This is a genomic window from Paenibacillus sp. cl123, from assembly GCF_900101595.1.
Lineage (GTDB): Bacteria > Bacillota > Bacilli > Paenibacillales > NBRC-103111 > Paenibacillus_G.
Genome location: NZ_FMYY01000008.1, coordinates 1 through 57671 on the forward strand (window position 1 = coordinate 1; position 57671 = coordinate 57671).

Annotated in this window: 49 protein-coding genes and 1 riboswitch (1 of these 50 running past the window's edge); of the genes, 33 read left to right on the top strand and 16 right to left on the bottom strand. The window is 53.4% G+C overall.

The window, feature by feature from the left end:
- Positions 1-487 precede the first annotated feature (487 nt).
- The 10 genes from BLR08_RS14995 to BLR08_RS15035 all read left to right on the top strand — a co-directional run bounded on the left by BLR08_RS14995 (position 488) and on the right by BLR08_RS15035 (position 13361).
- Complete coding sequence (locus BLR08_RS14995; protein WP_072332460.1) at positions 488-2251, top strand: sensor histidine kinase; 1764 nt, start codon at positions 488-490, stop codon at positions 2249-2251.
- A complete protein-coding gene (locus BLR08_RS15000) occupies positions 2244-3791 on the top strand; it encodes a response regulator (protein ID WP_072332457.1) in 1548 nt (515 codons plus the stop codon). Before BLR08_RS14995 ends, BLR08_RS15000 begins: the two co-directional genes overlap by 8 nt.
- Positions 3792-4055: 264 nt before the next feature.
- On the top strand, positions 4056-5390 hold the full coding sequence (locus BLR08_RS15005) for an ABC transporter substrate-binding protein (protein WP_072332454.1): 1335 nt from the start codon (positions 4056-4058) through the stop codon (positions 5388-5390).
- Positions 5391-5603: 213 nt separating this feature from the next.
- Complete coding sequence (locus tag BLR08_RS15010) at positions 5604-6509, top strand: carbohydrate ABC transporter permease (RefSeq protein ID WP_072332451.1); 906 nt, start codon at positions 5604-5606, stop codon at positions 6507-6509.
- A 115-nt stretch (positions 6510-6624) separates the two neighbouring features.
- A complete protein-coding gene (locus BLR08_RS15015; RefSeq protein WP_256257685.1) occupies positions 6625-7401 on the top strand; it encodes a carbohydrate ABC transporter permease in 777 nt (258 codons plus the stop codon).
- Between the two features lie 32 nt (positions 7402-7433).
- Complete coding sequence (locus BLR08_RS15020) at positions 7434-8459, top strand: glycoside hydrolase family 88/105 protein (RefSeq protein WP_072332445.1); 1026 nt, start codon at positions 7434-7436, stop codon at positions 8457-8459.
- A gap of 124 nt (positions 8460-8583) precedes the next feature.
- Positions 8584-9696, top strand: a complete 1113-nt coding sequence (locus tag BLR08_RS15025) for a rhamnogalacturonan acetylesterase (RefSeq protein WP_072332442.1) — start codon at positions 8584-8586, stop codon at positions 9694-9696.
- Between the two features lie 150 nt (positions 9697-9846).
- Complete coding sequence (locus BLR08_RS15030; protein ID WP_072332439.1) at positions 9847-11910, top strand: beta-galactosidase; 2064 nt, start codon at positions 9847-9849, stop codon at positions 11908-11910.
- A 161-nt stretch (positions 11911-12071) separates the two neighbouring features.
- The gene (locus tag BLR08_RS30675) at positions 12072-12419 is read left to right on the top strand and encodes a hypothetical protein (protein WP_143014387.1); all 348 of its coding nucleotides are present in this window, start codon (positions 12072-12074) and stop codon (positions 12417-12419) included.
- 201 nt (positions 12420-12620) lie between these two features.
- Positions 12621-13361: a MerR family transcriptional regulator gene (locus BLR08_RS15035; RefSeq protein ID WP_072332436.1), complete on the top strand. Its 741-nt coding sequence runs from the start codon at positions 12621-12623 to the stop codon at positions 13359-13361.
- Positions 13362-13593: 232 nt separating this feature from the next.
- On the opposite strand, the gene BLR08_RS15040 is transcribed toward BLR08_RS15035, so the two are convergent.
- The 4 genes from BLR08_RS15040 to BLR08_RS15055 form a co-directional block, all read right to left on the bottom strand.
- Positions 13594-13917 carry a hypothetical protein gene (locus BLR08_RS15040; protein ID WP_072332433.1) on the bottom strand — a complete coding sequence of 108 codons (324 nt, stop codon included), beginning with the start codon at positions 13915-13917 and terminating at the stop codon, positions 13594-13596.
- 102 nt (positions 13918-14019) lie between these two features.
- Positions 14020-16038, bottom strand: a complete 2019-nt coding sequence (locus tag BLR08_RS15045) for a P-loop NTPase fold protein (RefSeq protein WP_072332430.1) — start codon at positions 16036-16038, stop codon at positions 14020-14022.
- Complete coding sequence (locus tag BLR08_RS15050; RefSeq protein WP_218131573.1) at positions 16035-16292, bottom strand: zinc ribbon domain-containing protein; 258 nt, start codon at positions 16290-16292, stop codon at positions 16035-16037. The genes BLR08_RS15045 and BLR08_RS15050 overlap by 4 nt, the downstream gene beginning before the upstream one ends.
- 133 nt (positions 16293-16425) lie before the next feature.
- Complete coding sequence (locus tag BLR08_RS15055; RefSeq protein ID WP_218131574.1) at positions 16426-16830, bottom strand: hypothetical protein; 405 nt, start codon at positions 16828-16830, stop codon at positions 16426-16428.
- Between the two features lie 197 nt (positions 16831-17027).
- Here BLR08_RS15055 and BLR08_RS15060 point away from each other — a divergent pair, with 197 nt between their 5' ends.
- From BLR08_RS15060 to BLR08_RS15070, 3 genes are all read left to right on the top strand, one after another.
- Positions 17028-17480, top strand: a complete 453-nt coding sequence (locus BLR08_RS15060) for a hypothetical protein (RefSeq protein ID WP_072332427.1) — start codon at positions 17028-17030, stop codon at positions 17478-17480.
- Positions 17481-17859: 379 nt separating this feature from the next.
- Positions 17860-18933 (top strand): methyltransferase, encoded by a 1074-nt coding sequence (locus BLR08_RS15065; RefSeq protein WP_072332424.1) that lies wholly within the window; start codon positions 17860-17862, stop codon positions 18931-18933.
- A gap of 112 nt (positions 18934-19045) precedes the next feature.
- Complete coding sequence (locus BLR08_RS15070; protein ID WP_072332421.1) at positions 19046-19972, top strand: phosphotransferase family protein; 927 nt, start codon at positions 19046-19048, stop codon at positions 19970-19972.
- Positions 19973-20204: 232 nt separating this feature from the next.
- Here the strand turns inward: BLR08_RS15070 and BLR08_RS15075 are convergent, their stop codons facing one another.
- Positions 20205-21725, bottom strand: coding sequence for an arabinosylfuranosidase ArfA (locus BLR08_RS15075; RefSeq protein WP_072332418.1), 1521 nt, complete (start codon positions 21723-21725; stop codon positions 20205-20207).
- Between the two features lie 96 nt (positions 21726-21821).
- Complete coding sequence (locus BLR08_RS15080) at positions 21822-22625, bottom strand: helix-turn-helix domain-containing protein (protein ID WP_072332415.1); 804 nt, start codon at positions 22623-22625, stop codon at positions 21822-21824.
- 231 nt (positions 22626-22856) lie between these two features.
- Here BLR08_RS15080 and BLR08_RS15085 point away from each other — a divergent pair, with 231 nt between their 5' ends.
- Positions 22857-23666, top strand: a complete 810-nt coding sequence (locus BLR08_RS15085) for a phytanoyl-CoA dioxygenase family protein (protein ID WP_072332412.1) — start codon at positions 22857-22859, stop codon at positions 23664-23666.
- A 53-nt stretch (positions 23667-23719) separates the two neighbouring features.
- Here BLR08_RS15085 and BLR08_RS15090 read toward each other — a convergent pair whose 3' ends face one another.
- Positions 23720-24712, bottom strand: a complete 993-nt coding sequence (locus BLR08_RS15090; protein WP_072332409.1) for an arsenic resistance protein — start codon at positions 24710-24712, stop codon at positions 23720-23722.
- A 226-nt stretch (positions 24713-24938) separates the two neighbouring features.
- On the opposite strand from BLR08_RS15090, the gene BLR08_RS15095 reads away from it, so the two are divergent.
- Complete coding sequence (locus BLR08_RS15095; protein ID WP_256257681.1) at positions 24939-26042, top strand: DUF1835 domain-containing protein; 1104 nt, start codon at positions 24939-24941, stop codon at positions 26040-26042.
- A gap of 108 nt (positions 26043-26150) precedes the next feature.
- Positions 26151-27284 carry a GntR family transcriptional regulator gene (locus BLR08_RS15100; RefSeq protein ID WP_072332406.1) on the top strand — a complete coding sequence of 378 codons (1134 nt, stop codon included), beginning with the start codon at positions 26151-26153 and terminating at the stop codon, positions 27282-27284.
- On the opposite strand, the gene BLR08_RS15105 is transcribed toward BLR08_RS15100, so the two are convergent.
- Positions 27262-27996, bottom strand: coding sequence for a G1 family glutamic endopeptidase (locus BLR08_RS15105; protein ID WP_083537276.1), 735 nt, complete (start codon positions 27994-27996; stop codon positions 27262-27264). The genes BLR08_RS15100 and BLR08_RS15105 overlap by 23 nt on opposite strands.
- A gap of 221 nt (positions 27997-28217) precedes the next feature.
- Between BLR08_RS15105 and araD the strand changes: the two genes are divergently transcribed.
- The 7 genes from araD to BLR08_RS15140 all read left to right on the top strand — a co-directional run bounded on the left by araD (position 28218) and on the right by BLR08_RS15140 (position 38164).
- Complete coding sequence (gene araD / locus BLR08_RS15110) at positions 28218-28907, top strand: L-ribulose-5-phosphate 4-epimerase (protein WP_072332403.1); 690 nt, start codon at positions 28218-28220, stop codon at positions 28905-28907.
- A gap of 108 nt (positions 28908-29015) precedes the next feature.
- Positions 29016-30698, top strand: coding sequence for a ribulokinase (locus tag BLR08_RS15115; protein ID WP_072332400.1), 1683 nt, complete (start codon positions 29016-29018; stop codon positions 30696-30698).
- A gap of 78 nt (positions 30699-30776) precedes the next feature.
- The gene (gene araA / locus BLR08_RS15120; protein WP_072332397.1) at positions 30777-32273 is read left to right on the top strand and encodes an L-arabinose isomerase; all 1497 of its coding nucleotides are present in this window, start codon (positions 30777-30779) and stop codon (positions 32271-32273) included.
- Between the two features lie 100 nt (positions 32274-32373).
- On the top strand, positions 32374-33531 hold the full coding sequence (locus BLR08_RS15125; RefSeq protein WP_072332394.1) for a sn-glycerol-1-phosphate dehydrogenase: 1158 nt from the start codon (positions 32374-32376) through the stop codon (positions 33529-33531).
- A 171-nt stretch (positions 33532-33702) separates the two neighbouring features.
- The gene (locus BLR08_RS15130) at positions 33703-35175 is read left to right on the top strand and encodes an extracellular solute-binding protein (protein WP_072332392.1); all 1473 of its coding nucleotides are present in this window, start codon (positions 33703-33705) and stop codon (positions 35173-35175) included.
- Between the two features lie 347 nt (positions 35176-35522).
- Positions 35523-36611, top strand: a complete 1089-nt coding sequence (locus BLR08_RS15135; protein ID WP_256257680.1) for an SGNH/GDSL hydrolase family protein — start codon at positions 35523-35525, stop codon at positions 36609-36611.
- A complete protein-coding gene (locus BLR08_RS15140) occupies positions 36608-38164 on the top strand; it encodes an extracellular solute-binding protein (protein WP_176835525.1) in 1557 nt (518 codons plus the stop codon). Before BLR08_RS15135 ends, BLR08_RS15140 begins: the two co-directional genes overlap by 4 nt.
- 155 nt (positions 38165-38319) lie before the next feature.
- On the opposite strand, the gene BLR08_RS31150 is transcribed toward BLR08_RS15140, so the two are convergent.
- Together BLR08_RS31150 and BLR08_RS15145 are read right to left on the bottom strand one after the other, a co-directional pair.
- Positions 38320-38496: a hypothetical protein gene (locus tag BLR08_RS31150; RefSeq protein WP_176835526.1), complete on the bottom strand. Its 177-nt coding sequence runs from the start codon at positions 38494-38496 to the stop codon at positions 38320-38322.
- A 111-nt stretch (positions 38497-38607) separates the two neighbouring features.
- Positions 38608-40929 carry a helix-turn-helix domain-containing protein gene (locus BLR08_RS15145; protein WP_072332386.1) on the bottom strand — a complete coding sequence of 774 codons (2322 nt, stop codon included), beginning with the start codon at positions 40927-40929 and terminating at the stop codon, positions 38608-38610.
- A 168-nt stretch (positions 40930-41097) separates the two neighbouring features.
- On the opposite strand from BLR08_RS15145, the gene BLR08_RS15150 reads away from it, so the two are divergent.
- The 9 genes from BLR08_RS15150 (at position 41098) to BLR08_RS15185 (ending at position 52214) form a co-directional block, all read left to right on the top strand.
- Positions 41098-42621 (top strand): extracellular solute-binding protein, encoded by a 1524-nt coding sequence (locus tag BLR08_RS15150; RefSeq protein ID WP_083537272.1) that lies wholly within the window; start codon positions 41098-41100, stop codon positions 42619-42621.
- A gap of 192 nt (positions 42622-42813) precedes the next feature.
- Positions 42814-42981: a hypothetical protein gene (locus BLR08_RS31155; protein ID WP_176835527.1), complete on the top strand. Its 168-nt coding sequence runs from the start codon at positions 42814-42816 to the stop codon at positions 42979-42981.
- Positions 42978-44498: an extracellular solute-binding protein gene (locus BLR08_RS15155; protein WP_072332380.1), complete on the top strand. Its 1521-nt coding sequence runs from the start codon at positions 42978-42980 to the stop codon at positions 44496-44498. Before BLR08_RS31155 ends, BLR08_RS15155 begins: the two co-directional genes overlap by 4 nt.
- Before the next feature lie 89 nt (positions 44499-44587).
- Positions 44588-45538: an ABC transporter permease gene (locus BLR08_RS15160; protein WP_072332377.1), complete on the top strand. Its 951-nt coding sequence runs from the start codon at positions 44588-44590 to the stop codon at positions 45536-45538.
- 126 nt (positions 45539-45664) lie between these two features.
- Positions 45665-46540, top strand: coding sequence for a carbohydrate ABC transporter permease (locus BLR08_RS15165; RefSeq protein WP_072332374.1), 876 nt, complete (start codon positions 45665-45667; stop codon positions 46538-46540).
- Positions 46541-46591: 51 nt separating this feature from the next.
- Complete coding sequence (locus tag BLR08_RS15170; protein WP_072332371.1) at positions 46592-47368, top strand: hypothetical protein; 777 nt, start codon at positions 46592-46594, stop codon at positions 47366-47368.
- Between the two features lie 61 nt (positions 47369-47429).
- Entirely contained in the window at positions 47430-48842 is a 1413-nt protein-coding gene (gene uxaC, locus BLR08_RS15175) for a glucuronate isomerase (RefSeq protein ID WP_072332368.1), read from the top strand.
- Positions 48843-48874: 32 nt separating this feature from the next.
- On the top strand, positions 48875-50368 hold the full coding sequence (locus BLR08_RS15180; protein ID WP_072332364.1) for a tagaturonate epimerase family protein: 1494 nt from the start codon (positions 48875-48877) through the stop codon (positions 50366-50368).
- A 385-nt stretch (positions 50369-50753) separates the two neighbouring features.
- Complete coding sequence (locus BLR08_RS15185; protein ID WP_083537269.1) at positions 50754-52214, top strand: DEAD/DEAH box helicase; 1461 nt, start codon at positions 50754-50756, stop codon at positions 52212-52214.
- A gap of 208 nt (positions 52215-52422) precedes the next feature.
- On the opposite strand, the gene queF is transcribed toward BLR08_RS15185, so the two are convergent.
- The 5 genes from queF to BLR08_RS15210 form a co-directional block, all read right to left on the bottom strand.
- The gene (gene queF / locus BLR08_RS15190) at positions 52423-52920 is read right to left on the bottom strand and encodes a preQ(1) synthase (protein WP_072332361.1); all 498 of its coding nucleotides are present in this window, start codon (positions 52918-52920) and stop codon (positions 52423-52425) included.
- 33 nt (positions 52921-52953) lie between these two features.
- Positions 52954-53709 (bottom strand): 7-carboxy-7-deazaguanine synthase QueE, encoded by a 756-nt coding sequence (gene queE, locus BLR08_RS15195; RefSeq protein ID WP_072332357.1) that lies wholly within the window; start codon positions 53707-53709, stop codon positions 52954-52956.
- Positions 53702-54145, bottom strand: a complete 444-nt coding sequence (gene queD / locus BLR08_RS15200; protein WP_072332353.1) for a 6-carboxytetrahydropterin synthase QueD — start codon at positions 54143-54145, stop codon at positions 53702-53704. The genes queE and queD overlap by 8 nt, the downstream gene beginning before the upstream one ends.
- A complete protein-coding gene (gene queC / locus BLR08_RS15205) occupies positions 54142-54807 on the bottom strand; it encodes a 7-cyano-7-deazaguanine synthase QueC (RefSeq protein WP_072332350.1) in 666 nt (221 codons plus the stop codon). The genes queD and queC overlap by 4 nt, the downstream gene beginning before the upstream one ends.
- Positions 54808-54946: 139 nt before the next feature.
- Positions 54947-54990: riboswitch (PreQ1 riboswitch) on the bottom strand.
- A gap of 141 nt (positions 54991-55131) precedes the next feature.
- Positions 55132-55992 carry an AraC family transcriptional regulator gene (locus BLR08_RS15210; protein ID WP_072332347.1) on the bottom strand — a complete coding sequence of 287 codons (861 nt, stop codon included), beginning with the start codon at positions 55990-55992 and terminating at the stop codon, positions 55132-55134.
- 146 nt (positions 55993-56138) lie between these two features.
- Between BLR08_RS15210 and BLR08_RS15215 the strand changes: the two genes are divergently transcribed.
- Positions 56139-57437 carry a Gfo/Idh/MocA family protein gene (locus tag BLR08_RS15215; protein WP_072332344.1) on the top strand — a complete coding sequence of 433 codons (1299 nt, stop codon included), beginning with the start codon at positions 56139-56141 and terminating at the stop codon, positions 57435-57437.
- 132 nt (positions 57438-57569) lie between these two features.
- Here the strand turns inward: BLR08_RS15215 and BLR08_RS15220 are convergent, their stop codons facing one another.
- A protein-coding gene (locus BLR08_RS15220; RefSeq protein ID WP_072332511.1) for a DUF2536 family protein crosses the window boundary here: on the bottom strand, positions 57570-57671 show its 3' portion. The gene runs 114 nt beyond the window's last position; only the last 102 of its 216 coding nucleotides appear in the window; its start codon lies off the right edge, out of view — the gene reads right to left on this strand; the stop codon is at positions 57570-57572.

The window sequence follows — 57671 nt, forward strand, 5'->3', positions numbered from 1 at the left end:
GAGATTTTGACATGATGGACGATGGAGAACCAGAAGTGCCGCCGCAGTTTTCATGCGAAGCATGTGAGGGGGAAATGTACCCGGAATATTACAAGGGAGTTCATGGATACGAGTACCGGATTGAAGAGAGGATCGGCTCTAGAGAAGTAGAAGAAAGCACAAAGTAGAAGAAAGCACAAAGTAGAAGAAAGGGAATGGATATGGGGTGGAAAAGCGATAGCGGCCGCCTTTAAAGTCGTGTTCATACCACTTCATACATTCAAAGAACACGACTTTAACAGCGGTTGGAAGCCCATATCCAATTCCCTCCCCATGCTCGAAAGTATGGGTTCAGACAAGGACCTAGCCGCAGGCTAGGTTTTTCTTATTTACAGAAATTTGGCAGGAGCGACGACCGGTAGAAATGGGTACGTACAAGCTGGTAAGATGGTCATAAGATGTAGTAACATGAACCCAGGTGCAGCAATTGGAAAAGGTGGCGGATCGGATGCGATTTTTCTTATCGCTTAGGCAGGCATTCGGAAATCTCAGAATCAAGCATAAGATGTTTGCGCTCATTTCGCTGATCATGACGTTTTGTTTCCTGATCACTTATTTTGCCTTGCAGTATGTGTATTCGATCTATGACGAGCAGCTGTACGCCAAATCCTCCCAAGTGCTGAATCTGTCTTCCAACGGGGTGGAGGAAGAGCTCCGGCGGATCGAGCGACTGTCGTTCAATGTGGCGACGGATGCGGAGATTCAGAGCTTCCTCCAGGCCATGAAGCCCGACACGCCCAGCTATGAGCTGCTGCGGCTCCGCTCGGATCTCAATGATCGTCTCGTTCAATATGCCGGCTATGAGAAGAACATTTATTCGGTGGAGGTTATTGATTTCTCCGGACATGTGACGCGCGCGGGACTGAACCGTCCGACTGCCGAAGGATCTGGGGCAGACGTTATCCGTTCAGCCGACAATGCGTCAGGAGATAATGTGTGGAGCTATCCGAAGAATACGGAGGAAACGCTGATCGCCGCGAGGCAAATTCGGTCTTATCGCAATTTGGAGCTGAGCAAGCTGGGGACACTGCTGATCCGCGTCCGTCTGGACCGGATCGTCAACGATGTGCTTACCGGAACGGAGCTCAAAAACGGAGAACTCGTCATCACGGCGGGAGAGACGATCGTGTACCCGCTGGACCGGGTGCCTCTGACAACTGCCGTCCGGCAGTCGGGTTCGGATCACTATCTGGTCCAGGAAATGAACGGACGGCAATATTTTAATACACGCGTGCAATCCTCGTATACGAATTGGACTTACACGAGCCTGATTCCTTTCGAGAGCATATTCAGGCAAATTATTTGGATGAAAAACATTTTGCTGTTCGTCTTCATCGGCAGTTTGCTCGCCGTGCTGGCGCTGGCGATCAGCTTTGCCCGGAGCATCACGAAGCCCATGGAATCTCTGATCGGACGAATGAAGCAGGTGCAGATGGGGAACTTCAGTCAGATCGAATGGGATACGGGAGAGGCCGGCACGTTGCAGTCCATGGATGAGGTCGGACATCTGAACCGTTCATTCCGCATTATGGTGCAGCAGATTAATGAACTGATTACGGAAAATTACGCCAAGCAGCTGACGATCAAGGAAACGCAGTTCAAGGCGCTGCAGGCGCAGATCAATCCGCACTTTATGTACAATACACTGGAATCGATCAATTGGCTGGCCAAGGTCAATCATCAGCCGGTCATCTCGAAGATGGTGGAATCGCTCGGATTTTTGCTGCGAAGCTCCATCAGCATGAAGGCCTCGCTTATCCCGCTGCGCGAGGAGCTGGAGATCGTAGGCCACTATGTGACGATTCAGAAATTTCGTTTCGAGGAACGGCTGGACTTTCATATGGAGGTGCCGGAGGAGCTGAAGGGCTGCTGTATCCCGAAGCTTTCGCTGCAGCCGCTCATTGAGAATGCCATCAATTATGCGCTGGAGCCCAAAATCGAGCCGTGCCGTATCCGGCTTGCTGCTGTCCGGGAGCAGGAGTCATTGATCGTGACAATCGAGGATGACGGGCCGGGCATGGACGCCGAGCTGCTCGAGAAGGTGCGCCGAGGGGAAATGCGTCGCGGCAGCGGGATAGGCCTGCGCAATATCGAAGAGAGAATCGTCATTTCATTTGGCGAGGCATATGGCTTAACCTTGGACAGCGAGCCGCACAAGGGAACCAGAGTGACGGTCAGACTACCATACGAGAGAGGGTGTTCCCATGCATAAGGTGCTGCTGGTGGACGATGAACGAATTATTTTGGAGGGGATATCGGCGGTTGTAGAATGGAAGGCTGCGGGCACGGAGCTGGTCGGCACGGCGCGCAACGGATTGGAAGCGCTTGATGCGATCGAGGAGCACAAGCCGGATATTATTATCAGCGATATTCGCATGCCGGCCATGGACGGACTGCAGCTGGCAGCCAAGGTTCATGAGCTGCATCCCCATATCAAGCTGATTATGCTGTCGGGCTTCAACGAGTTTGAGTATGCCCGGACGGCGATGCAGTATGGCGTGAAGCACTATCTGCTGAAGCCGTGCAATGAAAGCAAAATTGTCGAGGCGCTGAAGGATGTGGCGGAAGAGCTGCGCCAGTCGGTGGAGCGTGAGGAGTTCGTCAGTCAAATGAGGGAAGGGCTCGCCAAGGTGCTTCCCCATGTGAAGGAACAATTCCTCAAGGAATTTGTGACGAATAAAACGTACGGCGCGCATGATTGGGCTTATTATCGCAAGCTGTTCGATCTGGATCTGGCGACGAGCCGCGTCAGGCTCATTTTGTTCCAGTTGGAGGGCAGCTTCGAATTCGAGCATTTGTTCGCAGTCAAAAATATAGCGGGCGATATTCTTCCCAAAACGCTGCTCAGCTCAACGATCGGCGATCATGTCATTATTGCCGTGGAGGATGATGCGCCGCTTCAGGAGCTTCATGAGATGATGCACCGCATCCGGGAAACTTTCCGTGGCTACTACAAAATCGATCTGACGATCGCGCTGAGCGAAGCCGGGGACATCACGACCGCCCGCGCGTTGTACAAAGAAACGCTGGAATGCTTGCAGCACCGCTTCTATCTCGGGGAAGGCAGCCTGATTACGAAGCGGGATTTGACCGGTCCCGACCATAAACCGGCCGAGGAGTTTATATTTGACGAGGAGCAGCTGCTGCTGATGGTGAAGGCAGGGCGATGGGATGATGCGAGCGGCCAGATCGATGACTTCTTCGCCAAGGCCGTTGAGCAGCGCGCCGGCGTCTACACGGTGAAGTCTTACGTGATTCAGCTGTTCATGGCCATTATCCGCCTGGCGGACGCAGAGAGGATCAACGCTTACATGGGGAAGCTTGTCCAGCTGGCCGAGATCGACACTCTGCTTACGATGCAGTCGTTCCTGAAGGAGGCAGCTCATGAGATTACGATGCGTCAATATGAGCAGAACAAAAGCAAGCATTCGGCGATCGTGCAGAAGGTAATTGGCATCATCGAGGAGCAGTTGGGCAATCCGGAGCTGTCGCTGAATTGGGTAGCTCATCAATTGCTTTATATGAATGCCGATTATTTGGGCAAGCTGTTCAAAAAGGAGACGGATGAGAAGTTCTCGAATTTTGTCATGAAAGCCCGGATCAAAAAAGCGACCGAGCTGCTGGATCAGCGCAGCGATATGAAAATATTCGAGCTTGCGGAGCAGCTGGGCTTTGGCGATAATCCGCAATATTTCAGTCAGGTGTTCAAGAAAATCGTCGGCTGCACGCCTTCGGAATATACCAAAGCCTGACGAATGCTTGCGGAATGGCTGTGGCATTTGAACAACCGGGAGAAGTAGAGAGCTAACGTAAAAGGTAAGGAACGAGGGGCCGCTGCAGGCCCCTTCCCTCGTCTGCGCCGATGAGACGGAATTCCGGGACCGCATACCCGGCAGATAGCACTGAAAATTGAACAAACAGACCGGATAATTGAATTAAAAAAGAGATGCGAATCGGGCATAATAAGCTTGTAAGCGCTAACGACAAAGATGGTTGATATAAGGGGAGGAACTACGATGAAGAAAGCGTTATCTGCAGTATTGTCCCTTTCGGTTCTGTTCACGGCGGCGGCATGCGGCGGCGGAACGAAAACGGACACCACCACCCCCGCAGCAGGCACCGATGCCAAGACGCCTGCGCCGGCGGCTTCCAAACCGGCCGATCCGGTTAAGCTCCGCATCGCCTGGTGGGGCGGTCAAGCAAGACATGACTACACGCTCAAGGTCATCGAGATGTATGAGAAGGCGAATCCGAATGTCGATATCGAAGCGGAATACGCGACCTTCGACGATTACTGGAAAAAGCTAGCCCCGCAAGCGGCGGCAAACCAGCTGCCGGATATCATCCAGATGGATATCTCCTACTTGACCCAATACGGCGGCCGCAACCAGCTGGTCGATCTGACGCCGTTCACCAAAAATGGCTTGCTGAACGTAGCGGACGTCAGCGCTTCGGCGCTGTCCGGCGGCAAAGTCGGCGATAAGCTCGTCGCAATGAACCTGGGCGTCAATGCGCTCCAATCAACGATGGACTTCGAGATGCTGAAGAAAGCGGGCATCGCGCTTCCGTCGAAAAACTGGACGTGGGACGATATGGAGAAGATGGCTGCCCAAGCTAAAGCGGCGGGCAAAATCATGGGCGGTTACCGTCATGACGTATTCTTCCCGTATTTCCTGCGGACGCAGGGCCAAAAAATGTACAGCGCTGACGGCGCTTCGCTGGCTTATCCGGACGACAAGCCGTTCATTGAATACTTCAAGCGCTACCAAAAATGGTATGACGCCGGTTACCTGCTGAGCCTGGATAAAGAAGCGCAAAAGAAAGGCACGCCGGAAGACGATGAAATGGTTATGGGCAACTCCATCTCCACGAACGGCTGGTCTAACCAGTTCCTGGGTCTGGCAAACTTGGCGAAACGCGATCTGGAGCTGCAGCCGCTCCCGGGTCCGAATCAAAAAGCAGGCCTGTTCCTGAAGCCAAGCATGTACTGGTCGATTACGAGCGGCTCCAAGCAGCAGGAAGAAGCGGCGAAGTTCATTAACTTCTGGATCAATGACATCGAAGCGAACAAAGTCATCAAAGGCGAGCGGGGCGTACCTGTATCCTCCAAGGTGAAGGAAGCGCTGAAGCCAATGTTGTCTGCGAATGAAGCGAAGGTGTTCGACTATGTTACCTGGGCCGAGCAGAACAGCAGCGATATGGATCCTCCTAACCCGATCGGCTCGATCGAGGTTGAGAAGCTGCTGAAGGATACGAGCGAGCAAATTCTGTACAAGAAAATTACCGTCGAGGACGCAGCCGCGAAATTCCGCAAGGAAGCGAATGCGATCCTGGCTAAAAACAAGAAGTAATCCCTTCGTCGGCACAAGCCAGGGCCGGGGCCGCAGAGCGGTTCCGGCCCTTGGCGCGTCCGGACGGACGGTCGGTTCGGGCAGCGCCGGATGGGTTGGAAATGTGCCAGCATTGTCTGCTTTTTGAACAAAATGAACGGTTTTTTGCCTTCTGCGGGCGACCGCTATCCTGCATAATGAAGCTATACCATTAAGGCATAGGGGTTGAACAAGATGAAGCTAAGATTGAGGGACAACGACCACCTGACCGGATACGTGTTCGCCGCACCGTTCATCATCGGATTTTTAATTTTTACGCTATACCCGATGATCACTTCCCTTTATTATTCGTTCACGGATTATAACATGATGGAAACGCCCCGTTGGATCGGGCTGGACAATTATCACAAGATGTTCTTCGAAGACGACAAGATTATGAAGTCGTTTCAAGTCACCTTTACTTACGTGTTTGGCAGTGTGCCGCTGCGTCTGGCGTTTGCGCTGATCGTCGCGATGCTGCTCAACAAGGCGATCCGGGGCATCGGGGCATACCGCTCCGCCTATTACTTGCCTTCTTTGATTGGCGGCAGCGTGGCTGTCTCGATCATGTGGCAGCAAATTTTCGGGGACAAAGGTTTGCTGAACTCGTTTCTCGGCACCATGGGCATCGAAGTGACCAAGTCCTGGATCGGCAGCCCGGATACGGCACTGTGGACTTTGATCGCACTGTCCGTCTGGCAGTTCGGATCGTCGATGCTTATCTTCCTTGCGGGTCTGAAAAACATCCCGGCCTCCTACTATGAGGCGGCGAGTGTAGACGGGGCGAACGGCTTCCGGCAATTTTTCAAAATTACGCTTCCGCTGCTCAGCCCGATTATTTTCTTCAACCTGATTATGCAGCTGATCTCGGCCTTCATGACATTCACGCCGGCGTACATCATCTCGCGCGGCGAAGGCGGACCGCTTGACAATACTTTGCTGTATTCCTTGTATCTGTACCGCCAGGCGTTTTCGTTCTTCGATATGGGCTACGCATCGGCCATGGCTTGGACGATGCTGATCATTATCGGAATCGTCACGCTCGTGATCTTCAAAACCTCAACGCTCTGGGTCCACTACGAGTCGAAAGGAGATAACTAATATGGCCATGCAGCAGGCAGCTAATCAAACGGCAGGCGTACGCACATCGGCTTTACCGAAGCGGGCCATCAAGAGAGTCGGCTATCATGTCTTTGTAGGCGGACTCGCTCTCCTGATGCTGTATCCGATTTTGTGGCTTGTCGCAAGCTCGCTTAAGCCCAACGATGAGATTTTCTCCACGGCTTACAGCCTGATTCCGAGCAAGCTGGAATTGGGTAACTACGTGACGGGCTGGAAAGGCTTCGCCGGCACCACCTTCGCCACGTTCCTGAAAAATTCGCTGATCATCTCGATCGTTTCGACGATCGGAGCGGTGATCTCCTCTGCGCTGGTCGGCTACAGCTTCGCCCGGATCTCGTTCTGGGGCAGAGGCTTCTGGTTCGGCTGCATGATGGTGACGATGATGCTGCCACATGATGTCACGATGATCTCGCAATACGTAATGTTCGCCAAGCTGGGCTGGCTCGGCTCGTTCAAGCCGATTCTCGTTCCGCAGTTTTTCGCAACGCCGTTCTTCGTGTTCCTGATCGTGCAGTTTATCCGCACGATCCCCAAGGAGATGGACGAGGCTGCCAAGATGGACGGCTGCAGCCGCTACGGCATATTTTTCCGGATCATCCTGCCGATGATCGTGCCTGCGCTGATTACGTCGACGATTTTCTCGTTTTACTGGCGCTGGGACGACTTCATCAACCCGCTGCTGTATCTGAACCGTCCGGAGCTGTATCCGATGTCGCTTGCGCTCAAGCTGTTCCTGGACGCCGAATCCATCAATAACTGGGGCGGGATGTTCGCCATGTCGACGGTATCGCTGCTCCCGATTGTCATCGTATTTTTTATCTTCCAAAAATATATCGTTGAGGGCATCAGCACCAGCGGACTTAAAGGCTAAGACTGATCATGATGGAGAGGGGATTTATAGCTATGCCGGCATTAGTATTTGACCCGAATGAAATTCACGAAACGATCGACCGTGTGGTCCGCCGCACGTTCAATATGGATTACAGCTGGGATTGGCCCGGCGGCGTAGCGTTCTACGGCGTTACGGAAGCCTATGAAGCTACAGGTAACGAAGCATATATCGAGCTGTTGAAGGCTTGGATCGACGAGCAGCTGGAAGACGGTCTGCCGAAACTATCCGTGAATGCGGTGTCGATCGGCCATTCGCTGCTGACGTTGTACAAGGTAACCGGTGACGAGAAATATATCGATATCGCCATTCAGATGGCGGATTTTTTGAAAAATGACGCCGAGCGGTTCGCGGATGGCATCTTCCAGCACACAGTCAATTCCGAGACCTATAATTTTCCGGAACAAGCTTGGGTGGACACGATGTTCATGGCCGGATACTTCCTGGTTCGGATCGGATCGCTGCTGAACCGCGAAGATTATTTCGAGGACGGCATCAAGCAGTATCACGGACATGAACATTTCTTGCAGGATTCCGTAACAAACTTGTATTATCATGGTTGGGACAACATCGCACAAAATCATATGTCCGGCATTTACTGGGCGCGGGGCAATTCATGGGCGGCGATTACGATGGCGCGCGCGCTTCAACTGGTCCATGTGACGCATCCGTCCTTCATGATCATCGAAGGTTCGCTGCGCGATCAATTGGCCGCTCTCGTTCGCTTGCAAGGAGAAGACGGCTTGTGGCATACGGTGCTGACCGACCCGACCTCTTATACCGAGACATCCGGATCGGCCGGCATCGCCGCCGCGCTGCTCAGCACAGGCGGACTGTACAACAAATATGTGAACCGCGCCATCCCAGCTTTGCTCGCCCGGATCACGGCGGACGGCACTTTCACAGGCGTATCCGCCGGAACGGCTGTCATGCGCGACGCGGCCGGTTATAAAGGCGTGCCGGTGAAACGTATTCAGGGCTGGGGCCAAGGGCTCGGATTGACGTTCCTGTCGTCGCTGCTGAAGAAACGGGACTGGTAAGAGGCGGAACGAGACGGAGTGGCGATTGGCGGCTGGAAGAAGACCTGGATTAGAGAAGACCAGGATTAGAGAAGACCAGGATTAGAGAAGACCAGGATTAGAGAAGACAAGGGGATGCTTCCTGATGATCAATCAGCTGAAGTTCGACTTTGGAACCGGAGAGTCCGGAGAAGGTTATAGCAAGTTAAGAGCCGACGCGTGGTATGATGCCGCGCTCGGCTACGGCTTTGTCCGGCAGGAGCATTCGCGGATCGCAGCAAAGGACCGGGGGGAGCCGGAGGCGCTTCGCCGCGACTTCTGCATTCCGCTCGATGCCGTGTTCCGGGTGGACGTGCCGGACGGTGTGTACACGGTGCATGCGCTGATCGGCGACGCTATTGTGCCAACCGAGACGACGATCAAGGCGGGCTGCGGCCGGCTGATGGTCCGCAGACTGCGTACGTCGGCCGGACAGTTTATCCGTTACAGCTTCTCGGTATGGGTAACCGGCGGCCGGCTGGAGCTGGCATTCTCGGGTCTCGCGCCGCGCATCAATGCGCTGGAGATTGTGGCCGCCCCGCAGGTGCGCACCCTATTTCTGGCAGGCGATTCTACGGTGACGGACCAGCCGGCTGACGGCTATCCTTATGCGGGCTGGGGGCAGATGCTGCCCTATTTATTCAAGCATGACGCGGCAATTGCGAACTTTGCGTTGTCGGGGAGAAGCTCCAAAAGCTTTATTCAAGAAGGGCATTTGGATAAAATCTGGGCCGCAATCAAGCCTCATGACATCCTGATGATCCAATTCGGCCATAATGATCAGAAGCCGGACGAGGAGCGGCATACCGACCCGTTTACAACCTACAAGGAGCATCTGTTGCGGTACATAGAGGGAGCGCGGGAACGCGAAGCTTATCCGATCCTGATCACGTCCGTCCAGCGCCGATATTTTGAGCCGGACGGCACGTTGACCGATACGCATGGAGACTACTTGACGGCGGTGCGGGAACTCGCCGCTGAGGAAAATGTGCCGCTCGTCGATCTCGCGGCAAGCAGCAAGCGGTTATTCGAAGAGCTGGGGCCGGAAGGCACCAAGTCGATTCTGATGTGGGGCGCTCCGGGCGAATTTATGAATTTCCCTGGCGGTGTCGAGGACAATACCCACTTCCAGGAACGCGGAGCGGTGCGTATCGCCGAGCTTGTGGTCGAAGGTCTGAGGGAACAGCAGTTGAAGGAGATGCTCTTGCTGCTGCGTTAGACGCCGTTTACGGGAGGATACAAGTCCCAAGGTAAAGGGAAGGTAAAAGTAAAGGTCGCTTCGGGCGGGGAAACCAGTCCGTCCAGCGGCCTGATTCTTTAGGTATGCGATGTATACGGGAAGCCAGGAGAAAGAGAGGATACGATAAATATGACCAAGGTGACTGAAACGGAAAGAAAGCTTCCCGCCAAGCTGCTCCACGGAGGAGACTACAACCCTGACCAGTGGCTGGCTTATCCCGATGTCCTGGAGGAAGATATTCGCTTAATGAAGCTGGCGGCATGCAATGTGATGTCGGTAGGCATTTTTTCCTGGGTGTCGCTGGAGCCTGAAGAAGGCGTGTTTGCTTTCGAATGGCTGGATCAGGTGCTGGACCGGTTCGCAGATAATGGCATCCATGCGTTTCTGGCAACGCCAAGCGGGGCCAGACCGGCCTGGATGTCGGCGAAATACCCGGAGGTGCTGCGTGTCGGAGCGAACCGCGTACGCAATCTGCACGGCTTCCGCCACAATCACTGCTATACCTCTCCGGTTTACCGGAAGAAGGTGTCGATCATGAACCGTAAGCTGGCTGAACGCTACGCGGACCATCCAGCCGTCATCGGCTGGCATATTTCCAACGAATACAACGGAGAATGCCACTGCGATTTGTGTCAGGACGCCTTCCGCGAATGGCTGAAGGCCAAATACGGCACGCTGGAGACACTGAATCATGCGTGGTGGACGAGGTTTTGGAGTCATACGTATACGGATTGGTCCCAGATCGAATCCCCGGCGCCGCACGGAGAAACATTTGTTCATGGCTGCAATCTGGACTGGAAGCGTTTTGTGACGGATCGTACGGTTGACTTCTGCCGTCATGAAATTTCGGCGCTCCGGGCTGTATCCGACAGACTGCCGGTGACGACGAATTTGATGGATCTGCCGTACGCGGACTTGAACTATTGGAAGTTCGCCGATGTGCTGGACATCGTCTCCTGGGACAGCTACCCGACCTGGCATGATGCGGAGGACAATAGCTTGCAAGCGGCCCGAATCGCGATGGTTCACGATATTATGCGCTCGATCAAGGGCAAACCGTTCCTGCTGATGGAAAGCACGCCGAGCTTGACCAACTGGCAGCCGGTCAGCAAAAGCAAACGTCCGGGCATGCATCTGCTTGCATCGCTGCAGGCGGTCGCGCATGGCTCGGACTCGGTGCAATATTTCCAATGGCGCAAGAGCCGCGGCTCCAGCGAGAAGTTCCATGGAGCAGTGGTCGATCATGCCGGTCATGAGCATACGCGGGTATTCCGCGAGGTGACGGAGGTGGGCGAGGCGCTGGCAGGGCTGGAAGCGGTCGCCGGAACTCGGGTGTCCGCGGATGTGGCGGTCATTTTCGATTGGGAGAACCGCTGGGCGATCCAGGATGCTCAAGGTCCCCGCAACATCGGCATCAAATATGAAGAGACGGTGCTGTCGTATTACCGCCCCTTCTGGGAGCGGGGCATACCGGTCGATGTGATCGACATGGAGCAGGACTTTACCCGCTACAAGCTGCTCGTGGCGCCGATGCTGTATATGGTTCGTCCCGGCGTGGCCGAACGGATCGAGGCATTTGTGCGGGCAGGCGGTACGTTTGTGGCTACGTACTGGTCGGGCATCGTCGATGAGAACGACTTATGCTTCCTCGGCGGTTTCCCGGGTCCGCTTCGGCAGACGCTTGGCATCTGGGCCGAGGAAATTGAGGGACTTCATGACCGCGATGCCAACGGCATTCGAATGTCGGATGGTAATGAGCTCGGTTTGAACGGGGTGTTTGACGCTATCGAGCTGTGCGAGACGATTCATCTGGAGGGAGCGACAGCGCTCGCCGTGTACGAGCAGGATTATTATGCGGGCCGTCCGGCGCTGACGGTCAACCGCCTCGAAGCCGGGAAAGCTTATTACGTCGCTTGCCGTACGAAGCAGCCGTTCCAGGATGCACTGCTGGGCGCGCTGGCTACTGAAGCGGGCGTCCGCCGCGCGCTGGCGGCGGAGCTGCCGCAAGGGGTGACGGCGCAGGTCCGATCGGATGGGACAAGCGACTATGTATTCGTGCTGAACTTCGCGGGAGCGGAGCGCGTTGTGAAGCTGGACGGCCGCGACTATGCGGATGTGCTTAGCGGGGAGACAGCCGAAGCGGAGCTGCGGCTTGAGCCTTACGGACTGCGCGTGCTGCGCCGCGAGGTGTGAGGGCGCGCAGCATACAACTTCTGCGGAGGGTAAGCGATCGCCCTAAGGGAAAGTCGAGCCGTTCAAGCAGAATGGCGTTCTTCGGACGCATAGTCGGATTGTTCCCCGCAAGCAAAGGCGGTATACTAAAGCTATCAGGAAACAAGACCGGAGGCGAGTGAATGGACGAAAGCGAGCCGCTTCCGGAAGACCGGGAGCATATCCATCACCCGCATGATACATCGTACCGGTTCTTGCTCTCCAGCGTTTGTGGAGCTGTGGGGATGCCGGAGGAGAACCAACAGAAATTTTTTGCCTGGATCGCCCAGGTATTGAGCGGGAGGCTGCCCGAGGAGCGTGGAGATCGGAAAAGAAGCCGTGGCCAGACAAATGATCGCGGAAGGACTGGATGCGGCGTTGATAGCCAACGTGACCGGCTTTCCGTTGAAGAAGATAGCTCGATTGAAAAAGCGAAGCCATTAATGTGTGAAGCATACCGCTCCCTATGGGGCGGTTTTTTGCCATTATAAAAGGTAACAGTTGTGGGTTTGCAAAACATCTGAATCGGCGTAATGAAACCATTTCAGGGACCTGGCGGATGGACAGCTTTTACTCGCCATGTTGAAGCTGGGATGACCGACGGCATGCCTAGCAAATAAATCAAAAAAGGTATTGACTCTCACGTTGCGTGAGACCGTAAAGTAAGTATCGAAAGGAGGTCAGCCGATCTGATGAAGGTAAGAGAGGTTGCAGATCTAACGGGCATCAGCGTTCGAACGCTGCATCATTATGACGAAATAGGGCTGCTCGTCCCCGATGGGACGACAGAGGCCGGTTATCGGCTGTATTCGGACGACAACTTGGCGATGCTGCAGCAAATCCTATTTTATCGTGAGCTCGGATTCTCTCTGAAAGCGATCAAGGATATTGTCAGCGATCCATCCTTCAATCGGCGGGAAGCGCTCGAGCTGCACCGCAGCCTGCTGATCGAAAAGAGGCGTCGACTGGACGACATGATCGCAACGGTGGAAAAAACAATTCAGCATCATAAAGGAGAAATTACAATGACCAACGAAGAAAAGTTCAAAGGCTTCGACTTCAGCCGTAATCCATACGAAGAAGAAGCACGCAGACGGTGGGGAAATGAAGCTGTAGACAAATCCAATGCAAAGGTCGCCGGAATGTCCAAGGACGAGCAGACAGCCCTGGGGGAGGCTGTGAATGAGATTTACCGGAAGCTGGCCGGGCTGCGCACTGCTTCGCCAGATTCAGAGCAGGCACAGGAGGCAATCGGAGAGTGGTATGCGATGCTGAACAGGATGGGCAGCTACCCGCCGCAAGCCTTCAAAGGACTCGGGCAAATGTATGTCGATGACGAGCGGTTCACGGCAAGCATTGACCAATTTGGCGAAGGACTGGCGGTATTTATGCGGGATGCGATGGCTGTATTTGCAGACCGTCACGGCCAGTAGGCTGCACCGTCATTAATGGGTCATCGCTTGCGGCGGAGAAAAAGGCTTACTGTATACTTTCTGTTCGGCAAGAAGAGACTGGGATATTAAAAGCGTGAAGGGGCTGCAGACTTTTGCAGCCCCCTTTGTGCGGAGCGTGAGTACATACTCCGCATGTGAGGAGTAGACAGTGTAAACAAACCAGTGGAGTAGGTAATATTCGCTTAATTCATTCCCTCGCAAGAGGGATTTTTTATTTTGGTTTTAAACCTGAATAGAGTACTTCAAAATACTGATCAAACATCTCATCAAAGTTCTGGTTCGCACTCACGTATTCGAAGTATTTCCAAAGAATTATGTCTCCTGAAAGAATACTGACTATCTCATATTCTATTTTTCCTGATTCATAAACTACTAACTGACCCAAGCAGTTTTCAGATTCATGAAGAACTTTGGTAAAGGGCAAGGCTATTAATCTTTCATCAACGGCAGGTTTAATGAACTCTGTAGATACAAAATTCTCAGTCAACGCAGGGATTTTGCTTTCCATCCAATCCTTAAATTTTAATCTGAGCATAAAGCAGCCTCATTTCTAACCTCAGGGCTAGTAGTTATCCCTTACTTATTTCCCTCACTCCACAAGGTGGGCATTCGCTTAATAATGCTCCTAATTGTTTTATTATGGGGCTTTATCTTTATTCATATGCTTTTCAAACCTGCTGAGAATATCGCCCAGAGTATTATGTAAGTCTTCAAGAAGCACTATGCCTAGATTTCTATCACGAGCATTAATATGTTCTCCCAATAGTTGATTCAGTTGATCTAGGTTGTAAACTTCTGGAACAAACTCATCTCTTATATAATTATATCTTCTATTGAAAATTTTTCTAATGAATACTACTTGCTCATTCGACATTTGAAGTAGTAATCTAAATAGTTCATCAACATTAAAATAAGTAAAAATTGGCGAAGCATAGTATTCATTATCAAGTTTCTCATAAAACTCGCTTAGTTTAAATTCTGAAAGTAATCTCAATAAGTCGTCAGATTCAATTTGATACTTTTTCGATTGCAATCTTGAGTTAATTTCATAAATCTTTGATTTGAACTCATTAATGTCTTGATCGTTTACGTTTTCGCTACCATGAAATATATAGTCAATGTCATCATTGTATTGTGAGTGCTCAACTGAATTTTCAAGACCACACATAAATTCTTGCTTCAAAACATCAACATCTAATTTTAATAATCCTCTTTTGATGAAAAATTTGAATAAGGTATATCCTTCAAAATACAAAGAAAAATGATACATGCCATGTTTATAATTTTCATACGATTCATTAATTGCTTCGTCAAACTCTTGATTTGATAAAGTCCAATATCTTCTTAATTTATGGTGACTAGGAACCTGCTCTTCTTGACTATATTTGATTATTTCTTCATTCATTTCTGTAACAAACAAATTAACTTCAAACAATCCTGTCCTAATAAAAACCTCAATAAATTTAAAGAATTTAAAATCATAATCATGTTGGGAGAAATACTTGTTGTTGAATTTAGTAATGAAAGTAGGTGCTCTATCCTCAAACATGCCTGCCATTATTAATGAAGATTGAAAATCTGTATTCGATTTTGCTTTAATAAATTCATCAGTGTTTATCTTGCCAGCTTTCAACTCAAACGAATATGCTAATGTGAAAATTAACATTGCTTCAAGTAGCTGTACCTTAATTTTTTCACAAAAACTAATCGAATTTGTATATATTTTTTCATAATCATCAAGTGCATGCTTTAAAATCCTTAAATTTGAAGATGAACTGGAGTTAAACGTTTCCCTAATCAGATTTTCATTGCTACATAAAAAAATACCAAAATCAGATGAATAACGCTCAAGAATGCCCTTTATTATCTCTTCAGTATCTGTTTTAAAATTGTACGTTTTTCTAATCAACTTTTCTTTCATTCTTTTGTAATCATTCGATAAGCTAAACAAATCATTGACCTTATTTCTGACAACATCTTCCTTAGTAATATCAGACATTGTCCCATCTTTAAACAATTTATCGCTTTCATTCTGGTTCTTATTAGTTAAGGTTCCTTCATGAGCTAAAATGTATGAGGACACCATATACTTAAGTTCAATATTTGACATAACTTCCCTGTCTAGAATCTCTTGTTCGTTAGATAAAATAATGCATTTTACCTTATCATGTTCAACAAAATTATTTATGTATCCAAGGACCTCAGATATTGGAATTTGGGATCTTTCTAAGTCATCAAAACAAAGCACAGTATTTTCTAAAGAGTAAAGTGAATCATAGTCTAATGCTATTTCTCCATCTAATGGATTGTACCCGAGTGCTTTACCAACATTAAGCAACATTTTTCCAAGCTCAGGTACTGCCTTCCCATACTTATTATCGAAAAGTCCCCTTAACTTGCTGCTCTTAATCATTGAGGAGTAATATTCCATGCAAATCTTCTTGCTGATTTCATCAGTTGATTTCAGTCCGTAAAGCGAAATGTAAATCACTTTATATGGCTTACCATTATCAATATTGATTGATTCAATTGCAGGTGAAGCAGCTTTACTCCAGAAATAAGTTTTTCCACTACCCCAATCCCCTGTTATCATAATTGCGTAATCAGTGTTTTCTTTATTTATGTAATCAATAATTCCATCCAAAATAATTTTCATAGCACACCTTCTTCTTTAACCTTATTTCCACACTCAGCACAGAACTTTGCATTAGGTGTCCTAAATGGTTTCCCACAATTACTACAAGGCACACCAAAATCAGATATTCTATGATGAATAATTGCATTATGGTGAAGATCAGGCATACCAGTGATCTTCTCGTATTCCATTCTTAATGGATGAAACCTTTCATGCATTGTGGCATTATCCAAGGGGATTCCGTATTTCAGTCTAAAATCCTTCGTGGCTTTCATACACTCCCCAAATAGGCTGTAAATTCTTCTATACTATTCTTCATCAAGCATGGGCATGTCACTCTGGCAACGCCAACACCACATTATTTTCATTGTATTTTAAACTCCATTAGATAAAATTGGACTTTTAATCTTACTCAACTAACTTGAAGATTGATGAAAATTCTCCATTGATCAATAGATGGTTAACTAACTCCTCAATTCTTGGGCGACTAATTTCAGCAACCAAAATCATATTGCTGGACCAAAAGTAATCACCCTTTAAGCACTCTCCAGATATTCTGTTTTTGCAAATTAAGGTTTCAATGTTTCTATAAGTAAAAAGTGAAGCAATCCATTCAGTACCATCGTCAAATGACACCAGAACATCAGAAATAGCATCTGATTCATTCCAGCCTTCAGCCCATTGCTCTGCTTCTATCCAGATGGAGTATTTCGTTCTGCTCTTTACATGTTGAACTCCTCTCCATGTTATATCACCTATATTATTCCAATCAATTGATTGTGTAAATTTTGGAAGACATTTATTCCAAAACAATTGTATACATAAGCATTATATATCATTTGCTTTTTATACATGGGAAATTTTTCTCAAAGGATATTGACAGTAGTGTTCTCACTTTGGGTATTCTAATCAGTTGAATTTTTTATTACACCCCTCCCAATAATACTGCCATCAGGGAGTTCCTATAACATATGGAACAAGTCCTGAAATCCTAGGTATGGGGTGTTTGAATGTTTGATACAGTTGTGTTAGCAGCCGAAAGTATCTTTATTAATCCTGAGATTATTAAACATGTTGGTAAATCTGAATCAAGTACCTATTTGGATAAATCAACAGGAGAATTAAAAGAAGTGGTTAAATTGACGGACAACAGAATACCCTTCATCAAATACAATGTAGGATATCACTATCTTAGGTTGCAGCTTTCAATCCCCAAATTCTTATTTGGCAACAACATTACATTAATTAAAGCTACGGATATAGATGCATTTTTCACTGAACTACAGCAAGAAATTAGTCATTTATTAGGGATTAAAATTGAAGATAGTCAATGGAAAGTGCAGCGATTGGATTTATCGTGGAATTTTAATGTAGGAAACAAGGTACAGGATTATATTAAACAAATTTCCAATCAAAGAGCTTCAAGAATGAATACTATTACTTTGTTTGACAATGCTGATTGAAATAAAACTTTAGCGAATTTTACGACCGTACTCCGAGGCAGTAAACGCGGCAATTGAGCCATAATGATGGCGCGTTCCTTAAGGGTTAGGGCACGAAATGCTCAATATATGGTTTGAGTTTCCAATTTTTTAGCGGAATAGTTTAATCATTTTTGAGGTTCTCTTCCATGTAGGTTAAAGCATCGTTCATATGCTTCAGTAAATTCATGTCCATACACATCCTTTTATCCAAAGATATGCTCGCAACAATTCGTTTTATTATATCGGATCTTTATTTTAACTAAGTTTAATCCTGTTGATCCGACAAAAGTAATATCGGAATTGTCGGGAACGAAGTTGGCGAAGTTGCTAATGTTTATTTAAGAGAGGGGCTTCTTAAATGAACTATTTTGCCACGGTGTTGCCTGGTCTAGAGGATCTTTTGATTGAGGAGATTAAATACAGATGCTTTGAAATAGTGGTGACAAAAACAAATCGGGGAAAAGTATTCTTTACAACCACGCTAGATATTGAACATCTAAAAAGTTTAAGACTAGCAAACAATTTATATTTGGTTATTTCTGAATTGGAAATTGGATTGCATCGGATACATCTTCATCAATTGCGCGATCAAGTTTCTCGTATCAATCTAAAGCCATTCCTAAAAAAAGCGACATCCTATTATGTGAATGCCAGCCGTAAAGGATCACATACTTATAGCCGATTTGAAGCAGCTAATGCAGCAATGGAAGGAATAAAAAAACGCTACCCTTCCAAAAGATTTAGTAGGAGTCGACTTGCTGATGCAGAATTTCGATTAGATATTGAAGATCACTACGGACTTTTTTCACTTAAGTTAACTCATGCATCTTATCGCTTTAGACAAATTGATAGAGGTTTCTCAGCAGGGTCACTATTACCCACTGTTGCTCATGCAATGGTTTGGCTTTCTGCTCCTGTAGAAGAGGATATTTTTATTGACCCTTGTTGTGGATCGGGCACAATCTTATGGGAACGATTATCCTATCCATTTACCTATATTGGAGGGGGGGATATCAATCATCAGGCATTCAAAGCAGCAAAAGAGAATCTCATGGATACTTTTGCAGAGGTCACCCATTGGGATGCTCGTCAATTAGCTATTGCCGATGCTTCTATTGATAAAGTCGTGACAAACTTGCCATTTGGAAGGCAAATTTCATTTGGAAGAGAAACAAATGAAATCAATCGAGCAATATTAACCGAAATTACTCGCGTGATGAAAACCCAAGGGAAAGCTGTCATTCTAACGGAAAATTGGGATGAAATTTTACAAGTTGCAGCGTCATTGCATTTGCGATTACTAAAATCATTTCCGTTAAGTCTCAAGGGATTACATCCTACAATATATGTTTTCGAGAAAGTTAAACACAAAAGTGGTTTCTTACAAATGGATACGAGCTTGCAGCAAATGCCCAATTTTTCAAAGTACTAAAAATGGATGCATCATATGAGCTCTGGCTTCCAGTCGCAAGAAGTAAGTAGTAACTGAGAATTTATGAAGATGAGAAGCAACATATATTGTAAATAGGAAAGGACGAAAAAAAATGACTGCATACGAAAAACCAACGTTGGAAACTCCAGAAGTGGAAGTTGTGTTGGCTGAGTATTTTGGTTCGAATGTGATTGGGGTAACGCCATTAGAAGGGGGTAATTTAAGCGCTGTATTTTCCTTCTCGGTTTTTGATAAGGAGTACGTTATTAAATTTAATGAGTTAGAAGGGAGTTTTGAAACGGAAAGATTTATTTCAGACCTCTTAACAACACAGGGAATCCCTTTTCCATCTTGTTTGGGGCTAGGTAAATATAAATCATTTAACTATCTCATTTCAGAAAAGATCAGTGGACTCCCTCTGGCAAGCTGCTCTCCTGAGCAACTACGTCAATTGATTCCCGAGGTCATTCAACTTCTAACTCGAATGAACCACGTTGATTTAGGTCGTACACACGGCTATGGATTCATAAATTCGAGCGGGAATGGTACTTATAACTCTTGGAGGGAACATGTACTTGCCGTTAATGCAGAGGATCAGGCGGGTACTTTCTGGGAGGGGTGGTACAGCTTATTCAAAACTTCTTGTTTGGAGAAGGATGTGTTTGATGAATGTTATAACCGTTTATTAGCCTCTACTACCTATAATGAACCTCATCGGTATTTTATTCATGGTGATTTCCAGCAGTTTAATATGCTATCCGATGGTCAGCGCATAACGGGTATTATCGATACTAATAGTAAATATGGTGATTTTCTTGTCGACCTTGCAACATTAGACTGGCACTTGAAGAAACTTGATGTGATCAAGGAATACCAAAATTATCAGCAGCAAGTTGGGATATCCATTCCTTATTTTAAGGAAAGAATAATTGGGGCAAAATATTACAATGGATTGATCGGATTACGTTTTTACGCGAAAATGGGATGGAATGATGCTTATTTCGGACTTCGCGAAGAGCTTTTAAGATTGGCCAATTAACGCGATAGTTAAAACTGCCATTAGGAGGGCCCTCATAGTCTGAGGGCTCTCCTTATTACTTGATGGCTTTATTTCGTTTTCAAAACCCCTTCATATGCTATACCCTATAGAGCTCCGCACAGCACTCCACATGTGCGAAGCATGAGTACACAGCCTTTTATGCGAAGCGTGTACAGCCCGCCGCCTCTATGCTTCGCTCCACATCTTAAGCCGGCAGCAATCCAAGCCCCGCTCAGATAGCTTTTGCCGTCTTCAGCCGAATGACATTCCAGGAGGCCGGAGACAGCTTAGCCGTTACCTTCGTCCCGTCCTCCACGACGGCTCCGCCGCTTGCATGCGGCTGTACGTTATACGGATTTTCCCGCGTATTGACGGCTTTCAGGTCGTCATGCTCCAGCACGAGATGCTCGATCAAAGAAAGCGCGCCGAAGCTGCGCAGATCGACCTGCAAGTGCAGAGGCAGGTCCAAATGACGATTGACCGCAAATACGGTGATCTCGCCCTGCTCCTCCCGGTAAACCGCGACCGATTCCAGGTAAGGGACATCGGTAATTTCCTTCGTATCGTATTTATCCGACTGGATCAGCGGGACCAGGGATTGGCCGCGTCCGAACAAAGAGGCGTGCAGATAAGGGTAGAAGATCGTTTGCTTCCAGGAAGCTCCGCCGGTCTCCGTCATGATCGGCGCGATGACGTTGACCAGCTGAGCCATGCAGGCCATTTTCACCCGGTCGGCATGCTTGAGCAGACTGATCAGCATGCAGCCGACGACGAGCGCGTCTTCATGATTGTATACATCCTCCAGCTGAGGGGGAGCGATCTGCCAGGGATCAAGCTTTCGGTCCGCCGCGTGCGAATGATACCAGACATTCCATTCGTCAAATGACAGGTGAATCGTTTTATGGCTCCGCTTCCTGGCCTTCATATAATCGCAGGTGCTGATGACCTTGCCGATGAAATCGTCCATCTGAACGGATCGCGCCAGGAAAGTCGGCGTATCGTCCTGCGCGTTGCCGTAATATTGATGCAAGGACATATAGTCGACGTTCTCGTATGTATGCTCCAGCACGGTCGCTTCCCACTCGGCAAAGGTAGGCATACTCAAATTGGAACTGCCGCAGACGACCAGTTCGATGCCTGGATCAACAAGACGCATCGCCTTGGCCGTTTCATTCGCCAGCCGCCCATATTCCTGCGCGGTCTTATGTCCGATCTGCCAAGGGCCGTCCATCTCGTTGCCAAGGCACCATGTCTTGATACGATGCGGCTGTTCATAGCCGTGTCTGCGGCGCAGATCGCTCCAATAGGTCCCGGCGGTATGGTTGCTATATTCGAGAAGATTGCGGGCATCGTCGATACCGCGGGTACCCAGATTGACCGCCATCATCACCTCGGAATTCGCTTTTTTCGTCCAGTCCACGAATTCATTGAAGCCAAATTGATTCGTCTCCAGCACGCGCCATGCCAGCTCAAGCCTTGCAGGCCGCTCCGCCTGAGGTCCGACGCTGTCTTCCCACTGGTAGCCGGATACGAAGTTGCCGCCAGGATACCGGATGACCGGCACGCTCAGCTCCCGAACCAGCTCCAGCACGTCGCGGCGGAACCCTTGCTCATCGGCATCCGGGTGGCCCGGCTCATAGATACCTCCGTATACCGCCCTTCCCAGATGCTCGATAAACGAACCATACAGCCGATCGTCCACAGCTCCGATCCGAAAATCCTTATCCACGATCATCGTCGCTTTCACTGCCATCCCTGCTCACCTCTTAATAATTTTAACAAAATATAAAATGGTTTATATAAATATAAACTATAATGATTACAACTCATCGACCGTGAAATTGCAAGCTTAATTTTTCGCGCCTTTATACTTGCTGGGAGCGATGCCGAACACCTTGCGGAATTGATTGGCAAAATGATTGTAATTATGAAATCCGACATCGAACGAAACCTCAAGAGCCGTGCGGTCGGTGTGCGTCAGCAGAAGCGCCGCCTGTTGAACCCGCATCCGGTTCAAGGCTTCGAGAATCGTAAAGCCTGTCTGTGCTTTGAACAGGTGAGACAGCCTGGAAGGGGAGAGGCTGACGCTTTGAGCAAGCGTATCGATTCTAATCGGTTCCTTCATATGCTCCGATAAATAGCGAAGCGTCTCGCGGATGCGAGGGTCGGTCTGCTTGTTCAGGGCTTGGGCGAGCAGCAGCAGAATCTCGCGGATGGTCATTTCGCACAGCTCCTGCCAGTATGGGCTGCGTTCGATCGAGTCGGAGATAATCCGGCGGAAGGCGCGGTGAAACCGCTTGTATTCATTGATGCCATCCGCATGATGCAGCAGCACCTCCGCCTCCGGCAGCAGTCCTGTCTCCATCAGCCGGGGAGAGAAATGAGCCCACATAAACTGCCAGCGTCCCCCTGGCACCGTGCCGTACTGATGGGGAACGCCGGGACAGAGGAGAGCGACATCTCCCGGGCGGCAGAGCGTTTCACCCGAGGGAGTTCGCATGTAGCCAGCGCCTGATTGCGTGAGAGTGACCAGCCAATCGCTCATTCCTTCTGTACGTCTGGTCACATAAGTATCGGGCTCATTGAAGTGACCGGAGATGACAATGCCGTAAGCTTTTCCGTCATAGCGCGATGGGTCGTCGAAAGATTTCATATGAAGTCCTCCATTTAGGTCATCGGATAAGTGAAGCCTGACAGGCGATGCCTGCAGGAGTATTACAGATTCAGCATAGTTCATCCGGCTGTCATCCCGCAACAGTAGGCGGTCTGCCGACAGGACGCAGCAGAATCGGATGACTCGTTAGCAGAATTGCTGCTTCAGGAGCCGGCCTTTTTCCCGTATGCTGAGGTAAGGGTATAGCATTAATATGAGGGAGGCATGAAGATGAGCGATAAATCAGGCACGCTGACGGATGGACAGAAGCGGCAATTTGTGACGGAAGGTTATTTGATAATGAAGGGATTGTACAGTCCTAATGAGCTGGAGGAAATAGAGCGGACCTTCGAGGAAATCAGCCATCGGTTCATCCCCGGACATTTCGAGCCGGTGCTGAACGCGTCTTCCGCCGATCCGCTGAGCCGATATCCCAGGGTCATGCAGCCGCATCGCTTCGACGAGACGGCATTGCGCTATATGCTGCATGAGCCGGTGCTGGATGTGCTGACAGACTTGTTCGAGGAAGAGCCGCTGGCAGCGCAAAGCATGTTTTATTACAAGCCTCCGGGCTCCCGGGGACAGGCGCTGCACCAGGATAATTTCTACTTGAAGGTAGAGCCGGGCAACTGCATCGCGGCGTGGCTGGCAGTCGACAGCGCCGATATGGAAAATGGCGGGATGCTGGTCGTTCCTAAAACCCAGGAGCATGAGATCGTATGTCCTGAGCTTGCGGATGAGTCGGAATCGTTCACCAAGCATTTGGTTAAGGTGCCGGAGGGGACCAAGGCGATTCCTGCGGTGATGGAGAAGGGGGATGTGCTGTTCTTCAACGGCAATCTGATTCATGGCTCTTTCCGCAACAAAACGAAGGACCGGTTCCGCCGCGCCTTTATCTGTCATTATGCGGGACAGTCCGCGATGCGGATCGCAAGCCATTACAGACCTTTGCTGCGGGCTGACGGAAGTGTGGCCGAGACGGACATTAATCACGAAGGGGGACCGTGCGGAGTGGAGTTCGAAGCGCTTTACCCTCACTAAAGCTCGGTTCGACGTATCCAAAGAAGCCTCCGCTCTGCGAAGGCTTTTTTTGTTTAATCAGAATCCGCCTGATGACCCTTGTCACGCAGAATCACATTAGGAACAAAACGAACATAAATAAGCTCTCCTGCAAGCTCGACAATAGTTTGCGTTACAATAATGGCCGCTACAAGTTTGCTCCAATTTTCAGGTAAAGCTAGAGCAAGGGGAAGAACCACAAGAGAATTACGTGTTCCCGAACTGAATATAACAGCTCGTCCTGACATCACGTCCAGTCGAAACCATTTGACGATAAAGCGGCTAATGAACGGCATGACGAGCATAAATGCTATATAAATCGGAATAACTTGGATAAGCAGATCCCAATAGGGGGATAGCTTGCTGATTTGCGATGATACAACAATAAAAAGCGTAAGGGCCATCAGCGGAACAGGAATCCATGCTGAGACATTTAACAGGAATTGACCGCTGAGACGAGCTTTAGAAGAAAGCAGCTGCAATCCGATGGCCAGCACAAGCGGCAATAGGATGACGATTAAAAATGCTTCCGCAAAAGGCCCGGGATTCACAACCTCCGATGCTTTGCGGCCCATGAACATCCACAGATAAGCGGGTAACAACAGCATTTGCGTCACAAAAAGGACAGGTGTTGATAAAAGCATGGCTTTTTCATTGCCGCGGCCAAGATGGGTAAAAATAATGACATAATCTATGCAAGGTGTCAATAAAACAAGATACACGCCCAGCAATACAGGAGATTGTTGAGGAAGGAACTGCGACAACAGCCAGACGACAATCGGCACCGCCACATAATTGGCCGTCAGGATGGCCCCCATAAAACGCCGATTTCCAAGTGATTCCTTTAACGAGGTAAAAGGAAGCTGTGTAAACATGCCAAACATTAAAACAGCAATTACGGCGGAAATAAGGATATGTTGATCTAAAGTTGTCATTAGCTCAGGTGCTGACAAGCCAAGCCCGGATGCTAGCACCAACACCGCGACATAAAGCCAAATCTGATTTTGTTCCAGTTTCTCCCTGGTCATCTTATCCCCTCTAACTCCGAAGGAAATACCTGAACGCTCTGCTTCGTTGGAAGCAGTAGTCTGAGAATCCGCCACTTCAAGCTTTGCTAAGTAGGGAGTGTTCAAGATTGCATTATAACGTTAGAGGAAGGTGAAGTAAATGGAAAAAGCGCAGACCTTCTGTCAAACATAACTATCTTAATTGGACAATCACAGGTATGCTTTTATTGGAGGTGTTAAGACGGAAATGGAATGGAAAGATATTGTAGCCATTAAAAAGGCAACCGATAGCTTGGAAGATGGGGAACTTAAGCCTTATCTGAGATGGATGTTGGCGCAAATCAAGTTGATGAAGGAGCAGGAGGGAACGCTCGAAGCGGCGGTTTCCGAACTGATTGAGCTGTATGACGCGCTGATGGGGCTTCAGGAAAAAAAGGAGGTCTGGTCGCCGGCGCCGACTTGTACCCATGTCCATATCGTTGTCGGCGAGTCCTTTGCGGGCAGCATGAAGCAAGCGCTAAAAGCACTCGGCTGCGCGGAAACGCACAAGCTGATTACGCTTCGGGAAAATTACGCCATCGGTCCGATCTCCGGTCTGGACTCGCCGGAAGGACGTAAGGCACGCAGCAATTGGTTCCGCGATCATATTACGGAAGCCATCGAAGCTTACACGACGTTCGAAGAGGAATACAAGGAGCTTTTAGACAAGGTGGAGCAAATTCCGGAACAGGCGGAGGTGATGGTTTGGACCGGCGGCAATGCATGCGAGCAGACTGGGATGAGACATGCGCTTTACCTGCTGCGCAACAAAACTAATTCCATTTCAGTAAACGACGCTTGCGCCATGTGCGAGGAGCTGTACAACCGGCCCGATGCCTTCATTACCTACAGGCACTCGGGAGAGATACCTTCGGACAAGCTGCAGGAAGCGGTCACTCGGCTGGAAGGCAAAGGGAAATTGGACGCCGCTGCTATCGCGAGGCTGGTACGGGAATGGCGCATGATGACGGAGCAAACGGGAACGCTGCGTATTTGGCAGGACGGCGCTGTGCTGGAGGTGCCCGCACCATATTATGATCGATACCTGTTGGAGAAGCTGGACGAGCTTAAACCGCCCGGGGGCGATAACGGATTCTTAAAATCAGCCCGTTTAATCGGCGAGGCGATGGGGTATTGCGAGCAATATATCGGGGATTCATATTTTGAATACAGGCTGAGAGAGCTGATCTATGACGGAGTTCTTGAGATTAAGGGCGTCCCCGCCGGCATGCGATATTACAGCGTCAGACGCAAACAAGGCACGGGAAAAACAGACTTCCGCCCGCTTGTCGATGAGCCGGCCGGCCGATAACAGCGGGAAACGCCTCCGGCGGCAAAGGATGAAATCCTGTACGTACAAGGCGTTTATGTTATAATAGCTGCACATGAATTGCGCATAGCGCATGGCCAGAGGTGTAGCATGAACGACAAACAGATACCGAAGTACAGGCAACTGAAACAGGGACTGCTGGACAAGCTGAGCGGAGGCGAGTGGAAAGCGCATGACCAGATGCCCTCCGAGCATGAGATCGCCACGAGCTTCGGAATGAGCCGCCAAACGGTGCGGCAGGCGCTGGGCGAGCTGGAGCAGGAGGGCTGGCTGTATCGGCTGCAGGGGAAAGGAACATTTGTCTCCGAGCCTGCTGCTACCAAGACATCCGGTCCGGTGCGAACGATCGGCATGATGACGACCTACATATCGGACTATATTTTCCCGCACATCGTGCGCGGAGCGGAAGCGGCGCTGCGGGACAAGGGCTATCGTCTCATGCTTCTCAGCACGGACAATGACAAGGCCCGAGAGCGGGAGAATCTGGAGCTGCTGCTCGGGGAGCCGCTCAGCGGACTGATTATCGAGCCTACGCGCAGCGCGCAGGGCAACCCGAATCTGGATCTCTACTTATCCCTTCAAGTGCAAGGCATCCCCTTCGTGATGATTAACGAGCGCTATCCGGAGCTGAACTGCCCGTGCTTCCGTCTGGATGACGAGGCGGGCGGATATGCGGCGGCAGAGCATCTGATCCGGCTTGGCCATCGGTCCATCGCCGGCTTCTTCAAAACCGACGACCTGCAGGGGGCGAACCGGCTCAAAGGCTTTCTGCGCGCGCTCGGCGATCACGGATTGCCGTTAAGACCGGACTCCGTTACCTCCTATATGACGGAGGACGGAACTGCAAGGCCGTATGCGGCCGCCATCGCCATGCTGGAGCGGGAAGACAGGCCGACGGCGCTGGTAGCGTACAATGACCAGCTGGCGGTCCGGCTGCTGGAGGCGGCCAGACAGGCGAAGCTCTCCGTGCCGCGCGAGCTGTCGATAGTCGGGTTCGATGACTCCTCGCTGGCGACGGCAACGGAGGTCAAGCTGACGACGCTGACCCATCCGAAGTCGGAGATGGGCCGTCAGGCGGCGATTCAGTTAATGGATTGGATCGAGGACAGGCAAGGAGCGGCGACTGACCATGCCGGACCGACTCGCCATGCAGAGAAGGAACGCGACCGGCTGTTTGCTCCCGAACTGATCGTCAGGGGTTCTACGGCTGCGCCTCATTTGTAACGACAAAGGCATCGCCCGCCCGGCTAGGCCGGGAAGGGATCGATACGAACCTTCCGTTCTGCAGCATGACGCCGGATTGGGAGGCCTTCAGACCGGGGTTGCAGCCGTTGACCCGGCATTGGACGAAGCGAACCGGCGTCAGGCGGGCCATCCTGGCGACCGTGCCGCCTACTTGCGGGGCCTCGACGATCCATTCGGCGGACGATTGCGGCCCCTCGTAGCTTTGCAGCGTGTAGAAGGTCCAGCAGCGGGTTAGATTGCTGAGGCGTATCGCCCATTTGGTCCGGCTGCGCTTGGCTATGACGGCCCGAATCCGGTCTCCGGGGTAGACAGGCAGCGGGATAACCGTCTCGGCGTCCGGGAGAATTTCCCACCAGGCGTAATAATGCGCTTTGCCGCCTACATATTCATGTCCGGTTCCGGTCTGGATCAGGCTGTCGTTGCGAAATCCGTCGATGCCGATCCAGGCTGAAGAATAAGCGCTGCCGGAGCCGGGACGTACGGCCGGAACGGTCCATGCGCCAGAGATGCGCCGGAAGGAACCGGGGTTTCCCTCAATCGCGTAACCGCTCCAATTGCCGGAAACCCAGCCCAAACCGGTCTGCCGGACGGCCGGTTTGCCGGCGTTCCCTGTCTTGCGGCGGCCCGATCCCGGGCCCAAGCTGCGAAGCAGACAGGCGCGCCGGCGTTTTCTGTTCAGCTTGCGTGTCATGAAGCCACCTCCTGAAGGTTGATGTTATATGTAATGCAGCATGTGCTTCGCCCGCTTGGGGGTTTTGTCCATCCCCTCTCAATTTCCAGAGTTGCCCTAGAGGAACTGCCGACCGGCGGTTCTTCTTTTTTGTACGTACAAATAAAAATATATCTTTTAAAGTTGTACGTACAATTGTATAATGGGGTTGATTGAAGTGCCGATGGAGGGAGAGGGTTGGTATGCTGGAGCGGCTGAAGCAGGAGGTTTGGGAAGCCAATATGGATTTGCCCAAATATAAAATGGTCACGTTCACCTGGGGGAATGTCAGCGGGATCGACCGCGAGCAGGGGCTTGTCGTCATCAAGCCAAGCGGCGTTCCTTATGAGGAGATGAAGCCGGAGCATATGGTCGTCGTGGATCTGGAAGGGCATGTGGTGGAGGGGAGGCTGAAGCCGTCCTCCGATACGCCGACTCATCTGGTGCTGTACCGGGCGTTCGCCGGACTTGGCGGCATCGTGCATACTCATTCGCCGTGGGCGACGGGATGGGCGCAGGCAGGCAAAGGAATTCCGGCGCTCGGGACGACCCACGCCGATTACTTCTACGGCGAAGTGCCCTGCACCCGGCCGATGACAGGAGAGGAAATTCAGGGAGCCTACGAGCTGGAGACCGGACATGTGATTGTCGAGACTTTCCGGAATCTCGATCCGCTGCGGATTCCCGGCGTGCTGGTGCATTGTCATGCGCCGTTCACGTGGGGAAAGGACGCGCATGAAGCGGTTCATAACGCGGTCGTGCTCGAGGAAGTGGCCAAGATCGCTTCGCGGACGCTGGCGCTTCAGCCGCAGACTGCGCCGATGGACCAGCGGCTGCTCGACAGGCATTTCCTGCGCAAGCATGGAGCTGACGCTTATTACGGGCAAGGCTGAGTGCCGGCATGCCCGGTCAGGGTGCAGCGCGGATGAGGAACGGATGCAAGGCAAAGACATGACTTGCGGCTGCCGTCAAGCGGACGGCATCCCGGAGGAGGATGAAGCATGGGGAAGAGGTATGCAATCGGCATCGATTACGGAACGCAATCCGGTCGTGCTGTGCTGGTAGATCTGGAGGATGGAGCGGAGGTGGCGGATCATGTGACGCCATACCCGCATGGGGTCATCGACGAGACGCTGCCCGGAGGACGCATCAAGCTGGAGCCGGACTGGGCTCTCCAGCATCCGGGCGATTACATAGAGGTGCTTAGGTTGTCCGTACCGGCTGTGCTGGCTGCCTCGGGCATTCGGCCCGAAGCCGTCGTCGGCCTCGGCATCGACTTCACCGCCTGCACGATGCTGCCGGTGGACGCCGCCGGAGAGCCGCTGTGTCTGCAGCCGGCTTACCGGGACAACCCGCACAGCTGGGTCAAGCTGTGGAAGCATCATGCCGCGCAGGATGAGGCCAACCGGCTCAATGAGACGGCCGCCGCGCGAGGAGAGCGATGGCTGCCCCGCTACGGCGGCAAAATATCCTCCGAATGGATGGTGGCCAAAGCCTGGCAGATTGCCAATGAAGCGCCTGAGATTTATGAAGCGGCCGATCTGCTGCTCGAAGCGACCGATTGGGTGACTTTCCGCCTGACGGGCGAGCTTCTCCGCAACAGCTGCACGGCCGGCTACAAATCGATCTGGCACAAGCGGGACGGCTATCCGGACGAGGCGTTTTTCCGCGCGCTTGATCCGCGGCTTGCGGACTTGACGACCACAAAGCTGCGCGGGGATATTCTGCCGCTCGGCACCCGAGCCGGCGGCCTGACCGAGGAGCTGGCGGCGCTTACCGGTCTTATGGCCGGAACGGCCGTGGCGGTCGGCAATGTCGATGCGCATGCGGCCGTGCCTGCAGTGGGCGTCGCCCAGCCGGGCAAACTCGTCATGGCGATGGGGACGTCGATTTGCCATATGCTGCTCGGCACCGAGGAAAAGCAGGTAGAGGGCATGTGCGGTGTGGTGGAAGACGGCATTATCCCGGGATACTTCGGCTACGAAGCCGGTCAATCGGCTGTCGGCGACATTTTCGAATGGTACGTGGAGGAAGCGGTGCCGGGTTATGTCAAGGAAGCCGCAACCCAGGAAGGCATAAGCGTGCATGCGTGGCTCGAGCGCCGGGCTTCGGCCTATAGGCCGGGGCAGACGGGCTTGCTGGCGCTGGATTGGTGGAACGGCAACCGCTCCGTGCTTGTCGATACCGATCTGACGGGCCTTGTTGTCGGCTGCACGCTGCTCACCAAGCCGGAGGAGATTTACCGAGCGCTGCTGGAGGCGACTGCATTCGGCACGCGCGTCATTGTGGACGCCTTCCATACGAACGGGGTGCCTGTCGATGAACTGTATGCCTGCGGCGGTCTGCCTCAGAAAAACCGGCTGCTGATGCAAATTTACGCGGACGTGACGGGCCGCGAAATCAAGGTGGCCGCCTCCAAACAGACGCCGGCGCTTGGCGCGGCGATGTTCGGAGCGGTGGCTGCAGGGCGGGAGCGCGGAGGTTATGATTCCATCGTGGAGGCGGCCGAGCGGATGGGCAGGGTGCGCGAGGAGACATTCAAGCCGATTCCGGAGCATGTGGCCGTATATGAGCAGCTGTATCAGGAATATGTCCGGCTGCACGATTATTTCGGGCGGGGCGGGAACGATCTGATGAAGCGGCTGAAGATGCTGAAGGAGCAATCGCTGCCCAGCCGAAGCTGAAAAGCATTCGGGCCCCGGGCGGTCATAGCGGGAGGCCGGCCGGGTCGACAACATTTTATTATGCGGGAGGACGAAAGTATGCTAACGATTAAACCTTATCAATTCTGGTTCGTCACGGGCAGCCAGCACTTGTACGGACCGGAGACGCTGGAGCGGGTAGGCGAGCATTCGCGTGCGATTGCGGAGAGCTTGAACGCCGATGAAGCGCTGCCCTTCGAACTGATTTTCAAACCTGTCGTGACGACGCCGGATGAAATTCGCAAGCTGATCATCGAGGCTAACGCAGACGAGCTGTGCGCGGGCATCGTCACCTGGATGCATACGTTTTCCCCCGCCAAGATGTGGATAGCGGGACTGTCCCAGCTGCAGAAGCCGCTGCTGCACTTTGCGACGCAATTCAACCGGGATATCCCGTGGGAGTCCATCGATATGGATTTTATGAATTTGAACCAGGCGGCGCATGGCGACCGGGAATACGGCTTTATCGGCGCCCGCATGGGCATAGCGCGCAAGGTCGTTGTCGGCTATTGGGAGGATGCCGAGGTGCGCGCCCGGATCGGCGCTTGGACGCGGACGGCTGCGGCCTTCGCGGAAAGTCGGGTGCTGAAGGTGGCGCGGTTCGGCGATAATATGCGGCAGGTCGCGGTTACGGAAGGCGACAAGGTGGAGGCGCAGATCCGCCTGGGCTGGTCGGTGAATGGGTACGGCGTAGGCGATCTGGCGCGGCGCGTCGATGCGGTGGCGGAGGATGCGATCGACCGCTTGCTGGAGGAGTATGCCAAGCGGTATGATGTACCTGAAGCGACGGCGGGGAACCGGGAATCGCTGGAAGCCATCCGCTACCAGGCCAGATTGGAGCTGGGCATCAAGTCGTTCCTGGAGGAAGGCGGGTATACGGCGTTCACGACGACCTTCGAGGATCTTCACGGGCTGAAGCAGCTGCCCGGTCTGGCCGTGCAGCGTCTGATGGAGCAGGGCTACGGGTTCGGCGGGGAGGGAGACTGGAAAACGGCAGCGCTCGTCCGGCTGATGAAGCTGATCGCCGGCAATGTCGGGACCTCATTCATGGAGGATTATACATATCATCTGGACCCGGAGCAGGAGCTGGTGCTCGGCGCCCATATGCTGGAGATATGTCCGACGATCGCGGCCGACCGGCCTAAGCTGGAAGTTCATCCGCTGGGCATCGGAGGCAAAGCGGACCCCGCCCGCATGGTGTTTAACGGCAGAGTCGGCAAGGCGCTGAATGCGTCCATCATCGATCTCGGCCACCGCTTCCGACTGCTGGTCAATGAAGTTGAGGCGGTAGAGCCAGAGCGGCCGATGCCGAAGCTGCCGGTGGCCCGGGTGTTGTGGAAGGTGGAGCCGACGCTGAAGGAGGGCGTCGAAGCCTGGATTTTGGCGGGAGGCGCCCATCATACCGGATTCTCGTATGAGGTGACGACCGAGCAGCTGATGGATTTTGCCGAGATGGCGGGCATCGAATGCGCAGTTATCGACAAGGACACGACGGTGCGCGCCTTCCGCAGTGAGCTGCGGCTCTCGGACATGGCTTGGCGGTTTGGCCGGGGATAAGAACGGGAGAGGTCCGGTTGTCCGAAACTTCCGCCCGGAGCGAGCCTGAACATAAAGGTAATGAAAAAGGCATGTCAGGTTGAAGGAAGGGCGGTTTATCATGAGCTTAAGTCTGAATGAGGTCGTTGCCCGGCTGAGCGAGGGGATGGAGCAGGGGGGAAAGGGAGCGTTTCCCGATCCCCTTGTAGTTGCCGACGGAGCCATCCGGCAAGTTCCCGAATATATCGCGAAGCGCGGCTTCGGCAATTTGTCGATCGCCGCCGATGCGAACACGTACGAGGCCGCAGGCCGCGAATTGGAAGCCGGGCTGCGGGAACGGGGCGTGAAGGTCCTCACGACGATCGTGCTGCCGAATAGCCAAGGCGACGTAGTAGCGGACGAAGCTTCTGTCGTGCAGCTGCTGATGGATTTGCAGCGGAACAACAGTCAGGCGGTTGTAGCCGCCGGCGCCGGAACGCTGCATGACATCGCCCGGTACGCCGCCTATACGGCCGGTCTGCCGTTTATCTCCGTGCCGACCGCTCCTTCGGTGGACGGATTTACGTCCAAGGGCGCGCCGCTGCTGCTGAGAGGCGACAAGATTACGGTGCCGGCCATAGGTCCGGAGGCGATCTTCGCCGATCTCGCTATTTTGCGGCTTGCGCCTGCGGCGTTGGCGGCCGCCGGGTTCGGCGACATGCTGGGCAAATATACGTCGCTGTTCGACTGGAAGTTCGGCAGCGTGACCGCCGGGGAGCCGTATCGCGCCGATGTGGCGGAGATTACCGAGCAGGCGCTGCTGGCCTGCGTCCGCCATGCCGAGGATATCGGCCGAGGCGCGGAGGAGGGCCTGCGCGTGCTGACCGAAGCGCTGATCGCCTCGGGACTTGCCATGCTGGCGTTGGGCCATTCCCACCCGGCCTCCGGGGCGGAGCATCATTTATCCCATTACTGGGAAATGGCCTATCTCCGGTCGGGTCACAGGCAGCTGCTGCACGGAGCGAAGGTTGGCGTCGCCTGCGCCGAGATTGCTGCGCATTACCATGGGCTGTGGAGCGCCGGCATGTTCGCCGGCAGTCCCTGGAGGGAAGCGGTCGGCCGGGAGCTGGCCCGCGTGCCGGGCGACTCGGTGCTGCGCGGGCTGCTTCGCAAGGCGGGCGGTCCGTCCACGCTGGAGGAGCTTGGCGTGGAGGAGGAGCTGTTCAAGCGCAGCTTGTCCGAGGCGCACCAAGTAAGGCTGAACCGCTGGACGATGCTTCGGGCGGTCAATGAAGGCTGATACAAGCTGGCGAAAGCGAAACGCCCCGGAGTCGGATGGAACCGACCCCGGGGCGTTTTGACTGGCGCAGGAGCGGTCCGCTGAGCGCAGGATACCCGGGCGGGCGGCTTGTCGCGGAGCGGCAGTTTCGGTATGATGAGTGGGAGAAGGAATGATGGCGAGGGAAAGCAGATGCAGCAGAAGAGAAAAAGCCGCAAGCATTTCCGGGCTCGGCTGGAAGAGATGGTTGATAAGCTGCGCCAGGATATTGTGTCAGGGACTGTGGCCGATGGCAGCTTCCTGCCGGCGGAGAGCGATCTGGAGGAGCGCTTCGAGCTCAGCAACGCTTCCGTACGCAAAGGATTGCATGTGCTGGTGGAGGAAGGCTTGCTGGAGAAAATACCCCGCGTCGGCAACCGGGTGACGCGGCCTGTACCGGCGCGGAAAACAGTCCGGTTCGGTTATGCGGGGGCCATCTCCCGCATCGTCAGGATGGACGAGCTGCTGGAGGTTTTTCACGAGCGGTATCCGCATCTGCAGGTGCAGACGGTGGAGCTGCCCTCGCGCGGATATACCGGGATTATCAAGGAATATATGGAAGCGGGCCTGCTGGACGCCGCATTGATGAACAGCAGCAATTTTCAGGACTTCAGGGAATTGGGCTGCACCGGGCTGCTGCACCCGCTGAAGCCGACGGAAAGCGCCTATCCGTTCCTGACGGAGCCGTTTTGCGAGGAGAGAGGCGCGCTGCTCAGACCTTTCGTCTATTCGCCTGTTATCCTCTGCTACAATAAGGATCACTTCCGGGAATCCGGCGTGCCCGTACCTGACAGCAGCTGGACATGGCAGGAGCTGTTCGAGCAAGGACGCAGGCTGGCTGTGCCCAATGAAAGGTTCGGCTTTTATTTCTACTTGCCTTCGCGCAACCGCTGGCCGATCTTTATACTCCAGAGCGGGGCGGCCGTTCGCCGGGATGAAGCAGGCTGCAGCAGGCTGGACGATCCGAAGCTGCTGGAGGGGCTGGCCGCCTGCCGCGACCTGGTAGCCATGTCAGATGTTTTTCCGCGCATACTGTCGGAAAGTGACGCGGATGCGGAGGCGCTGTTCCTGAAAGGCAAAGTGTCGATGATCATGACGACTTATTTTTTCCTGAATCAGCTGCGTGAGTCGGGCATTTCCTTCGATGTGTCCCCGCTCCCCAGTCTTAACGATGCCAGCACGCTCCTGATTGTGAACGGCTTGGTGATCAATGAGAGATCCCCGCAGCGGGAGGAAGCCGCGCTGCTGGTTGATTTTCTGACCTCGTACGAGGCTCAGCGGCATCTCCGCCGCCGCACCCTCAATATTGCGGCTCATCGGCAGGCGATGGAATGGGAGGGGGAGGAGGAGGTATACCGGCCGGCCCGGTTTTTTATGTACCGTGAGATTTTCCCCACCTTTCGTCTGATGACCGAGCTGGGCTTCAGCAACGGTCAGCTGAAAGCGATCCAGCGCGAGGTGATGCTTTATTTGTCCGGATTGCAGGATCAGGAAGCTTTTATCCAGGCGGCGCACATGCAGCTGAACTTGGCGAGTGCTGCCGAGGCGCAAGAGGATGCCTTTTCTTCCCTGGAGCAGGAAAAAAGCCAAAGCGGCAGATCGCTGCCGCCTGCAGCCGAAGATTGAAGCGTAAAGCTCAGACGCAAACAAGCCGATCCTGTACGAAGCAATAGCCAAGACGCCTTAACGAACCGCTGTCCGAGCGGCTGAAGGCGTCTTTTTGGCATGCCTGGTATCGGAAGCAGGGGATGCATATGCCAAGCTTCGAATGCTGCCGCCTGTGACCGCTGCTTCGCCCTAATGCCTCTCACGAAAGCCCGAAAGCTTCATTCCGCTGAACATTCATTTATCTAACTCATAAATAATTTGTTGTTTTCTATATTACATATTGACTGCGCTTTCATAATGGGTTTATTATAGCTATATCAACAAAATAAGAGTTAGTAATGAGTCACAGAGAGGGCGGATACCTATTGGATACAAGCTTAGAGTCCTTCACCAAGCGGCATGGCGTATATCTGCACAATGTGGCCGAGCTGGAGCCCGCCTATCCGGCAGGGGGCATGCGGCTGCAGCGGTTTCCGAGAGAGGTCCGGCATCGGCTGACGGAAAAGGGCCGGACGAAAGCTATGCAGTCCAACGGCTGCGAGGTGCGGTTTGTCACGGAGGCGAAGATGGTGCAGGTCACCTTGGGCGCTCTGGAAACGAACGGAAGAGTGCTGGTGTTCCGCGGCGATTTCTTTCATTCGGTCCACGAGCTGAAAGCGGGCTCAATCTGCACGCTGCAGCTTGAGCAGCCGGAGCGGTTCTCGGAGGTGAGCGAGGATAAGCTGGAGGGGGCGTTTGCGCCGCGGGTGTGGCGCTTGTTTATTGACCGGTTCGCTGTTGTATGGTACGGGATCGAGAGCTTTGGCTTCGCGGTGAGGCCGCCGGACCCCGCGGAGATGCCGGCTCTGACGATGCTGGCCTACGGCTCGTCGATTACGCAGGGAGCCGGGGCGACGAACGCCTATAACGGCTATGTGCATCAGGCCGCCCGCAGGCTGGGGATCGAAGCGCTGAATTTGGGCTTGAGCGGTTCATGCTATTGCGAGCCGGAGTTGTCCGATTATTTGGCCGCCAGGCAGGACTGGGATCTCGCCTTCCTGGAGATCGGCGTCAACATGCGAGGTACGATTCCGGCGGAGGAGTTCGAACGGCGCGCATCATATCTGCTGGACTGTCTGATCGACAACCATCCGGGCAAGCCGGTGTTCGTCACCATCGTGTATCCGAACCGGGCGACGTACTTTCGGGAAGCGAATCATGTTTTCAGCGAACGGGAGCGCCGCTACAATGAGGTGCTTGCAGGCTGCGTGGAGAGCCGGCGGCGCGAAGATTTGCATTTGCTGGACGGAGCCCGGATCATGAGCGACTTTACTTCCTTGACCAGCGATCTGATCCATCCGTCGGATTACGGGCATCAGCTGATGGGAGAAAATGTAGCGAATATGCTGCGGCCGACGGTGGAACGGCTGATCGCTGCGGGCAAAAGCCAATTTGAAGGAGGGTATGCAGGATGAAGAAATGGATGCTGTCCATGCTTGGGCTAACGCTCGCCGTTGCAACGACAGGCTGCGCGCCGGATGGGAATGGCGGGGACGGAGCGGCTTCGGGAGAAAGTACGGGTAAAACGGCGTTTTCGATCTCATTTCGGACCGGGAACATTTCGTATGCGGATAATCACCCTAATATTAATGAAGATAAGTGGGTGAAAAAGCTGGAAGAGCTGACCAACACGGATCTGGATATCCGGCTCGTCCCCCACAAGGAATTCGATCAGAAAATGATCCAGATGTTCGCCATCCAGGATATTCCGGATGTGGTGCAGGCCAGCTCCGGCTTGTCCAATCCGCAGCTGTCAGGCTCTGTTCAGGCCGGCGTGTTTCTTCCGCTGAACGAGCTGCTGGAGAAGCACGGTCAAAATCTGCTGAAAAAAATTCCCAAGGAGGCTTGGGAGAAGGAGACGGATGCGAAGGGGAATATTTATGCGATTCCCGAATGGCTGTCCAATCCGTCCCGGCGCGCTACCTGGATCAGAGCGGATCTGCTGGAGAAGACAGGCTTGCCGGAGCCGAAGACCGTCGAGGATTATTTGAACGTGATGCGTGCGTTCAAGAAGCTGGGCATAACGCATCCTTATATGGGCCGCCAGGATTTTGTTTATTCGGATGTCTTTTTCGGGGCCTATGACGTATTCGGCAACTTCTTTATGAAGCAGGGCGATCAGATCGTCCCGAAATTTTTCAATGTCGAGGGGATGCAGCAGGCGATTCAGACCTATAAGACGATGGTTGACGAGGGGTTGATGAGCAAGGAGTTTGCTACGATCGATCCGACGAATTTCAAAAATGAGATTTTGGCCGGCCGGGCAGGCATCTGGAACATGAATGCCAACCTGCTGATCCAGTGGGACCAGCAGCTGAAGAACATCGTCCCGGAAGGACGGATGAAGCTTATTCCTTCTCCGGTCGGTCCGGACGGCCAGGGCGGCCTCCGGCTTGTCGGCAATGTGACCAGAGCCTACTTTATTAATAAGAAGGCCAAGGACCCGGCCGGTATCGTCAAGTTTTTCGATTGGATGGTGAGCGATGAGGCGGAGAAGTTTTTCACCTTCGGGATTGAGGGGGAGAACTACACGATGAGCAACGGAGCCATTCAGTACAAGAAGCCGGTGACCAGCCAGGAAGTGGATGAAGAAACGTTCCGGCAGACGCTGCTCTGGCTCGTCCAGGATACGACCTATAACAAGGGCGTACTCAGCCAGACGCCGGAGGGGCGCGAGCTGATGAAGCTGTATGACACCGTATTGGCCAGCGAAGGCCGCGACGGCATTCAGTTCGATCCTCCGCTGCAAGGCTATGCGAAAAATCCGGATATTGCGCCTACAGGAGATAAGCTTCCGCCGGTTATTCTGACCCATGTCCTGAAGATGGTCTACGGGAAGGAGCCGATAACGGATTATCCGAAGGTGCTGGAGGAATGGCTGAGCAAGGGCGGCAAGGATGTTGTCAAGGAAGCGACGGAGAGGTACAACAAGCAGGACGGCGTCACGTTGTCGCGGCATAAGAACTAAAATAAAGCCTTCGGCTCCATGTCGGAAACATGGTTGCCGAAGGCTTTTTGCTGCTTGGGCTCGCAATCTCGCTTGTACTCAGCGGAGCAGCTTCGCCTGCCTGTAGACGGGCGGTATAGGCCGATAGTTGCTGCTGAATCCGTATATGTACAAGCTTAGTCGCGAATGCCGCATTTTTTGGCCAAAATCGGCCACTGGGCGACGAACAGCTCCTGCCACCGGTCTTCGGGCAAAATGCCGAGCCAATTCGCAATCTGGTTCAAGCCCATTTCATCCAGCACTTGGATGGCGTACTCTTTCTCGCCGCGCGCTGCCAATTGTTTCGTTGCCATAACTTCCTGCCAGCTCCCTTGTCAAAGTATCCAACAAAACATATATATGCAGGAAGCTTGCGATGTGACACAGGAGGTTGAAAATATTTTCAGCGGCCGCTTGCCCGGGCGTTACTGGACGGCAGCCGTATGCTTGGTCCGGTATTGGCCCGGCGTCATCCCTTCCTGCTTGCGGAAAGAGCGGATGAAGTTCTGCGGATTCGTATACCGCAGCTTTTCGGCGATGTCCTTGATCGGCATATCCGTCTCCGCCAGCCATTTCTTGGCCATGCTGAACCGGTACATAATCAGGTATTCGCTGAATGAATACCCCGTCTCCTTGCGGAAAATGCTGCTCAAGTAATTGGCGTTGTAATGCAGCCGGGAGGCGCATTCCTCCAGCGTCATGTCGGTGCTGTAGCCATGCTGCACCAGATCGATGATTTTCTCCGAAATGTTGTGATACTGCTCCTCTTGGCGGTCGCGGAAAATGGCCGCCATCGGCCGGATCACGCTGCCCCAGAACCAATCCTCAATCTCCGAGGCGATCGACAAGCCGAACAGCTCCTCAAACAGAGAGTCTTGGCTGGAGCGGATCTGATGCATGCCGATGCCGGACTCCTGCATGGCGATCAGCAAGTTGTTCAGCAGCCGGGCCAGCGGAATCTGATATTCCTGCGGCGTCAGCTCGACAGAGAACACGGTATGGAGCAGCTGCTTGAGCAGCTCCTTCGACTTTTCCAAGTCGGCCAGCTTGACGGCGTCGAGCAGTTCGTTCTCCAATTGCTTCGGGTAGTTCAGATTCAAGTAGTGGCGCCCGGCGTTGAGATTCTCATACTGGATGATAATGCCTTCCCCCAGCTTGATCCGGTGCTTGAGCGCCTCCAGTCCTTCCCGGTAGGCGATCGGCACAGCGGATATCGCATGGATCGGCAGGCTCATGCCGATGCTGACCTGCAGGTTCAGGTAACTGGAAATTTGCCGCTGTAAATTTTCCGTCATCGCATAGACCGAGCTGCGGAACGTCTCGGGATTGCTCTCCGGGCTGCCAACCAGCATCACGACGGTCTGGTCGATCGTCACGGGGACGAATCTCCCTTCCGGGGGAACCAGCTCCTCGATAATATTATGAATGGCGAACAACAGCAGATCGAGATCGCGCCGCTCGTACCGGGTATTGTCGATCGAATCGATCTGCAGCGTGATGACGGCCATCGATGCCCAGCTCCGGCTATGAACGCCATAGCCGAACTGCTCGAGGTTCTCCTCCAGCTCGCTTTGCTTCACCTTTCCCTGGAACAGCTTGATGAGGAAAAACGTCCGCACCTGCTGAACGTGCTGTTGAACCTCCTGCTCCAGTCTGGACTTGGATTGGAACAGATGGGCAACCTGCTCGCCGATGAGCTGAAATTCATCGGCGCTGCCCTGGCGGGCCCGCTTATCCTGCAGGCGCGCTCCGATCTGATTAAGCAGCACCTGGATCGGCGAATACATCCGCCGCGATCCGAACCAGGCGAGCAGCATGGACAATAGCAGCATCAGCAGGCAAACGTAAATCGTGTACAGGCCGATCTTGCCCGACTGCGCGGTCAGGCTCTGAATGGAGGTGATCGACATATAGGTCCAGCCGGTAAGCTGGGAGCGCAAGTAAGTGACGGAATAAGGCTTGCTGGCCAGCACCGTCTTGAACTGTCCGGAATCGCCCGGAGCCAGCAGCTTCGCAAGCGGCATGCCGGCTTCCTCCAGCGGCATGCCGATCAGACTATGATCGGGGTGAAGCAGCAGGCGTCCCCGATCGTCCAGAATGACGATGGAACCGGTGGAGTCGTCGACCGGCGGCATAAACTCCTGCAGGCTGCAAGCCGGGATATTGGCTGCCGCAAGTCCGTATTTCTCAAGTCCGGTGGTCGGCAGCTTCTTGACCAGGCTGATGCTGTAATCGCAGGACAAGCTGCGCGCGTTCTCCTCGCTATGGAACCAGGCCGAGGGCGTCAGCATCCAGGGTGTCTGCTCCTGAACGTTCATCAGGCTCTCCAGCTGCTCGCGGTACTGGTAGCTGTCGAGCCGGTACAGGCCGGAATTTTTGATCATCCAGTTCTGCTGTTGATTGAGCAGCAGGACATCTTCGACCCGCGTATCGAAGGATTGCATGTAGCGGATTTCTTTGCGCAGGTCGTCGTAGGTCATAAAATCGTTTTCGGCTAGCGGAGCGGTGAGCGCTTTCTTGAGCACGGTCGAGTTGAGCACCTGATTCAAGGTATGGTTGACAGTCGTTAGTTTGTGCTCTACATTGGTATTGATTTGTTGAATGAGCTGCATGCTTCCTTTGTTGGCATTTTTCTGGATTTCATTGGAGGACGTCACATAGGCGAAGAATCCGATGAACACGACGGGAAGTGTGCTTAGCAGGAATCCGAACAAAGTCATTTTGCTGAGAAAGCTTAAAGAGCGCATCGGAATCACACCTCACGTTATGATAATTGGCCCAAGCCGTATAATCCATTGTAATCAACCCCGCCTGCCCGGGCAATAATCATCGGCAGCGGACGATAATCATTGTATCAGGTGATGGCGCCCAGGCGCCATTATGCTCCATTACACGAAGGGGGAGGCATGTTACGGATGGATAAGAGAGCGCTGTCACGGCGGGCGGCTGTCTGCAGAATATGGGCCATACTGCTGCTGGCAATCTGCCTGCTCGGAGGTTGCACCGCTGGCTCCAGCCCATCGGAAGGTCAGCAGGAGGGAGAGAAGCCGGTCGTCTCCATCATGGCCCCGCTTCATTTCCCCCATTCGCCCAAGCAGGAGCTGATCCGCGAGATTGAGAAGCTGACAAATACGAAGCTGGAGATTGAATGGGTGTCGGACGGCATTTATACGGATAAGATGAACACGGCGCTAACGACCAACTCGATGAAAAAAGTGACCTATGTCAAATATACGGATTATTTGCTGCTGAAAAGCGCCGTCCGCTCGGGCTCCTTCTGGGAGATCGGTCCTTATCTGGGGCAGTACCCGAACCTGAAGCAGCTGAACAAGGAGATTTTGCGGCAATCGGCCGTGGACGGAAAGGTGTACGGCTTGTACACGGAGCGGCCGTCTTCCCGCCAAGGCATTATTATCCGCGAGGATTGGCTGGAGAACCTGCAGCTGGACAAGCCGGGGACTATCCAGGAGCTGTACGAGGTGATGCGGCGTTTCACCTACGACGATCCGGACCGCAACGGCAAGCAGGATACGGTCGGTCTTACAGACCGCAACGATCTTGTATTCGGCGCGTTCAAGACGCTCAGCTCGTACTTTGGCACGCCCAATAATTGGACAATCGCCGGCAATCAGCTGATCCCGGAGTTTGAAACCAAGGCCTATATGGACACGATGAATTTCGTGAAGAGGCTGTATGAGGAAAAGATTATTAACCGGGACTTCGCCGTGACGAGCAAGGAAGTGCAGCGGGATCAGCTGATCCGCGGAACGGCCGGCGTTTATATCGGCAGCATGACGGACGTGCAGAGGCTGTCGGATGAGGCGAAGGCCATGAACCCGAAGGCAAGATTTACGCTGGTCAACCGAATTCAAGGCCCGGAAGGCTACCGGGTATGGTCGATTCCGAACTACAGCGCCTTATACTTGTTCTCCAAGAAAGCGATCAAGACCGAGGAGGAGCTGAAAGCTATATTGGCCTTTTTCGACCGGACGATGGACAAGGATGTAGCCAACCTGATGCGGTATGGCGTGCAGGATGTGCATTATAAGCTGGAAAACGGCAAGGTTGTATTGCCCGAGGAGACCTCGCAGCTGAGAGCTTCCGAGGTCAACGGGTTCTATGCGCTGATGATCGCCGACCTGAGCAATCCGAATGTGCTGGAAATAGCTAAGAGCACGGCGTTATCCGGTTTGGCCGATCAATTGGTGGAGGACAATGAATCCTTTATCGTCAAGGACCCGATGGTGAATGTGGAGTCCAAGACGTATGACGAGAAAAGCATCGAGCTGTTCAAAATCATCTCGGACGCGACTTACAATTATATGCTGGGCCACCTGGATGAGGCCGGCTTCCGCCAGGAGATCGCGAAGTGGAAGCGCAGCGGCGGCAAGCAGGTTATGGAGGAATACGCCGAAGCGTACTTCAGGAATAACAATTGAATAGCTCTTGAATCGTGAACCGCCGGCGCGTACAGCGCGGCGGTTTTTTTTGGTCTCCGGAGGCGGTGTGCCGGATCTTGCGGCAAGTGTCATCCCGCGGACGGACTAATCATGTTCTCAGGTTACGGACGAAACAGGCCGTACAGGGCAAATGATTGTAGCCGTAATTGTGCCGGGTGTCGTAGGTTAGAGGTGCGGCAAGAACGTCCGGATGCCGGAGGCCGGATCGATGCGGTCCCCCTCGAACGACAGACGGGCTGGCTTGCCGAAACGCCGATAAAAATTAACCGCATCCAAAGTCAGCCAACCATGAAGCTGGAATCAAACATCATTCATTTGCTGGAGGTCGAAGTTCCATGACAAAGAAAAAAATGTCCATTTCCCTGAGCGTCCTGCTCGCCTCAAGTCTTACGCTGGCGGCCTGCTCTACCACAGAGAAGGCGCCGGCCGCCGGCGGGGAAGCTGCCAAGTCGACTGAGCCGGCCGGCCCGGTGGAGTTCACGATCATGGCTCCGCTGAATACGGCGGAGGCGCCGACCGACACCGTGAAGAACGAGCTGGAGCGTCTTACGAATACGAAGCTGAAGTATCAATTTTTCCCGGCGGACACGTATGAAGAGAAGCTCAATGCGACGCTGGCGACCGGGGCGCTGCCCGAGGTTGTTTATCTGAAAAACCAGGCGACGTTTATCACGATGAAGTCCGCTATCCGCGACGGCCAGTTCTGGGAAATCGGGCCTTACCTGAAGGATTATCCGAATCTGAGCAAGCTGAAGCCTGAGGTGCTGAACAATACGAAGGTGGACGGCAAGCTGTACTCGCTGTACCGCGGCGTCGATCTGACCCGTCAAGGCATCATTTACCGCAAGGACTGGGCTGACAAGCTCGGGCTGAAGGCTCCCGAAACAACGGAAGACCTGTATGCGATGATGAAGGCATTTACGGAGCAGGACCCGGACGGCAACGGCAAGAAGGATACGATCGGCGTAGCAGACCGCAACGATCTTGTGTATGGAGCGTTCAAAACCGTTGCGGCCTGGCTCGGAGTGCCCAATAACTGGGGCGAGAAGGACGGGAAGCTGCAGCCTGAATTTGCATTCCCCGAGTATATCGGCGCTATGGACTACTTCAAGAAGCTGCGCGATGAAGGCTTGATCAACAAGGACTTCGCCGCTACGAGCAAAACGGATCAGACCAAGCTGTTCACCAATGGAACGGCGGGTATGTATATCGGGGCGATGACGGATGTCGAAACGCTGCATAAGGATCTGGTCAAAAACGTGCCGACGGCTGTTGTCGACGTACACAGCATGGTGAAGGGCCCATCCGGCAAATATGCGGCATGGTCGCTGCCGGGCTACGCCAACGTGCTGCTGTTCTCCAAGTCCGCTATCAAGGATGAGAAGAAGCTGAAGGCTATCCTGGCCTTCTACGATAAGATGATGACGCCGGAAGTGGCCAACGTCGCTTTCTGGGGCTTGAAGGATGTTCACTACACGCTGGAGAACGGCAAAGCCAAGAAGGTTGACAATAAGGAGCTGATCGAGCGCGAAGTGAAGGCGTTCACGGACGGAGCGATCGGCGACGAGGATACGAGCGGCCGCTACCTGGGCGTATCCACGCTGCCGGCACGCGTCAAAGCGGACGAACTGAAGTTGGAAAACCAAAAATATGCGGTTAACGATCCGACTGCGCCGCTGGAGTCGAAAACGAACCTGGAGAAGGGCGTTCAGCTTCAGGAGCTGATCAAGGACGCTACTTACAAGTATATCTACGGCACGCTTGACAAGGCAGGCTTCGAGAAGGCCGTAGCGGACTGGAAGAGCCGCGGAGGCAACCAGATCATAGAGGAATTCAATGCCGTTTACAAAAAATAACCGGCTGCAGCTAATGCGCATAAGAGGAGGGAGCCGCCTTCGAGCGGCTGCCTCTTCTACCTACTACCTCCCGGAAAGGAAGATTCGTTATGCAAGAAGTGCATGTGCAGCACAGAGCAACGCCCGTGCGTCGCAGCAGTGAACTAAGCAGACGCCTGTGGAAAAACAAGTGGATTTACGTCATGTTATTGCCGGGAGTGCTTTACTTTCTGATTTTCAAATATATCCCGATGTACGGGCTGATTATTTCATTCCAGGACTACAAGCCGTTTAAGGGCATTATGGGCAGCGAATGGGTCGGGTTGAAGCATTTTGAACGATTGTTCGCCGAGCCGGATTTTCTCAATATTTTGAGCAATACCTTGATTTTGTTCGGGATGAACCTGCTGTTTTATTTCCCGATTCCGATCATTTTGGCTTTGATGCTGAATGAAGTGCGCGTTGAGTTTTTCAAGAAAACGGTACAGACGCTCGTATATCTGCCTCACTTTATGTCATGGGTTATCATCGTGTCGATTACCTTCGTCATGCTGACGATGGATGGCGGGATTATCAATGAACTGCTGAAATATTTCGGATTTTCGGAAGTCAATTTTCTGCTCAGCCCGGAATGGTTCAGACCTACTTATATCCTTCAAGTGATATGGAGAGAAGCGGGATGGGGGACGATCATCTACCTGGCGGCTATCGCCTCGATCGATCCGCAGCTGTATGAAGCGGCCCGCATGGACGGCGCAGGGCGGCTCAGACAAGTATGGCATATTACTTTGCCTGCAATCCGCAGCGTCATTATCGTCTTGCTGATTTTGAAAATTGGCGATGTTCTCGAGCTCGGCTTCGAACATGTATATCTGCTGCTCAATTCCATGAACCGGAATGTAGCCGAGATCATCGATACCTATGTATATACCGCAGGTCTCAGACAAGGACAATTCAGCTACAGCGCAGCGATCGGCTTCTTCAAATCGCTGATCGGGCTCATTCTCGTCATGGCGGCCAACCGTCTGGCGAAGAAGATGGGCGAGGATGGCGTTTACTAAGAGGATACGAAGCGGCTTTCCTTTGGAAAGCCCATAGCTTTTGCTTACGATGCAGCTTTCCTACGGAAAGCTTGAGATGATGCTTACGAAGTAGCTTTCTAACGAAAGCTCGGAGGAGGAACCCCCATGGTAGAAGACAGAACATTAGCCGGCCGTTTGTTTAACGGGATTAATATCGCGCTGCTCGCCCTGATCGGCCTGGTTACCGTGCTCCCGTTCATTCACGTGGTGGCCGGTTCGTTTACGACCAGCGCCGAGCTGGCGATGAGAAAGTTCGTGCTCATTCCGACCGATTGGAGCCTGGAGGCTTACCGGTTTATATTTTCGACCAATACAATTTTCAAAGCGATGAGCGTTTCGATCGGCGTTACCCTATTCGGAACTTTGTTCAGCATGTTCGTTACGGCGTTAACGGCTTACGCCTTGTCGCGCAAGGACCTGGACGGCCGCAATCTCGTGATGTTCCTCGTCGTGTTCACGATGCTGTTCAGCGGCGGGCTCATTCCTACCTTTCTTGTCGTGAAGGAGCTGGGACTGATCGATACGTACGCGGCCTTGATCCTGCCGAGCGCCATCAGCGCGTTTAACCTGATTATCCTGAAAAACTTCTTTCAGAACGTACCGGAAGGACTGGAGGAATCGGCTAAAATCGACGGCTGCAGCGACTGGGGCATTTTGTTCCGGATCGTGCTGCCGCTGTCCATGCCTGCCATCGCTACAATCTCGCTGTTCTACGCGGTGACCTACTGGAACACTTACCTGAGTGCGATTCTTTACTTGAATGAAAGCAAGATGTGGCCCATTCAAGTATTGCTGCGCCAGATAGTCGTGCTGGCAAGCGGGATAGATCACAGCTCGGCGCTGGATAATACGACGCCTCCGCCTGAGCAATCGGTGAAGATGGCCGTTATCGTGGTCGCTACGCTGCCGATTCTGCTTGTGTATCCGTTCCTGCAGAAGCATTTTGCCAAAGGCGCCATGCTCGGATCGATTAAGGGTTAGTGGCGAACATAAATTTTGTCCAACTAGAGAAAGGATCTGAACCCATGAATCGTGTATCCGCTGCCGAACGCGCGAGATGCGGCGCCGGCCTATATCGCCTCGCCGGAGGCTTACGCCCGCTGGCTGCGGAGCATCAGTCTGGCCAATAGCTGGCGCGGCTGCGATCGGCTTTGCAATTCGGCGCCTTATCTGGCTCAGATGAGCGTTGCGCAAAGAGAGCCTTATTTGAAGGAAGCGCTCAATCATTTCGATAAAATTCAGGACCCCCATACCGGTCTCTGGGGCGAAGGCGGCCGGTATATGCAGTTGTCGGGCACCTTCAAGCTTCACACCTTCTACGGGCGGTTCCGGATTGCGATGCCAAGAGTGAATGCCATATACCGCAGCCTGCTCCATACGCTGCGTCACGAGGAAGCGCTCGATATGTGCTACATTCGCAATCCGATCAGCCTGCTCGCCGCGATCAAGCTGCCGCTGCCTCCGGAGGAGCTGCTGGAGATCGCCGAGATTACGGTGCGCAATATGAAACGGCTGAAGCGTGCGGACGGCGGATTTTCCCGGGAGCTGGCTCATTCGCCAACTGCGCCGAACGTCGCTCAGGTCAAGCCGGGCGAGTTTTATCCGGAGATGCCTCTGCCTGTTCAGCTTGGTCTCGGCAAGGACGAAGGGGATATGAATGCCGGCACGCAAGCGATACTGATCCGCTCGCTGCTGTACGAATTGGCCGGCTTGGAGCCTCAGCCGCTACCCGGCTGTACGCCTGGAGCAGCGAATACGAAGCTTAATGACAAGATATGCGTAAATAAACGGAAATTGAGCATGAAATGAAAAGAAATCATATTAATATTGCGCTATACTGGGAATATGATCGAAACGAGGTGGCTGAATAATGACGGCGAAAGCATTCCTGGACGATAATTTCCTGCTTACGAATGAAGTGGCCGAGCGGTTGTATCATGATTATGCAAAAACGATGCCGATCATCGATTATCACTGCCACTTGAGCCCCCAAGAGATTTATGAGAACAAATCATTTCAAACCCTGACAGAAGCATGGCTGTATGGCGACCATTACAAGTGGAGAGCGATGCGCTCCAATGGCGTAGCGGAAGAGCTTGTGACCGGCGGGCCGGATGTCAGCGATTATGACCGCTTCCTGGCATTTGCCAGAACGGTGCCGAAGACGATCGGCAATCCGCTGTACCACTGGTCGCATCTGGAGCTGCGGCGCTTTTTCGGCGTGCACGACCTCATTAATGAACAGAATGCGCCGATGATTTGGGAGAAAGTCAATGCGCAGCTCGAGGCGGGCGGCTTCGCGGCGCGCGATCTGATCGTCAAGTCGAACGTCAAGGTCATCTGCACGACGGACGATCCGACAGACTCGCTGGAATACCATATGAAAATCAAGGAGCTTCCTGACTTCGACGTGAAGGTGCTTCCGTCGTTCCGTCCGGACAAGGGGCTGGAGATTAATCGCGCCACGTATGTGCCGTGGGTGAAGAAGCTAGGCGAAACAGCCGGCCTGCCGGTAGACAGCTACGACCAATTCCTGCAAGCGCTTGACGCGCGGATTGTCTTCTTCCATGAAGCCGGCGGGCGCGTATCCGACCATGCGCTCGATTATGTGCCTTACGCCGAGGCGACCAAGGAGCAGGCTGCGGCGATCTATGCCAAAGCGCTTGCCGGCGAGCCGGTTAGTCTGGAGGAAGAGAAGCAGTACAAGACCTATACGCTGCTGTTCCTGGGACGCGCCTATGCGAAGCTCGGCTGGGCGATGCAGCTTCACATCAACGCTTCCCGCAACAACAGCTCGAGAATGTTCCGCACCTTGGGTCCGGACACTGGTTACGACTCGATCAACGACAGCGACATTGCTTACCCGTTAATGAAGCTGCTCGATGCGCTCGATGCGGACGACTCGCTGCCGCGGACGATTTTGTACTCGCTGAATCCGAAGGATAATTACGTCATCGGTACGCTGATCGGCAGCTTCCAAGGCGGGGGCATACCGGGTAAAATTCAGTTTGGCTCGGCATGGTGGTTTAACGATACGAAGGAAGGCATGCTCTGGCAGATGAACGCGCTGGCTAACCTGGGCCTGCTCAGCCGGTTCGTCGGCATGCTGACGGATTCGCGCAGCTTCCTGTCTTACACGCGCCATGAATATTTCCGCCGATTGCTGTGCAATCTGCTCGGCGAGTGGGTCGTGCAAGGCGAAGCGCCGCATGATCTGGAGCTGCTGGGCGGCATGGTGCGCGATATTTCTTACGATAACGCCAACGGCTACTTCGATTTTTAGAGTTCAATTTACGGGAAAAGGAAGGGAACGCGATGTTAACCTATCAATCCATCATTGAGCAAGTGAAGTCGGGGCAGTCCGCAGATGCGGCTTCACCTTTTGTCAAAGTATATCCGCAGTCGCTGACGGAGCTGGAAGGAGCCGCGCTGCTGATGGTTCGGACCGAAGACGGCAAACGCCTGCTCGCGGTCGGCGACGGCCCTATCGTGGGCGAGCTGGAAGGCGAGCCTGCCGAAGGAGGCAAGCTGGCTCCGCTTACGCATGCGAACCGCTTGGTTCTTAACCGTTATCTGCCTTACACGGCGCCTCAGGCGTTCGGTACGCAGGTCGCGACGTTCGGCCTGGGCGACCGTCTCGGTCTGGCCAGCCCGGGTCATATCCGTACGGTGCTCGGCAAGGATGTGCGTCCGATTTTGGCGCAGCAAAGCATCCGGGAGCTTGCGCTGACAGGCCGCACGTATGAGGATGTGCTCGATGCGGCCTGCTACGCCGTCTTCCAGGAAGGCTACCGCGACGGGTTCGGCGCAGACGGCGACCATTTGAAGAAGGAAGAGGATATCGAATACGCGCTGCGCCTCGGATTCACGATGCTGACGCTCGATTGCTCGGAAAACATCGACAATACGATCGCTCCGCTGTCCGCTTCCGAGCTGGAGGAGCGCTACGCCAAGCTGCCTCAGGATGTCCGTGCGGGCTATGAAGAGCGTTATTTGGCGAATTCGCCTCAGCTTGAGGGCGCTGCGCTGAATTTTACCCGCGAAGAGCTGGTACGCGACGTGCTGATTTATCATGAGGCGATCAATTTTATGGAGCGGATTTACCGCAAATATATCGAGCAGTTGAACGGCGCAGTCGACTTCGAAATTTCGATCGACGAGACGGAGACGCCAACCTCGCCGGAGGCGCATTTCCTCGTGGCCAACGAGCTGTACTTGCGCGGCATCCAGATGTTCAGCATGGCTCCGCGCTTCTGCGGCGAGTTCCAGAAGGGGATCGACTACATCGGCGACATCGCGCAATTCGAGCGCGAGCTGCAGGCGCACGCGGCCATCGCCGACCACTTCGGCTATAAGCTGAGCATTCACTCGGGCAGCGACAAATTCAGCGTGTTCCCGCTGATCGGCCAGTACACGAGGGGCCGCTTCCATGTAAAGACAGCCGGCACGAACTGGCTGGAAGCCGTTCGCGTCGTAGCCCAGGCAGACCCAGCGCTGTACCGCCGGATGCATCAGCATGCTTTGGATCACTTCGAAGAAGCGACTGCGTATTACCATGTGACGACCGATATCAGCGCGATTCGACCGCTCTCGGAGACGAGCGATGCCGAGCTGCCGGACTACATGAATGAAAATAATGCGCGCCAGCTGCTGCACATCACTTACGGTATTTTGCTGCAAGCCAAGAACGAAAACGGCAACAAGCTGTTCGCGGACGAGTTCTTCGCTTTGTTGAACAAGCATGAGGATGATTTTGCCGCGGGCCTTGGAGCGCATATTGGCAAGCATTTGACGTTGCTGGGCAAATAACGGTTATATTCGGACGGCAATGAAGACAACGCATAAACTGCAGGCTATTTTCCGGCAGGCTTTTCAGCCCGGGAATAGCCTCTTTTTCTTGCCGAAGGATGATTCGGAGAATGGTTTGGAGGGACTTGCCGATACGAATTGTAGCGGAACACAGAGCTACTTGGAACGTGATACGCTCCATTTTTACTCCATTTGCCCGTCCAAGAGTCGCTGAGCTCCGTTGTCGTTCCGGGCGCGCCATCCGGCGAAACTACAATTTCCTTTGACTTCTGCCCGGCATCGTATATCATAGAAAGAGTGCCTTCAAACGGTCCGCGGCTGCGGCCATGCCGCATACCCGGGCGAGGGCTTTGCCCATATATTAGATGTACACTAAGGAGATAACATGACATTCGAGAACTTGAATATTATTCCCCCGATATTGAAAGCGCTGGCCCAGGAAAATTATACGACCCCGACGCCGATCCAGGAGAAGGCGATCCCGCCTGTGTTGGAAGGCCGCGATTTGCTGGGATGCGCTCAGACGGGAACAGGGAAAACAGCGGCATTTTCTGTGCCGATCCTTCAGCTGCTGAGCAAAGGGCAGGGAGCCAAAGGCGGCAAGCGCCCGATCCGCTCTCTGATTCTGACGCCGACACGGGAGCTGGCTATACAGATTCATGATAACCTTCAGGCATATGGCCGGTACACCTCCTTGCGCAGCTGCGTCATTTTCGGAGGCGTTTCCCAGAAGCCTCAGGAAGCGGCACTGGGGCAAGGCGTGGACATTCTTGTCGCGACTCCGGGCCGGCTGCTCGACTTGATGAACCAAGGCTTCGTGGATTTGCGGCAGCTGCAGATTTTCGTACTGGACGAGGCAGACCGCATGCTGGACATGGGCTTTATCCATGATGTCAAACGGATCGTGGCGAAAACGCCGAGCAAGAAGCAGACGCTTCTGTTCTCGGCGACGATGCCGCCCGAGATCGCTCAGATGGTCAAAAACATTTTGATCGATCCGGTCAAGGTAGAGATTACTCCCGTGTCCTCCACAGCCCAGAAAATCGCCCAATCGCTGTATTTTGTGGACAAAGAGAACAAGCAGAAGCTGCTGATCCACTTGCTGCAGGACAAGTCCATCGCCTCCGTTCTCGTGTTCACCCGCACGAAGCATGGCGCAGACCGGGTCGTCCGCGATCTGTCGAAGGCAGGCATCAGCGGCCAGGCGATCCATGGGAATAAATCGCAGAATGCGCGGCAGGCCGCTTTGAACAACTTCAAAAACGGCGCCACGCGCGTACTGGTCGCTACGGATATCGCCGCGCGGGGGATTGACATCGACGAGCTGTCTCATGTCATTAACTTCAATCTTCCGAATATACCGGAGACGTATGTCCATCGGATCGGTCGTACCGGCCGAGCAGGTCTGAGCGGAACAGCGATCTCTTTCTGTGAATTCGAAGAAAAGCCGTATCTGAAGGATATCGAGAAAGTGATCGGAAAGACGGTTCCCGTCGTGACCGATCATCCGTATCCTATGCAGGTGACGGCAGCCCAGCCAGAGCCGGCATCGGCGCCTTCCGGGCAGCAGAAGCGGGCCAAGCAGGGTCCAACGCGCCCGTCCGGCGGACGCTCGGCCCGAACGCCGGGTCAGCCTCAGCCGGCGGCGGCAAACCGCCAAGGCCAATCCGGCAGCAGCCGCGACGGCAAGCCGGGAAGCGGCGGCAGAAGCCGGGCGGAGGCCGGGCCGAAGGGGCAAGCGCGCAGCGGGCCAAGCAGCCAGCCGGCACGCCGCGGTCCGCTTTGGCCGGATAGCGCTTCGGGACGTTCGGCTAGCGGCAAGCCCAGCCGTCCAGGCAAAGCTTGATGACAGGCGGAACAACCGGGTGCAGAATTATGGACTCGGGTACCGGATGGCAAGCAGGCTGACTCTATAGCCCCGCAAGTTCGTAGGATTGCGGGTTCCGGGCTGATCGCCTGTCGAACCGATCCCATGGATGGACAAATACGCCTTCATCGCCGCTCGCAGAGAGGGGCTGAAGGCGTATTTGTCGTGCATATGACGGGCGGATCGGCTAGCGGTTGTCCACCTTTTCCGGGTACAAATCATGGTTCATGAGTCTGTATTCCGCCATTTGCTCATATTTGGTACCGGGAGCTCCCCAGTTGCAGTACGGGTCGATGGAAATACCGCCGCGCGGCGTAAATTTCCCCCAAACCTCGATGTACCGGGGCTGCATCAGGGCGATCAAGTCATTCATAATAATATTCATGCAATCCTCATGGAAATCGCCGTGATTGCGAAAGCTGAACAAATACAGCTTAAGCGATTTGCTTTCGACCATCCGCAGGTCGGGGATGTACGAGATGTAAAGCGTCGCGAAGTCGGGCTGTCCGGTCATCGGGCATAAGCTTGTGAATTCGGGACAGTTGAACTTCACGAAGTAATCGCGGCCCGGATGCTTGTTATCGAAAGCCTCCAGCACGCCGGGAGCATAGTGGAAAAGGTAATTTGTCCCCTGATTGCCGAGATGGGTGATGCCTGCCAGCTCCTGTTCGGTTCTTCCTGCCATAGTTGCTTCTCCTCCTTATGCATTCGGCGGCGGTCATACGCCCTTCTTATTTCCCCATACCCAGGTATGAAGCTGGGGCAGCACATGTACGCGCTTGAGCCGCTCGTCGGTCATAACCCGGTCGATCAGCCACTGGTATTGGCTCAGCAAATACGGCAGCAGCCGATCCGGCGAAGCTTCATGGCAGCGGCCATTGCCGGTCTGCACATAGAAGGGAGCCAGAGGGTACCGCTCATGTACAAGGGCTGCGAACTCCAGATCGGGTTCGCCGAAAACGACGACCTTCAGACTGAAGTTCCGTCCGGCCGCCGCCAAGCGGGCGGTGATGCTGTCCAGCATCTGCCAGTCCGTCCTCATTCCCGAGCTCGGCGGCTTGGGGGAAAGGGTGAGATCATCGACCCGCAGGAACCAGTCCTGCCAGCGGCTGCCCTGCGTCTCCAGGGCGACTTGCATCCCTTGAGCATGGAGCAGTCCGATAAGCGCTTCAAGCTGAGGCAGCAAGGCGGGATTGCCTCCCGACAAAGTGACATGGTCGAAGGCATCGCCGCCAACGGCCCGCAGCTCGTCGCATATTTGCCCGGCAGACAGCAGCCGAAGGTCGGATTTGGCGGTGCCGTCCCATGTAAATGCGGAGTCGCACCACGAGCAGCTGTAGTCGCATCCGGCCGTGCGGACGAACATCGTTTTCCGCCCGATGACCATTCCCTCGCCTTGGACCGTCGGGCCGAATATTTCCATGACGGGAATCGCAGGGGCCGCTGCCGCTTTTATCCGCTCAAGCTCAGGCATGCCCGGCACCGCCCTTCGGCCGGTACAGGCAATAGCTGGTCGGCGTTTCGCGGAGAAATACCTGCAGGCAGCGAGGCCGATTCGCCGTCTGATCCAAATGCCGCTGCACGATCTCCCAGATCGTCCTGGCGACCACTTCTGTTGTCGGATATCGTTCAGGGAGCCGCTCATCGAAGCTTTCGGTGTCCTCGTTGAGCAGCGTATGGTCAAACCGGCTGTGGATCAGCTGCTTGATGGTGGAGAAGTTAACCAGAAACCCGGTCTCGTCCAGCACGTCTCCGGCGATCGTTATATTAGCGAAATATGTGTGGCCGTGCAGCTGGCGGCATTTTCCAGCCTGTTCGGCAGGGATAAAGTGGGCGGCGGCAAACTGAAAATCTTTATTAAGCTCATACATATAGGCATGAGCAACGGCCGGATAGATCTGCTGAATCATGAAAATGCCCTCCTGACGGAGGAGGCAAGGTAGTCGTCGAGCCCTCTGCGGCGCAGCTTGCAGGCCGGACAATCTCCGCAGCCGTCGGCGATGATGCCGTTATAGCAGGTCAACGTGCGCTCCCGGACAAAGTCCAGGACGCCGAGCTGGTCGGCGAGCTCCCAGGTCTGGCTTTTCGTCAGCCACATCAACGGAGTTTCGAGCACGAACGAATGATCCATTGCAAGATTAAGCGTGACATTCAGCGACTTGATAAATACATCCCGGCAGTCCGGGTAACCGCTGAAATCCGTCTCGCAGACGCCGGTCACAATATGGCGCGCCCCGATTTGCTTGGCAGCAACGGCTGCGAAGGACAGGAACAGCAGATTGCGTCCGTCTACAAAGGTTGACGGCAGAGCCCCATCCTGCTGCTCGATAGGGATGTCGCTGCGCGTGAGCGCATTGGCCGTCAGCTGGCTGAGAAGCGACATGTCCAGCACATGATGCGGGATGCCCAGCTCGCTAGCGATGTTGGCTGCCGTCTCAACCTCCAGCCGGTGCCGCTGGCCGTAGTCGAAGGTGACGGCTTCTACGGCGTCATACTTCTTAAGCGCCCAGAACAGGCAGGTCGTGCTGTCCTGCCCGCCGCTGAACACAACGATTGCTTTGCTTGATGTCATTACATGCTCTTCCTCTCTCGGTAAGATGGAGAAGAAAGAGATTCGGCATGGCTTCCCTATGCTAAAGAATCGGCGCGAAGCGGGGCAAGGCCGCTTCGCGCCGAACGCAAAAACGACGATACCTGAACAGGGCCATCGCATTGCCTTAGTTTTTTATAGAGGGAGTTCGCGAACCTCTCCCGGAACGCAGCTTGCCAGGCAGGCTGCCGATTAATCCGGAATTTCTTCTTTAGTTTTCTCACGTACTATAGCACAGATGCGGGGGAATGGGAATAGCGGACGGAGAAAGAGGGAGCCGCTTTTATTCAGCCAGCCGGGCCGCTGCTAGCGCTTTTTTCTTTCAGCCATCCGGTATGAACGCGCCGAGGTCCGGGTAATTTTTTTGAAAGTTTTGCCGAAATGGGAAAAGTTGTCAAATCCGACGCTCGCCGCCACATCGATGATCTTCAAATCCGTTTCGCGGAGCTGGCGCTGGGCTTCCCGCACCCGGGTCAAATTCAGATAGTCGGTTAAGGCAAAGCCCGTCACTTCCTTGAACATCCGGCTCAAGTAATAAGGGCTGACGAAAAAACGCTCCGACAGCATATGGAGATGGATCGGCTCGGCGTAATGGACATTGAGAAAACGCACGATTTCCGATATTTTCTTGTGCATGGGAGTGGCGTAAGCAAGCTCCACCGGCGCATGCTTCTGAAGAAAGCGCGAGGCCAGTAGCAGCAGGTCCACGGCAGCATGTCTGACGTAAAGCTCATAGCCAATCGGCTGCTCTGCGAGCTCTGCTTCCAGCCGGTCCATATGGCTCTCGATGACCTCTTGATCATCTGCAGGCAGCCGGATCACCGGACTGTCCTGGTGAAAGGGACTGAGCAGAAGCTTGGACTGCTGGTCGCAGACCGAGTGGACGAACCGGTCGTCAAAATGCAGGATGACACGCTCATGTCCGCCGGACCCCGCCTGCAGCGTCTTATGTAGCTCATATTTATTAATAAAAACGAGATCCCCTTGCTGGATAGGATAAGAGGAGTCTTTGATGAAATAAATACGCTCGCCCGATCGCATATAGTAGATTTCGTAATAGGGGTGGAAGTGATTATCCGTCATACTGAAAGGCGTGCTGCGTTTGGCATACTCAACGTACAAAGGATCGGACATGCTGCCGAAGCTGCTAATCTGGGCATCGCTCATCGCTATTACCTCTCTTTCGAGCTTCATTATAGCAAAATATGCGGGATTAATAAATAAATCAGCATGAAAGGAGCAGAAATACATTTTATATTGCGTTAATATGAAGGGGAGAAGAAGAACAACGAATGAGATGGAGGCGACATGCATTGAACACGAAAAAAACGTATGTTTTAGTCGGATCCGGGGGCCGCGCTGAATTTTTTTACTCGGCTATTGCCACTCACTATAAGGAAACCTCGCAGCTGCTGGCTTTCTGCGATATCAACCAGACTCGTATGGATTACGCGAACAAACGGCTCGTGGACAAGTATAATTATCCGGCAGTGAATACTTATAAATCCAATGAGTTCGATCAGATGATCGCCCAAGAAAAGCCTGATGCCGTCATCGTCACCAGTGTGGACCGCACGCATCATACTTATATTATTCGCGCGCTGGAGCTGGGCTGCGACGTGATCACCGAGAAGCCGATGACCGTGGATGAGGACAAATGCCAGGAGATTTTGAATGCCGTCGAGCGGACGGGACGTAATGTCCGGGTTACGTTCAACTACCGCTACGCTCCTCATCATACGAAGGCACGCGAGCTTATTGAGGACGGCGTCATTGGAAAAGTGACTTCCGTGCATTTCGAATGGCTGCTGAATACCCAGCATGGAGCCGACTACTTCCGCCGCTGGCATCGGGACAAGCGGAACAGCGGAGGGCTGCTCGTTCACAAGTCCACGCATCACTTCGATCTTGTCAACTTCTGGATCGGTTCTCAGCCGGAAACGGTGTTTGCTTTCGGCGACCTGTTGTTCTACGGGCGCGAGAACGCCGAGCAGCGGGGAGTCACCAAGTTCTACGAGCGTGCCACGGGCAATCCGAATGCCGAGAACGATCCGTTCGCTCTGCACCTGGACTCGAATGATCATCTGAAAGCGATGTATCTGGATGCCGAGCATGAGGACGGCTATCGCCGCGATCAGAGCGTATTCGGAGACGGCATCAACATCGAGGATACGATGGGCGTTTTGGTGCGCTACAAAAACAATGCGATCCTGACCTACTCCTTGAACGCATACTTGCCATGGGAAGGCTACCGCATCGCCTTTAACGGTACGAAGGGACGTCTCGAGATGTCGATCGTCGAGCAATCCTACGTGAACTCGGGCGGCGACAAGGCGCTGGAAGGCGCGTTGAAAGGAAAAACGATGCGCGTTTTCCCGATGTTTGCCGCTCCTTACGAGGTTGAGGTGGAAGAGGGAGTCGGCGGTCATGGGGGCGGCGATCCGGTGCTGCTCAACGATATTTTCGGCACGCCTGTCGAGGATCGCTTCAACCGCGCGGCCGACCATGTCGATGGAGCGCGCTCCATCTTGACAGGGATAGCGGCCAACCGTGCGATTCGTACGGGTCTCCCCGTCAACATCGACGATCTGGTGAAGTTCTACAAGAAATAAAGGCAAGACTATATTTCAATAGCATGCAGCAAGCCCCCCGTAGCGTCGCAGCCGAGGGGCTTGCTGCATGAACGTAGGATCGGCGCCCTGAGCCTCCGTCGGCAAACATGAGGGGCCGAGGCGCTACAGAGCTTACAGCTTGGATTTGATTTTGAAGTGAACAACGGCCGTATACAGCAGCTTGCCTGCATTCTGGTCAAAGACAGTTTGATGCTGTACGGAGGCTACCTGCAG

Excerpts from the sequence above, each read along its gene's own strand:
- BLR08_RS14995 (WP_072332460.1), top strand. The coding sequence starts at position 488 with ATGCGATTTTTCTTATCGCTTAGGCAGGCATTCGGAAATCTCAGAATC.
- BLR08_RS15000 (WP_072332457.1), top strand. The coding sequence starts at position 2,244 with ATGCATAAGGTGCTGCTGGTGGACGATGAACGAATTATTTTGGAGGGG.
- BLR08_RS15005 (WP_072332454.1), top strand. The coding sequence starts at position 4,056 with ATGAAGAAAGCGTTATCTGCAGTATTGTCCCTTTCGGTTCTGTTCACG.
- BLR08_RS15010 (WP_072332451.1), top strand. The coding sequence starts at position 5,604 with ATGAAGCTAAGATTGAGGGACAACGACCACCTGACCGGATACGTGTTC.
- BLR08_RS15015 (WP_256257685.1), top strand. The coding sequence starts at position 6,625 with ATGCTGTATCCGATTTTGTGGCTTGTCGCAAGCTCGCTTAAGCCCAAC.
- BLR08_RS15020 (WP_072332445.1), top strand. The coding sequence starts at position 7,434 with ATGCCGGCATTAGTATTTGACCCGAATGAAATTCACGAAACGATCGAC.
- BLR08_RS15025 (WP_072332442.1), top strand. The coding sequence starts at position 8,584 with ATGATCAATCAGCTGAAGTTCGACTTTGGAACCGGAGAGTCCGGAGAA.
- BLR08_RS15030 (WP_072332439.1), top strand. The coding sequence starts at position 9,847 with ATGACCAAGGTGACTGAAACGGAAAGAAAGCTTCCCGCCAAGCTGCTC.
- BLR08_RS30675 (WP_143014387.1), top strand. The coding sequence starts at position 12,072 with ATGGACGAAAGCGAGCCGCTTCCGGAAGACCGGGAGCATATCCATCAC.
- BLR08_RS15035 (WP_072332436.1), top strand. The coding sequence starts at position 12,621 with ATGAAGGTAAGAGAGGTTGCAGATCTAACGGGCATCAGCGTTCGAACG.
- BLR08_RS15040 (WP_072332433.1), bottom strand. The coding sequence starts at position 13,917 with ATGCTCAGATTAAAATTTAAGGATTGGATGGAAAGCAAAATCCCTGCG.
- BLR08_RS15045 (WP_072332430.1), bottom strand. The coding sequence starts at position 16,038 with ATGAAAATTATTTTGGATGGAATTATTGATTACATAAATAAAGAAAAC.
- BLR08_RS15050 (WP_218131573.1), bottom strand. The coding sequence starts at position 16,292 with ATGAAAGCCACGAAGGATTTTAGACTGAAATACGGAATCCCCTTGGAT.
- BLR08_RS15060 (WP_072332427.1), top strand. The coding sequence starts at position 17,028 with ATGTTTGATACAGTTGTGTTAGCAGCCGAAAGTATCTTTATTAATCCT.
- BLR08_RS15065 (WP_072332424.1), top strand. The coding sequence starts at position 17,860 with ATGAACTATTTTGCCACGGTGTTGCCTGGTCTAGAGGATCTTTTGATT.
- BLR08_RS15070 (WP_072332421.1), top strand. The coding sequence starts at position 19,046 with ATGACTGCATACGAAAAACCAACGTTGGAAACTCCAGAAGTGGAAGTT.
- BLR08_RS15075 (WP_072332418.1), bottom strand. The coding sequence starts at position 21,725 with ATGGCAGTGAAAGCGACGATGATCGTGGATAAGGATTTTCGGATCGGA.
- BLR08_RS15080 (WP_072332415.1), bottom strand. The coding sequence starts at position 22,625 with ATGAAATCTTTCGACGACCCATCGCGCTATGACGGAAAAGCTTACGGC.
- BLR08_RS15085 (WP_072332412.1), top strand. The coding sequence starts at position 22,857 with ATGAGCGATAAATCAGGCACGCTGACGGATGGACAGAAGCGGCAATTT.
- BLR08_RS15090 (WP_072332409.1), bottom strand. The coding sequence starts at position 24,712 with ATGACCAGGGAGAAACTGGAACAAAATCAGATTTGGCTTTATGTCGCG.
- BLR08_RS15095 (WP_256257681.1), top strand. The coding sequence starts at position 24,939 with ATGGAATGGAAAGATATTGTAGCCATTAAAAAGGCAACCGATAGCTTG.
- BLR08_RS15100 (WP_072332406.1), top strand. The coding sequence starts at position 26,151 with ATGAACGACAAACAGATACCGAAGTACAGGCAACTGAAACAGGGACTG.
- BLR08_RS15105 (WP_083537276.1), bottom strand. The coding sequence starts at position 27,996 with ATGACACGCAAGCTGAACAGAAAACGCCGGCGCGCCTGTCTGCTTCGC.
- araD (WP_072332403.1), top strand. The coding sequence starts at position 28,218 with ATGCTGGAGCGGCTGAAGCAGGAGGTTTGGGAAGCCAATATGGATTTG.
- BLR08_RS15115 (WP_072332400.1), top strand. The coding sequence starts at position 29,016 with ATGGGGAAGAGGTATGCAATCGGCATCGATTACGGAACGCAATCCGGT.
- araA (WP_072332397.1), top strand. The coding sequence starts at position 30,777 with ATGCTAACGATTAAACCTTATCAATTCTGGTTCGTCACGGGCAGCCAG.
- BLR08_RS15125 (WP_072332394.1), top strand. The coding sequence starts at position 32,374 with ATGAGCTTAAGTCTGAATGAGGTCGTTGCCCGGCTGAGCGAGGGGATG.
- BLR08_RS15130 (WP_072332392.1), top strand. The coding sequence starts at position 33,703 with ATGCAGCAGAAGAGAAAAAGCCGCAAGCATTTCCGGGCTCGGCTGGAA.
- BLR08_RS15140 (WP_176835525.1), top strand. The coding sequence starts at position 36,608 with ATGAAGAAATGGATGCTGTCCATGCTTGGGCTAACGCTCGCCGTTGCA.
- BLR08_RS31150 (WP_176835526.1), bottom strand. The coding sequence starts at position 38,496 with ATGGCAACGAAACAATTGGCAGCGCGCGGCGAGAAAGAGTACGCCATC.
- BLR08_RS15145 (WP_072332386.1), bottom strand. The coding sequence starts at position 40,929 with ATGCGCTCTTTAAGCTTTCTCAGCAAAATGACTTTGTTCGGATTCCTG.
- BLR08_RS15150 (WP_083537272.1), top strand. The coding sequence starts at position 41,098 with ATGGATAAGAGAGCGCTGTCACGGCGGGCGGCTGTCTGCAGAATATGG.
- BLR08_RS15155 (WP_072332380.1), top strand. The coding sequence starts at position 42,978 with ATGACAAAGAAAAAAATGTCCATTTCCCTGAGCGTCCTGCTCGCCTCA.
- BLR08_RS15160 (WP_072332377.1), top strand. The coding sequence starts at position 44,588 with ATGCAAGAAGTGCATGTGCAGCACAGAGCAACGCCCGTGCGTCGCAGC.
- BLR08_RS15165 (WP_072332374.1), top strand. The coding sequence starts at position 45,665 with ATGGTAGAAGACAGAACATTAGCCGGCCGTTTGTTTAACGGGATTAAT.
- uxaC (WP_072332368.1), top strand. The coding sequence starts at position 47,430 with ATGACGGCGAAAGCATTCCTGGACGATAATTTCCTGCTTACGAATGAA.
- BLR08_RS15180 (WP_072332364.1), top strand. The coding sequence starts at position 48,875 with ATGTTAACCTATCAATCCATCATTGAGCAAGTGAAGTCGGGGCAGTCC.
- BLR08_RS15185 (WP_083537269.1), top strand. The coding sequence starts at position 50,754 with ATGACATTCGAGAACTTGAATATTATTCCCCCGATATTGAAAGCGCTG.
- queF (WP_072332361.1), bottom strand. The coding sequence starts at position 52,920 with ATGGCAGGAAGAACCGAACAGGAGCTGGCAGGCATCACCCATCTCGGC.
- queE (WP_072332357.1), bottom strand. The coding sequence starts at position 53,709 with ATGCCTGAGCTTGAGCGGATAAAAGCGGCAGCGGCCCCTGCGATTCCC.
- queD (WP_072332353.1), bottom strand. The coding sequence starts at position 54,145 with ATGATTCAGCAGATCTATCCGGCCGTTGCTCATGCCTATATGTATGAG.
- queC (WP_072332350.1), bottom strand. The coding sequence starts at position 54,807 with ATGACATCAAGCAAAGCAATCGTTGTGTTCAGCGGCGGGCAGGACAGC.
- BLR08_RS15210 (WP_072332347.1), bottom strand. The coding sequence starts at position 55,992 with ATGAGCGATGCCCAGATTAGCAGCTTCGGCAGCATGTCCGATCCTTTG.